The organism is Enterobacter sp. MGH 38 (assembly GCF_000492855.1).
Taxonomy (GTDB): Bacteria; Pseudomonadota; Gammaproteobacteria; order Enterobacterales; family Enterobacteriaceae; genus Enterobacter; species Enterobacter hormaechei_C.
In genome coordinates, this window is the sequence record NZ_KI535608.1 from 1,793,772 (window position 1) to 1,851,052 (window position 57,281).

Consider the following 57,281-nt stretch of genomic DNA (forward strand, 5'->3'; position numbering starts at 1 on the left):
AGGCTCATTTCGGTATTGAACTGTTCGGTGTTACGTGGAGAGAGATAATTAGTGTGCGGATCAATTTCGTGCGCAAACGCGGTCATCGCCAGCGAGAAAACATCTTCACTGTTGGTCTGCGCCAGACGGCGAATAGCGAACTTGTAGCGACGGTTTAACGTCTCACGGATCTCTTTCTCGTCTTTGCCTGTGAGCTTGAGGCTCAGTTCGTCATATTTGACTTTTCCATCCCACAGCGCATTCAGTTCAGCCTCGTCTTTCGGCCATGGCGCTTTGCTGCGGTCCAGATTAAAGGTGTCGTTGCCGGTGAAGTCCATAGGACGTTCCAGCACTTTCAGCGCGTATTGATAACGCTCAAAACGGCGCTTTTGCGATAAGTTGTACAGATCGTAGAACAGATCGAGTTTTCCGGAGCGCAGCTCATCACCCACTTCGGATTTGCGTTTAGCGAACTGTTCGACATCGCTGGCCAGCAGTACGTTATGGCTGTAATCCAGCAAGTTCAGATAACGGTCAAAGATTTTGGCCGAAAAGGCCTGATCGAGATCGAACTGACGATAGTGCGAACGAGTAAAGCGCGACGTCACGCGCTCACTCACCGTCGCGTGCTGAGTCTCTTCCTTGAGAACCGGAATTTGATCAACACGCGTAATATCGTCCACAGCGAAAGCGTGGCCTGTTATAGCAAACAGGCCAGCCAGCGCGGTGAGCTTAAAAAAAGTGTTCATGCCAGGCTCGGCCTCCGTTTCAGAACAACAAGTGTTCTGCGCGTACAATCATTGACATACCAGAAGTCAGCTGTACACGAACGCCATCTTTGGTGATTTCCAGTACGGTGGCGTCCATCGCGTTGTTACCCGCTTTCACCTTCAGAGACTGACCTACGCTCAGCGCATTGATGTCAGAAACCGGGGTGTGGCGCGGCTCTTCGCGCGGCGCACGTGGGGCTTTAGCTGCTGGTTTGTCAGCACGCGGTTTGCGATCGTTATTTTCAGTACGACGCGGTGCCGGGCGCGGTTTACGCTCGCGACGAGGGGCGTCTTCCTGACCGTTTGCCGCTGCGGCTTCGCGTTTTTTCGCCTGCTGTTCCGCACGCTGTGCCTGCACGCGAGCTTTGGCTTCTTCAAGCTGCTTACGCGCATGTTCTACGTGCTGCTCGTCCAGCTCACCGCACGGGTTGCCGTCAAGGTCGACACGGGTCGCACCCGGCTTGATACCGTACAGGTAACGCCAGCTCGAGGTATAAAGGCGCAAGGCAGAACGAAGCTGCGTTTTGCTGAGGTTCATCTCCCCCTCAACGCGCGCGACCAAATCCTGAAAGATACCGACTTTCAGAGGACGCGCTTCACCTTCAGCGCTGAAGCACTGCGGGAAACGCTCGGCCAGAAATGCGATAACTTCTTTACTGCTATTCAACTTAGGTTGATTTTCCATGAAATTTCCTGATTACAACGGACGTTGCCAACAAGCGCAGGCATGAACAGGCGACATTATAATGACGCTATCAGTAAATGCTACGTTATCCGTTGATTATCCTGCGACGCTCGCAAAGAATTTATGATAATCGGTCTCTGCCAGAACATTTTCCAGGTTTGCGGCCAGCGCGCGCAGCCCCTGCTCATCCTCGGCAGTAAAGCGACTGAAGACCGTGCTGTCGATATCCAGAACGCCAATAATCTGATTTTTAACCACCAGCGGCAGTACGATTTCAGAATTGCTGCTGGCATCGCAGGCGATGTGGCCGTCAAACGCATGAACATCTTCGACACGCTGAACCTGACGGGTCGCCACTGCGGTACCGCACACGCCGCGACCTACCGGGATACGCACGCAGGCGAGTTTACCCTGGAAAGGCCCCAGTACCAGCGTGTCGCCTTCCAGCAGATAAAAGCCCGCCCAGTTCACGTCAGAAAGGCGTTCGAACAGTAACGCACTGGTATTTGCCAGAGTGGCTAAGAAACTGGTTTCCCCTGCCATTAATGCCTTAAAATCGCGATTCAGATCCGCGTAGAATTCTGTTTTGTTCATTATTCAATCACTTAGTTATCTTACATAGTTACCGCATAGCCTATTAAAATAAGCATTAAATGCGCTCATGCTCAAGATGAATCCGTTCATGAGTTATTATAACTTTCAACAATACTAATCTGTGTGCGACTGATGGCCCTAAAAACACCCCAAATTACGCCGACACGAAAGATCGTTGTCCGTACGGTAAGCCAGGCTCTGCCCCGTGCACATTATCAGCGTTGTCCCCAGTGCGATACGCTTTTTATGTTGCCGAAGATGAAATCGCACCAAAGTGCTTTTTGTCCATGCTGCGATGCCAAAATTCGCGATGGCCGGGACTGGTCATTGACGCGTCTGGCGGCAATGGCGGTCACCATGCTGCTGCTGATGCCCTTCGCCTGGACCGAGCCGCTGTTAAAGCTCTACCTGCTTGGCGTGCGTATTGACGCTAACGTGTTGCAGGGGATCTGGCAGATGACGCGCCAGGGCGATCCGCTTACGGCCGCCATGGTGCTGTTCTGCGTCGTCGGCGCGCCGTTGGTGCTGGTCGCGGCAATTGCCTACCTGTGGTTTGGCAACATACTGGGGATGAACCTGCGCCCCGTCCTGCTCATGCTGGAAAAGCTCAAGGAGTGGGTGATGCTGGACATCTATCTGGTGGGCGTCGGCGTGGCGTCTATCAAGGTGCAGGATTATGCATTTTTACAACCTGGCATTGGCCTTTTTGCGTTTATTTCACTGGTCCTGCTGAGTATTCTGACCCTGATTCATCTCAATGTTGAACAGCTTTGGGAGCGATTTTACCCGCAGCGTCCCGCGACCCGGCCTGATGACAACCTGCGCGTCTGCCTGGGGTGCCATTACACCGGTTTTCCGGATAAACGCGGGAGATGTCCGCGCTGCCACATTCCGTTAAGATTGCGACGCAACAACAGCCTGCAAAAATGCTGGGCGGCGCTTATCGCCTCCCTGGTATTTTTGTTCCCGGCCAACATGCTGCCGATCTCCGTAATTTATGTGAACGGCGCCCGTCAGGAAGATACTATCCTTTCAGGGATTATCTCTCTGGCGCACAGTAACGTGGGGGTCGCCGCCATTGTTTTCATCGCCAGTATTCTGGTGCCCTTTACCAAAGTGGTGGTGATGTTTACGCTGCTTATCAGCATTCACTTTAAATGCGAACAAGGACTACGCACCCGCATCCTGCTTCTGCGATTCGTGACCTGGATTGGTCGCTGGTCGATGTTGGATCTGTTCGTGATTTCGCTGATGATGTCGCTCATCAATCGCGATCAGTTACTTGCTTTTACCATGGGACCCGCAGCTTTTTATTTCGGCTCTGCGGTGATATTGACTATTCTTGCAGTGGAATGGCTGGACAGCCGCTTACTTTGGGACGCACATGAGTCAGGAAACGCCCGCTTCGCCGACTGAAGCGAGAATTAAAACAAAACGCCGCATTTCGCCATTCTGGTTGCTACCTGTCATCGCGCTGATGATCGCAGGCTGGCTTATCTGGACGAGCTATGAAGATCGCGGAAGTACCATCACGATTGATTTCCAGTCTGCGGACGGCATTGTCGCCGGACGTACCCCCGTTCGCTTCCAGGGGGTGGAAGTGGGTACCGTGCAGGATATTTCCCTCGGCAAAGGGCTGAACAAAATTCAGGTCCGGGCGAGCATTAAGTCTGATATGCAGGATGCCCTGCGCGCCGAAACGCAGTTCTGGCTGGTCACGCCTAAAGCCTCCCTGGCCGGCGTTTCCGGGCTGGATGCGCTTGTGGGCGGTAACTATATCGGCATGATGCCCGGCAAAGGCGAGCCACAGGATCACTTTGTTGCGCTGGATACCCAGCCGAAATATCGGCTGAATAACGGCGATTTGATGATCCACCTCCGCGCGCCGGATTTGGGCTCGCTGAACAGTGGTTCTCTGGTCTATTTCCGCAAAATTCCGGTTGGTCGCGTTTACGACTACGCCATTAACCCGAACAAAGATGGCGTGACCATTGATGTACTCATCGAGCGCCGTTTTACCAACCTGGTGAAAAAAGGCAGCCGCTTCTGGAACGTCTCCGGCGTCGATGCCGACCTGAGCTTAAGCGGTGCGAAAGTGAAGCTTGAGAGCCTGGCGGCGCTGGTGAATGGCGCTATCGCCTTCGACTCACCTGCTGACTCCAGCCCTGCCGCCGCAGAAGATACCTTTGGCCTGTACGCCGACCTGGCGCACAGCCAGCGCGGTGTCATCGTCAAGCTGACCCTGCCGGATGCCAAAGGCCTGAAAGCCGGTTCGACCCCGTTGATGTACCAGGGTTTAGAGGTCGGGCAACTGACAAAATTAACCCTCAATGCGGGCGGCTCCGTTACCGGCGAAATGACGGTGGATCCGAGCGTGGTGGATCTCCTGCGGGAAAAAACGCGCATTGAACTGCGTAATCCGAAGCTCTCCCTCAGCGACGCCAGCATCAGTTCCCTGCTGACGGGAAGCACCTTTGAGCTGATCCCCGGTGAAGGCGCGCCGAACAAAAACTTTGTTATCGCCCCGGCGGATAAAGCCCTGCTGCAAAAACCGGGCGTGTTGACGGTTACGCTGAATGCGCCGGAAAGCTACGGTATCGAAGCCGGGCAACCGCTGATCCTGCACGGTGTGCAGGTGGGCCAGGTCCTCGAACGTAAGCTGACAGAAAAAGGGGTCTCCTTCTCCGCCGCCATCGATCCGCAGTACAGCAATCTGGTTCACGGCGACAGTAAATTTGTGGTTAACAGCCGGGTCGACGTGAAGGTGGGTCTGGACGGCGTTGAGTTCCTCGGCGCCAGCGCCAGCGAGTGGGTTAACGGCGGGATCCGCATTCTGCCGGGCAGCAAAGGTGCGCTGCGCGAGAGTTATCCGCTGTTCGCCAATCTGGACAAAGCCATTGAAAACAGCCTTGGCGACCTGCCGACCACCACGCTGACCTTAAGCGCTGAAACGCTGCCGGACGTCCAGGCAGGCTCCGTCGTGCTTTATCGTAAGTTTGAAGTCGGGGAAGTGATCACCGTTCGTCCTCGTGCGGACGCGTTTGATATCGAACTGCATATCAAGCCGGAGTACCGCAAGCTGCTCACGCCAAACAGCGTGTTCTGGGCTGAAGGCGGCGCGAAAGTGCAGCTCAACGGCAGCGGGCTGACCGTACAGGCGTCTCCCCTCTCCCGTGCCCTGCGCGGTGCGATCAGCTTCGATAACCTGAGCGGCGCGGGCGGCAACATGCGTAAAGGTGACAAGCGGATCCTCTTCCCGTCCGAAACCGCGGCGCGTGCGGTCGGGGGGCAGATTACCCTGCACACCTTTGATGCCGGTAAACTGGCTGAAGGCATGCCCATCCGCTATCTCGGCATTGATATCGGGCAGGTCCAGAAGCTGACGCTGATCACCGCGCGCAACGAAGTTCAGGCGACCGCCGTGCTTTATCCGGAATATGTGCAGACGTTCGCCCGGGCAGGCTCGCGCTTCTCGGTGGTTACGCCGCAAATTTCTGCCGCAGGGGTTGAGCATCTCGACACCATACTTCAGCCGTACATAAACGTTGAACCGGGTCGCGGCAACGCGCGTCGTGAATTTGAGTTGCAGGAGGCAACCATCACCGACTCCCGTTATCTGGACGGTCTGAGCATTGTGGTTGAAGTGCCGGAAGCCGGTTCGCTGGGCATCGGTACGCCGGTCCTGTTCCGCGGCATTGAAGTGGGGACAGTAACAAGCCTGACGCTGGGTAATCTGTCCGATCGCGTGATGGTCGGCCTGCGCATCAGCCAGCGTTATCAGCATCTGGTTCGCAACAACTCGGTGTTCTGGCTCGCTTCAGGCTACTCGCTGGACTTCGGCCTGACCGGTGGCGTGGTCAAAACGGGGACCTTTAATCAGTTCATTCGCGGCGGCATTGCCTTCGCGACGCCGCCTGGCACGCCTCTGGCGCCTAAGGCGCAGGCAGGTAAACACTTCCTGCTGCTGGAAAGTGAACCGAAAGAGTGGCGCGAATGGGGAACGGCGCTGCCGCGTTAATCTCGCAGGCTCCGGTGTCAACGCGCCGGAGCCTTTATGTTACACTGCGCACCTGAATGTTTCCCTGTGGTGTGCCCGTGGCTCAAAACTCCGTATTTCTTCCCGAACAATTCCTCGCACAGATGCGCGAGGCGCTTCCAGCTCATCTCTCTTTCGACGATTTCGTCGCCGCATGCCAGCGCCCTTTGCGCCGGAGTATTCGCGTCAATACGCTGAAAATCAGCGTCGGGGCGTTTCTGGATCTCGTCTCCCCCTACGGCTGGCAATTAACGCCAGTGCCGTGGTGTGAAGAGGGTTTCTGGATCGAACGGGATGACGAGGAGAGCCTGCCGCTCGGCAGCACCGCCGAGCACCTGAGCGGGCTGTTTTATATTCAGGAAGCCAGCTCCATGCTGCCGGTTGCTGCGCTGTTTGCCGACGGGAACCAGCCTGAGCGGGTTATGGATGTCGCGGCGGCGCCGGGCTCTAAAACCACGCAGATTGCCGCCCGGATGAACAACCGCGGCGCGATCCTCGCCAACGAATTTTCCGCCAGCCGCGTTAAAGTCCTGCATGCCAATATCAGCCGCTGCGGGATCCACAACGTCGCGTTAACGCACTTCGACGGTCGCGTGTTTGGCGCTGCCCTGCCGGAAGCCTTTGATGCCATCCTGCTCGACGCGCCCTGCTCCGGCGAAGGCGTGGTGCGAAAAGATCCTGATGCGTTAAAAAACTGGTCCGTTGAAAGCAACCTGGAGATCGCCGCCACGCAGCGCGAACTGATCGACAGCGCGTTTCATGCCCTGCGCCCAGGCGGGACGCTGGTTTACTCTACCTGCACGCTGAATCGCGATGAAAACGAGGACGTCTGCCTGTGGCTCAAGCAACGCTATGTGGATGCCGTCGAGTTTCTGCCGCTGGACACCCTCTTCGACTCGGCCAGCCATGCGGCCACGCCTGAAGGCTTCCTGCATGTCTTCCCGCAGATTTACGATTGCGAAGGCTTCTTTGTTGCCCGTCTGCGTAAAACCCGCGCCGTCGATCCCTTGCCTGCCCCTAAGTTTAAGGTCGGCAACTTCCCGTTCGCGCCGGTCAAAGGCCGTGAGGCGGCACAGGCGCAAGCGGCTGCGAGCAAAGTCGGCCTGCACTGGGATGAGAGCCTGCGCCTCTGGATGCGTGACAAAGAGCTGTGGCTGTTCCCGGTCAACATCGAACCGCTGATTGGTAAGGTGCGTTTCTCCCGCCTCGGTATTCGCCTGGCGGAGATCCACAACAAAGGCTATCGCTGGCAGCACGAAGCGGTCATTGCGCTGGCCGGCAGTGAGAACACCTTTGCCCTGACGCATCAGGAAGCGGAAGAGTGGTATCGCGGTCGTGACGTTTACCCGGAAGACGGCCCGTCACAGGATGAAGTCATCGTGACGTATCAGGGCTATCCGCTGGGGCTGGCGAAAAAAGTCGGCTCGCGGCTGAAAAACAGCTATCCGCGCGAACTGGTACGCGATGGCCGCCTGTTTACCGGTAACAACCGCAGCGCCTGAAAAAAAACGCATTTTTTTACTGGCGATTTCGCTCTCCTTGTCTAGGATCAAAAATGGGTGACTACACTGGTCATACCAGATTTTGGGCAACAAACCGGAGAGCATTATGACGAAAACCAGCGTACGCATTGGCGCTTTTGAAATCGACGACGCTGAATTGCGCGGCGAATCACAAGGCGAACGAACGTTAAGTATTCCCTGCAAATCCGATCCGGATTTGTGCATGCAGCTGGACGCCTGGGATGCAGATACCAGCGTCCCAGCAATCCTTGATGGGGAACATTCCGTTCTGTACCGTGAGCATTACGACAGTAAAACCGATGCCTGGGTCTTGCGTCTTGCCTGATCCAAAGAGAACCCGCCCGAAGGCGGGTTATTTATTACTGAAGTTGCGCCAGCGTCAGAAAGCCCCCGAATACTGCCCCCGTATCAATGTAGTGCAGATTGTTAAAATCGTAGCGTTTGTCCACAGGCGTATGTCCAAACCAGAAGTGATCCGCGCCGCTAATGCCCTGCCCTTTGCCCACCATAAAGCCCATTAACCGGTCGCGATCCCACAGCACGCGCTGGGCATCCACCGGCTTATGCCAGCCATATTCGGCGGAGGGATAATCCGCATGAGCAATCACGTTGAGACCGTTTTTGCAGGTTATTTCAATAATGTGCGGTAAGTCCCGACACGCGTCGAGTAAACCCTTCGCCTGTTTTTGTTGAGCGTCCTTAAGACCGGTAAACCAGTTACCACCATTTATCGACCAGAGACTAAAATCATTATTTTTAAGCGCATCTAACGCCATTTGCTCGTGATTACCGCGTATCGCATAAAACCAGTTTTCCTGCATCAGCTGTAAACATTTTACGCTGTCAGGCCCGCGGTCGATAATATCCCCCACCGAGATCAGCAGATCCGTATCAGGATTAAAATGTCGTCGTTTCAGCTCATCCATAAGCCACTGATAGCAACCATGAATATCGCTGACAACCCAGACATGACGCCAGTGTTCTCCCTCTATTTTCTGATACATAACGCCTCCTGTAAGAAGTATAGCTGCCACAGAAAATGTCATGAACTGGCGTCGGATTTCGCGAATCCAAACAAACCATAAACCAGCCGGAAATAAAGATCGCTGCGCTATTAATCCCTTATTCCCTGGCCTTTAAAATAGAGCGGAATAAAAAGAGGGATTTTCACGTGTCAAACATACACCTGCAAAACGATGTTTTTTATCCGCATCGCACAAATATTATTTCTGAACTGGTGAGAGGAAAACGCGTTCCCGGCCCAATCTGGCACAAACGTGATTACCGGTTAAAGTTCCTTCTGCGCTCGCTTTTATTCTGGTCCTCCACCCATCGCATGCTGGAGGCCCTGTCCGGGCGCGATGATTTCGACAGGCTGCTCACCTCTCAAATTACCTTGCCGAGTAAAACTCACCGCCAGTATCTGATGCGCGGCCTGAACTCAAACGACCGGGCCGATGCTATCGTCAGCCACTATCAGTGGATTGATAGTCTGAAAAACATCGCCCTCGCCCACGCGCTGACCAGCCCGCAAGAGGTGCCGGTTGTCCGGTTCGAGGCAAAAAACGGCGAAATCTATACAGTCCACGCCTCGTCCGCAGGTAAGGCCGAACGCGAAGGCGAAAGCACGCTTTGGCTGCACGACAATGACAATACGCTGCTTGCCAGCCTGACGTTCTGTGTCGCACGCAGTAACGGCCGTACGGTGCTGGTGATCGGCGGCCTTCAGGGTCCACGTCGTCATGTTTCACGGGAGGTGATTAAACAGGCTACCCGTGCCTGCCATGGTCTTTTCCCGAAACGCGTGCTGATGGAGGTGATCTTCCAGCTTGCCTCACGCTCGAACATCAGCGCGATTTTTGCCGTCAGCGATGAAGGCCATGTTTTCCGCGCGCTGCGCTACCGTCTGAGCAAAGGCCGTCATTTTCACGCCAGCTACGACGAGTTCTGGGAAGGCCTGAACGGAAAGAAACTCTCCCCCTTCTGCTGGCAGTTGCCGCTCCAGATGGAGCGTAAAGCACTGGAGGAGATTGCCAGCAAAAAACGCGCCGAATACCGTCGCCGCTTTGCGTTACTTGATGATATTGCGGCTTCCGTACAGGCGCGCATTGATCCCGCAGTCGTCTCAGGCAAAATACAAACAAAAATTTAACAAAACAGCCAAAAAGGACTGGACTTACGCCTGCCGGGTTGTGGTATGTTTGAGGCAGGCGCACAGGAAGTGAACCTTCTGCTGAGACGAAAACCGGATTTTATCGTTTATTTTCATGCGGATAAAAAGAGACCGAATACGATTCCTGTATTCGGTCCAGGGAAATGGCTCTTGGGAGAGAGCCGTGCGCTAAAAGTTGGCATTAATGCAGGCTCAATCGCCTTGCCCTTTAAGAATAGATGACGACGTCAGGTTTTCCAGTCCACAGTAAAAGTGGTCTGAAAAAAAGCGTCAGAACATCACTAAATGTGAAAAACCGCAGAGCTTTTACAAGCACCTGCGGTTTTTTTTTACTGGAAACCTGACGGCTAGCAGAGCTTTTCAGCGCGCTCAATAAACGGTGCCAGACTTTTCTTCTGCCCGGGGTTTGCCGGGTCATCCACCTGGATCACGCTGACAGGCTGTCCGTTACTTTTCCCGCTGGCCACCTGCTGCTCCGCTACGTCATTTAACGGATACTGCACGAGCGTACTGGGATTGATGACATACAGCGCGTTACCGGGACGGCAGGTGAGCATGACCTCTTCACGATTAAATGCCCAGTTGTCCTTGCCCACTTCAAACCGGCTGACGGTGATGACCTGCGGCGCGGCCAGCGCACTGCTGGCACAGGTGAGAAGTAAAAGAGAAAGCAGTGTCTTTTTCATATGTTATTTAACCTTGTCATAAGGGTTCCCAGGTCGCGAACAGGCTGACGGCCGCCAGTACCAGCGCGCCCAGCACCACCTCTGCCTGTGTCATCCTGATAAAAATCTGTTGTTCCCGCCCGGCCTCCGGGCGAAAGCGTGGCACAAGAAAATACCGATTCGCCAGCGCAATTGCCACCATCATCATGACCAGCGCACATTTGAACAACAACAGCTGGACATAAGGCGCATGCCACGGCACGTTTATGCCAACAATAAAGAGCGTATTGATTATCCCGGTCAGCAGCACGCCTGCCACGGCGTAATGCCCCACGCGGGAGAAGCGCATCATGGTAAAGATAGCGGCTGGCTGCCAGCGGCCTTTCGCCAGACGCATACAAAACAGCAGCGGCAGTAAACCACCCACCCAGGTCGCGGCGCAGAGCAGGTGAAGCGCATGGTTGAGACGATGCAATGCTCCCGGTGCGCCACCGTTCATCGCGGCATGTCCCACGCCCGCCAACAGCACCAGCTGCCCCATCACGAGCAGTAACAGCCGTGAGCCTTTTTGCGGGGTAAGCCATGCAGCGCCCGCCGTCACAGCGGCCAGCACCATTTGCCACAACCAGACGCCGCCAAATTGCGTTCCCAGCACGCTGCGCCAGACCGCCGGACGAATGACATCGCTCCAGCCGTTGCCCATCAACCCACTTTGCAGGCCAAACATCAGCAGAGCCGCCATCAGGCTGATTAAGGCCGCGAGTTTCTGCTGCCGCTGGAAACGCCGGGTCATGAGGCGCTGCAACGAAGACGGTGCAAACCAGACGCTGTAAAGCGCGTTGCCGAAAAGCAGCATCAGCGCAGCAAAATGGATAAAGCGTAACGCGACGTAGCTCAGGGCCAGCATACTATTTCACGCTAAAGTGATAGCTGCCTTTGGTTTTGTGGCCGTCCACGGAGACCACATGCCAGTCCACCGTGTAGGTGCCGGTCGTCAACGGTTTCTCAAGAGGAACAATCAGCTTTGCGTTATCCTTCTCGTCACGCTTCACCGCGCCGGTCTGGATCTTGTGCTGCTGCGCGTCCGTCACCACCACGCCGCTGAAGGCAGGCTCAATGCCTTCCGAGAAGTTCAGGGTAATGACCTCTGGTGCCACCGCAACGGTATTTTCCTGCGGGGATTGCTGCTTAAGATGCGCATGGGCCAGAGCTGAGGTCGCGGTTGCTGAAGAGAGCAGAAATGCCAGCGCGCACGCGACGCGGGAAGGGGTAAAGTGCATCACAATCATTCCTTTTCGTTATGCCTGAATGCTAAAGAATAACTCTGTATAATTAACGAGTCGAGGAACATCCTTTGCTCCCTTGTCATCGTTGAACAATCGCGGTAACGTTGCCGCCGCAGAAAAAGGAGAAGGAAATGAACGTTAACCTGGCCGCCCTTCCTCAGGACGAGATGGACAAAGTGAATGTCGATCTCGCCGCCGCGGGTGTCGCATTCAAAGAGCGTTACAACATGCCCGTCGTAGCTGAAGTGGTAGAGCGTGAACAACCCGCACATCTGCGCGACTGGTTTCGCGAACGTCTCATTGCGCATCGCCTCGCCTCCGTCAATCTCTCGCGCCTGCCGTACGAACCTAAAGTTAAATAAGCTTAACGTCTCGTTACACTTCCTTACGCGTTATGTGGCAGGATAAGAAAACCCTGATAAATTTAGGTGTAATCTTAAAATCCCAGCGACTTAGTGTATAAGGAAGTCACGATGTCACGATGGAATATTGCCGCGGCTCAGTATGCCCCGCGGCACAACTGTGTTGATGAGCACGTAAAACATCACCTGCACTTTATTGCCGAAGCTGCCTGGCATGGGTGCGATTTGATCGTCTTTCCGGAGCTTTCGCTTACCGGCCCAGGCGGAACATCCTTACCCCCACCTCCTGACGATTTGCAGCTTGCCCCCCTCCTTCACGCCGCCCAGTCACGTTTCATCACGGTGATTGCCGGTATTACGCTCCAGCAACACGGCCAGCGCCAGAAAGGACTCGCGCTTTTCACCCCTAACCTGTCGACCATCCGGCGTTATCCGCAGGGCAACGGTGCGGGTGTTATTCCTGGCGATAAACGGTTAACCATCGTGGATAACCAGGCTGACGCCCCGGAACTGGACCCGGAGGCAACGCTGTTCACCAGCAGCCTGGCCGTGGGCGAGCACCGCTGGCGGCAATCGATCGGTTCGTTACAACGCTTCGCGCACAAGTACGCCATCGCGGTATTAATGGCGAACGCGCGCGGCGGTAGCGCGTTATGGGATGAAAAAGGTCAGCTGATTGTACGTGCCGATAAGGGAGAACTGCTGCTAACCGGTTCTTTAGGCCAACAGGGTTGGCAAGGCGATATCATTCCATTAGGCTAGGCATTTTAGGATCAGGAGCGATCAATGCTGCGCGTTATCGATACCGAAACCTGTGATTTGCAGGGTGGAATTGTGGAAGTCGCTTCTGTCGACGTGATTGACGGAAAGATAGTCAACCCAATGAGCCATCTGGTGCGCCCGGATCGTCCCATCAGTGCGCAGGCGATGGCTATACATCGTATTACGGAATCGATGGTGGCGGATAAGCCGTGGATTGAAGAGATCATCCCTCTTTACCACGGTAGCCAGTGGTATGTCGCCCATAACGCTAGCTTTGACCGCCGCGTGCTGCCGGAGATGCCCGGCGAATGGATTTGCACCATGAAGCTGGCGCGCCGTCTGTGGCCAGGGATCAAATACAGCAATATGGCGCTGTATAAGTCGCGCAAACTCAGCGTGCGAACGCCGGAAGGGCTGCATCATCACCGTGCCCTCTATGACTGCTATATCACCGCAGCGCTCCTGATTGATATCATGAATACTTCCGGCTGGACGCCAGACGATATGGCGACCATTACCGGGCGCCCCGCGCTACTGACTACCTTTACGTTCGGTAAATATCGCGGGAAGCCAGTATCGGAAGTGGCGGACAAAGATCCGGGCTATCTGCGCTGGCTGTACAACAACCTCGACAGAATGAGCCCGGAACTGCGCCTGACGCTGAAGCATTATTTAGGCGAAGCCTGAGTCCCCGCCCGGCCTGGCAGCGTATCCTGCGCCAGGCCAATCAAAAAGGCGTACTCCAGCGCCACCCCTTCATAGGATTTAAATCGCCCTGATTTCCCTCCGTGCCCCGAGTCCATATCGGTACACAGCAGCAGCAAATTATCGTCAGTTTTCAGCTCACGCAGCTTCGCCACCCATTTCGCGGGCTCCCAGTACTGCACCTGGGAATCGTGCAGGCCGGTGGTCACCAGCATATGCGGATAGGCTTTCGCCTCGACGTTATCGTACGGGCTATACTCTTTCATGTAGCGATAATAGGTTTCATCCTGCGGGTTCCCCCACTCTTCAAACTCCCCGGTGGTCAGTGGAATGGACTCATCCAGCATGGTCGTCACCACGTCCACAAACGGCACCTGGGCGATAACGCCTTTAAACAGTTCAGGCCGCTGGTTGATGACGGCGCCCATTAGCATGCCCCCGGCGCTGCCCCCCATGCCAAAGCAGAGCTGCGGATCGCCATAACCCTGCGCGATCAGCGCATCGCAGACATCAAGGTAGTCGTTAAAGGTATTTTTCTTTTTGAGAAATTTTCCGTCTTCATACCAGTGCTGACCCAGTTCGCCGCCACCGCGAATATGGGCAATCGCATAAACAAAACCGCGGTCGAGCAGGCTCAGCCTGCTGCTGCTGAAATCGGCGTCCATGCTTGATCCATAGGAGCCATAGCCATAGACGAGGATGGGGTTTTTACCTTTGTTGAAGTGCGCCTTGTGATAGACGAGCGATACAGGGACTTCAACGCCGTCGCGTGCGCTCACCCACAGGTGCTCACTGCGATAATTTTCCGACTCAAAACCCCGGACCTCAGCCTGTTTAATCACCTGACGCTGCCCGGTGTCCATATCCAGTTCAAACAACGTATCCGGGGTGGTCATCGACGAATAGCCGTACCGCAGGCGGGACGATTCCGGTTCCGGGTTAAAGCCGATCCACGTTACGTAAGCCGGGTCATCGAACGCAATGCCCACCACTTCGCGGGTTTTGCGGTTGATTTGGCGGATACTGGTCAGTCCGCGCTGACGCTCTTCCACCACCAGCCAGTCGGTAAACAGGGTGAACCCCTCCAGCATCACCTGATCGCGCGCGGGAATTAACACTTCCCATTTGCGTTCATCGCGCACTTTGGTTTTATAAAGGCCAAAGTTTTTGCCCTCGCGGTTCGAACGCAGGTAAAAGCTGTGCTGGAAGTGATCCAGGCTGTACTCATGATCTTTACGGCGCGGCAGGAAGCACAGCGGCTGCGCATCCGGCAGCTCTGCATCCAGCAGCAGCACTTCTGAAGTGGTGGCGCTGGAGAGGAAAATGATCACGTAGTGGCGAGACGACGTTTTGTGCAGGCTGACATAGAACGTCTCGTCTTTTTCCTCGTAGACTAATTCATCGTCGGCGGAATCGGTCCCCACCGTATGACGCCAGACCTGATAAGGCAGCAGCGTTGAGGCATGCTTTTTAACGTAGTAGACCGTTTCTGAATCGTTACCCCAGACGAAATCGGGGGAGACATTATCCAGCATTTCGGGATACCAGTTTCCCGTTTCAAGATTGCGGAAACGCAAACCGTACTGGCGGCGGGAGAGGTAATCCTCAGCCAGCGCCATAATGGCGTTATCGGGGGAAATGGACATGCCGCCCAGCGTATAAAACTCACTGTGGGCAGCACGTTTGTTGGCATCCAGCAAGATCTCCCATTCGTCCCACTCGGCGCTCAGCACAGACTGGCGCTGGTAGATGGGATATTCGTTTCCCGGCTCATAAATATGGCGATAGCGATAACCGTTTTTGCACCACGGGGCAGAGACATCACGCTGGGGGATACGCTGCACCATTTCGTTCAGGAGCTGATCCTGAAGCGCCTGCTGGCTGGCCATGACCTGGCGGCCATAGTCGTTTTCCTCGTGCAGATAGTCGAGCACCTCTGGCCGGGAACGAGAATCGTCCCGCAGCCAGTAGTAGTTATCGATACGCGTATCGCCATGCGTGGTGATCGCATAAGGAGTACGTCGGGCTTTTGGAGGCATGGCATTCTTACTTTTTCGTTTTACATCCTATAAGGTTGGCAAAACACGCGTATGATGCAAGCGAAACATGGCCTTCTAGCCCGCGAGAGTCTGCTTCTGCTGCTGAATATCCTGCTCAATTCCCTCGCGAACGTCCTGGGGGATCTTCACCGCATCGCCCAGGGCGTTCAGGTAGCTGCGCTCCATAAAGTGATCGATATCGATGGCGGCACAGCTCAGAAAATAGAGTTCCAGCGCCTCTTCTTCGTTTTTCACGCCTTGCGCCAGACGCTGCGGATCGAGCGGCTGTTCAATGGCCTGCGCCACCAGCGCCCTGCCCTGCTCCTCAACGCCCGCTTCCCGCATCTGCTGTTCAATTGCGGCACGTTCACTGGCATCAATATGCCCGTCGCTCTTGGCTGCAAAGACCAGGGCGAGGATCAGGCGCTCGGTGCGTAAATCTAACGGCGATACCTGCTTCCCGTACTGCGGTTCATCCTGATGCGCGCTGCGCACCTTGTCTTTGTATTTGTTCCATAAGACGGAGCCTGCAATAGCCCCTCCACCCGCCAGCAGCGCGCCGGTACCGTATTTGGTAAGCAGTTTCCGCGATGATTTATTGGCAACCAGCAAACCGGCCAGCCCGCCAAGCGCACCCGGCACCAGCAGCTTGCTTAGACCCTGCTCGCCCGACGACGAGCCTTTTTGTCCCAACAGGGATTGCAGTTGATTCATCCAGCCTGACATATTTTTCCTCACGTAACAGTGCGTAATCTTCACAGCCTAAGCGAGCAGGTGTCAGGAAATGTCTGTCAGTGCTAAAGAAGCGCAAATTCCCCCCCCTGTCCGGTTATCCCCATACAAGACAGACGCAAACGTTTTCGTTTATACTACCCGCATCTTTTTCAGGGGGATTTTTATGACTCTTTTAGGAACCGCGCTGCGCCCTGCCGCGACGCGCGTCATGCTGTTGGGATCGGGTGAACTGGGTAAAGAAGTGGCCATTGAATGCCAGCGTTTGGGCGTGGAGGTGATTGCGGTGGACCGTTACGCGAACGCCCCTGCCATGCACGTTGCGCATCGCTCGCACGTCATCGATATGCTTGACGGCAATGCCCTGCGGGCGTTAATTGCCGAGGAAAAACCGGATTTCGTGGTGCCTGAAATTGAGGCCATTGCCACTGAGATGCTGGTTGCCCTTGAGCAGGAAGGCCAGCGCGTAGTGCCTTGCGCCACTGCGGCAAAACTGACCATGAACCGGGAAGGCATTCGTCGCCTGGCGGCAGAAGAATTACAGCTCCCGACCTCCAGCTACCGTTTTGCCGGGGATAAAGCTGCGTTTCTCCAGGCCGTCGAAGAGATTGGCTACCCGTGCATCATTAAGCCGGTAATGAGCTCCTCCGGCAAAGGGCAGAGCTTTATCCGCGACAGCAGCACGCTGGACCAGGCCTGGGACTATGCCCAGCAGGGCGGTCGTGCCGGTGCCGGGCGCGTCATCGTGGAAGGCGTGGTGAAGTTTGATTTCGAAATTACCCTGCTTACCGTCAGTGCCGTGGACGGCGTTTATTTCTGCGACCCGATTGGTCATCGTCAGGAAGACGGCGATTATCGAGAATCCTGGCAGCCGCAGCAGATGAGCGCGCTGGCGCTGGCACGCGCGCAGGAGATCGCCCGCAAGACGGTGCTGGCGCTGGGCGGCTACGGCCTGTTCGGCGTGGAATTGTTTGTTTGCGGCGACGAGGTGATCTTCAGCGAAGTCTCCCCTCGCCCGCACGATACCGGGATGGTTACGCTGATTTCACAGGATCTCTCCGAGTTCGCGCTGCACGTGCGCGCTTTCCTCGGCCTGCCGGTTGGCGGCATCCGTCAATACGGCCCGGCAGCCTCCGCGGTGATCCTGCCGCAGCTGACCAGCCAGAATGTCACCTTTGATAACGTCGAAGGTGCGGTTGGTGCAGGCTTACAGGTCAGACTGTTCGGCAAACCGGAGATCGACGGAAGCCGTCGTCTGGGCGTGGCATTAGCAACCGGGGAAAACGTGGACGAAGCCGTCGCGAGAGCGAAAATAGCGGCCACTGCGGTAAAAGTGACAGGGTAAATAACTAAAGGCTGGTCAACTAAGCGACCAGCCACATTACATAATTAACATTGTTCCGTTTCTATCGCTTCCATTCGTATTCCATATCCTCGTAGGCTTCATTCGTTTTCGAGATGAAAACAAAAATACCGAGGCCAATAAAAATAACGAAGGGAATGATGATGCTCGCAATCAGTTCCCAGATTGCTGGCGGATCGTTTTGCGCCAGGAAACTGATACGATAGGCAATGAGGGATAACACGCAGAATAAAGCCGCCATCCCCGCAGGATAAAGGGGATTACTCCAGTTACACCAGGTAAGTTTTTTTGGGATAGCTGTCTTCATGGAGGAAAGCGAAGTAATACAAAATTTGTTTTTGTCTGAATAAGCTGCCAGTTGCTCCCCCTGGGCATATTTGACCGCATCCGCCGCAAATGCCAGAGCCAGCCACCGATACCCGGCACTCTTTGCGCCCAGAGAGGCATCGATATCCAGCCGTTCCACCGTGAGCGCTTTTTTATCCAGTGCCTGCATTAATGGATATTTTTCAATACGGGACAGCCCGGTATACCAGAGATTTTTCGGCGTAAGTACCGAACCCGTCTCAAGGAAGACCGCCATTTTGTCCTCTACATCGGTCACGTCAGACATAGGCTGATATAAATATACCGGTTTTTCGCCCTCCTCCCGGACATAATGACTGGTCAGCAGGAATGCACATGCATTTTCCATGCTCTTTGATTCGCCGCTTTCTTCATGTAAATCAACGATAACAATCAACCGGTTTTCAACTCTGTAATCAGATAAGTTCATCCATTGGCTAACGATCGCGTAGTCAGGACATTCTGTGCTGTACTCAATTTTACACGTGCTTGCCGTTTCAATACCCAACCGCTCCAGAGTGCGCCTCAGTTCATCAATGCAGGATCCACTCCCTCCGTGAACCCAGACAACAGTTTCAAAAATACGGTAGTTATAGTCCTTCAATTTTTCTGCCATCGGGTCCAGTAAGCGGTAAAACATCTGTTCATTCCTGGTCTGGTCGAAGCGATCTTCCAGCTGAATATTAACCGGCGTTTTCGGTGCCAGCGGAAATTCGCCTTCCAGTTTCAACATATTCAGCGCGGGTTCCTCCAGGGGGGTGATTGCAGACCATGCTGCGATAGCGATATTTTTTCGCGCATACGCCTTTAAATTAATCTCCTGCTCTTTTGCTATGAATTTTCGGGTTTCAGCATAATGAATGTTGGCGTCATGAAATATGAAACTTGTAAAAACTAGCAACGATACAACACAGATGGGCAGAATAACTGAAGGCACAAAAAAGAGAGCCGTAACGTGTTCCTGTTCAGGCCAGGTGAGAGCCCGGATCGCGAGGCCCATTGCGACGGCTATCACATAGAGGAAAACAATCATGACGACTGGCACAGTGGAATCCGGGTCTGGCTGTTGTTTGTATAACCACCACGCGCGCATTACGAAGCTCCCGCCACAGGTAAGGTACTTTTGATTTCACATCCACACGCCGCGCGACAGCCATCTACCACAACCCCACGGCCATGCATGGTCCAGGTTGGGTGACATTCAGTGATTGCGAACGTCCCTTTATGGAGCGGACACTGCGCAAGATCATCTTTTAAGGCCACGGGCTGCCCCATAAAGTCTGCCCCGGAGGCCTTAGTGACTTTTCCTCCGCTTATCAGCGGATCGTTTAACCTAATGACGCCTTTCATCGCTTTATCTCCCTATTTTCCCGCATCCATGTTGCATTGCATGTGCTCCCAGCCGGTATAGCCCTTCACCTCGGGTACGCTGTCGGGTAAATCTTGCCAGTTAGCCTTAAGTTGCTGCGTGCTGCCCTCGAGTCCCTGCTTAGTCATGTAGACCATTCCCCACGCCCAGCCAGGGAAACGGGGGTCCAGCTTCCCGCTTACTTTATTTCCCATTCCGTCATCCACGGTATAGGCAATCCCCGGCCCGCCGGGCAGAATGCGCGGGTCTTCAAACGGTTTTGACGACATATACAGCCGGTGTTTGGTCAGCATAAATCCCTGGTCCTTAACAACAGTAAAGGAAATAATGTCATCGTAGGGCGGTGAAGAATCTCCATTCGGTTCGTTAGAACCCGCTGAATAAAACTGAGGGGACCAGGTTTTACCATAATCTTTTGAAATTATTGTTCCTGGAGAGCCCCAGGTAGGGATAGCTATATAACGCTCCGATGGATGTATGAATTTTTTGGTGAAGATCTTGTAAAATTGGCTAACAGGTTGGGTATGTATACCCAGCTCAGTATCCGTGTACCAGAGTTCGCCTTCGCAGCCCCAGCCTTTCAGTTCGAGATAACGATGATCATCGAACCGGTACACCACCTGCGTTGGCGGTTCTTTCGCCTGGCATCCGATCGCCAGTAAAACAGCAGTGGCCATCAGACCCATAAATGATATTTTCATGCTCTATCCTTAAGCCAGTTGACTGTCACTTATGGGCTTTGGCATGTCCCATTGCAGATTTGCGACGTCCTGATTCCCTGCGACAAGATCACTGGACGGCTTGACAGTCGTTGCATTATTGAACTTATTTACCACCCCATACTCACCTTTCGGCAGCACGTCATATGGCTTATTCATGAAAAATTTGGTTGTAGGTTCATCTAGCTTACCCGTCCGGTAATATGCCCTTGCATAGGGATTTTCATTCTGAGGATCGCGCCAGTCTGCACGATGTAACAACCCTTCCCAAAATTTCCCCGCCTGATAATCGAATGATTTGCACTGCCCAATAGCCAAATCAAACGCCATAGCGTGCGATGGCGCAAATTCGCTCATCACAATAGAGGAGTGCTGGCTGTAGCCCACCGGGTCGATTTTCTGCCATTCCGCTTGCAGTTCTTCCGGTGTTTTCTTCCAGGTAAGGGTAACTAACTGAAAATCACGCGAACCTGACACCTCACCATAAATAACCTCATGCTTGCGTTCAAAACTCTCTTCTTTAAGCTCTGAAGCAGATAAAACGTGACCCGGCTGCCAGCCAATATTTTGATAGCGGTTCACTGCAAAGGTTGTCGTTACCGTGCGCTTAATGGCGCTGGCTTTGGCGGAATAGGAAATGTAGGCGTCCGGGCTGTCCGGATCGACATAATAGGTATACGGTTTATCACTGGTTTTAGGATCGTTATCCGGGTGATTATCCTCCCCCTGAAGTTTGAAAATAAAAGGTTCCGGTAACTCCTCACCGTTTATCACCACATCGCGAGCGCTGTAACTGGCGTTCGTGAGAAAGGCATATTTTGCATCCCCCTCATTTCGCGGCGGTAACTCAAAGGGGTTAGCGTCAGGGATGTTTCCTACTTCACCATGCTGGTAAAACACACGCTGAAACAGATTCGGTATATCACTGGCAATATTCTGAGGAATGCCCCGCCAGCCAAACCCCTGCACATTCTCCAGCGACACGACGCCATCGTTCGGGCAAAAGTAGTTATACACTTTACCGTCGTTGCTTCGGCAATATCTGTCATCCGTTCGCAGCGGATTATCGGAAGGTTTACGCAGGGTACAGGAGGCCTCCAGAGCCTGTAATTCGCTCTCTGCCATTTTCCCACCCCCTTTCCATTGCGTATGCATCAGGCGACAGAAATTTTTAAATGTCTGCTGTCTGGCATCGTCGGTCTGTTGATAACCCGGCTGAATATTTTCAGCCACGCGCGACTCAAGAGAATACGGTGAGTGATTAAGAATCACACAGTTTACCGGAGCATACCCGGCCTGTTTCACCAGCATATTTGCCAGCATAGTAATAATCGTGCCCTGACTATGGGCCACAACGTTAATCACATCTTTCGCCGTAATCGGCTCACTTCGAATCTGAATAATCAAATCCGCCAGCCGTTGAGCGGCAAAAAACTGGTAAATGCGGTGCGGGTTTTCATAAATGGGATGGGTAAAATCGCCATCATTGAAGTGCAGCGAGGCAAATCCCGCAGCGGCAACGCCGAAGCCACCGGCGCCGGGTCCCAGCATATCCGGGATCGTCGTCGTTGCGTTGGCAAAGGTCCCGCCCCCCTTGGCAAAACTCGTATCAAGTGCATTTTTAAAGTTATCGTTCTGGTACTGAAACGGCCCTTTTCCGTCATTACCCAGCGACTTTTTATTCGTCTCGTTATCTTCCTGGTACGCATCATAAGGAAGATGCGCTTTGTCACTCAGCTTCCCGACCTCCTCCCGGTAGCGCTTCTGGTCCGCCCGGTAATCAGCATGCGTAACCGGTTTATATCCCCAGTAAAACGGGATGATGGGGGAACGCCCTGGAGTGATAATTCTGTAGTCTTTCCATTCGTGGGCGTAAAAATCCTGCCGGTTAAGTCGCTTACCCAGCCCGGCAAGTATACCTTTCTCCTGGTTCTGGTAGGCTTCACCCACGTCGTTCACGCCATGGACGAGGATCACAATGCCGGGCATCGGGCGCGGTATCCCGACGTTGCGCGTCTGGGCGACTTCGCCCAGGGTTTTGTGTACCGGAATATCGCCTTCTGATACCACCCGTGGAGCGTAGGGTTTTGTCTTCGCCTCCGTCATTCCATTATCTCCATTTTATAGCTGTCGAGGTCGTCAGCATCGAGCAGGGGTGAACGACCGCAGCTGTCCGTCACGCCTTCCACCACCTGTCCGGATGCACTGGTCAGCCTGAATTTTTTGTTTGCCAGAATTTGCTCCGGATCATCGCCAGCGTGCAGTTTGTAGCGAAGTTTAAAGGCGCCTTTCTCAAAGGATGGCGTCGGTACCGACACACTTTCCGGACCGTCGTATTTCAGGCTCGGCGCTTTGAGCTCAATGCCCGTCGGCGAGAAAATGGTGACCAGTCCGGTCGGGCTGATACGGATCCCGCCGCCCCCGCAGACAAACTGCATTCCCTTTCTGGCACTGCCGTTCATTTTCCCGGCGGTGCTCGTGAGCGTGAAATCCTGCTGCGACAGCATGTGCATTTCGCCCCGCTGCGCCTGCGTCGTAATATCCCCCGCACCGGCAATCATCTGGATGCCGAGTTTGCGGGCAAACAGCGACAGTTTTTCCCCTACGGCCAGCGAGAATTTTTTCACCACATTCACGCTGGCATTCCCGCCCGCTGTGGCAATCAGGTCTTTCCCGGCGGACAGTTGCAGGCTGTCCGGCGTAACGTGCGCAATTCCATTTTTTCCATATGCCAAAATACCGGGCTCCGCGAGATGACTCAGCGTCTGGCTGAGCGCATTTTGCCGATCGGTTTCCACATTACTCGCGCCTGCCGTAAGCGCACTTTGCTGTAGGGTCATCGCCAGCGACAACGCCTTTTCAAGTTGTGCAATAGCCGCTGTCATATCCAGTTGCTTCCCCCCCGCGCGGGGCTGGGCTTCCGTGGTGATCATCACGCCTTTCGCAGCACGCAGCGCCATCCAGTCGTCGGTGCGAGCCTCCACACCTTCCCCGCGCTTTTTGCCTTCAGCATCAACCAGGTGACCCACACTCACTTGCCCTTTGCCGTACTCCGTAGCGATTTTGATGTGCTCCTGCCCGCGACGATCTTCAAGACGGATCTTGTTCAACGCGGCCGTGCGGATCACGTTTCGGGTATCGTTACGGTTTGTGACTAAATCCGGGTGGCTGCCGTCGTGCATGACATGCGCGATAAAAGGTCTGTCCGGATCGCCGCCTTCGAAACCAACGGCAACTTCAGTCCCCTCCAGTAGCGGAAAGTGAATACCAAAGGTGTCACCGGCGTACGGCCTGCCGAGGCGTACCAGGGCGCTTTCGAATCCGACCCGTTTTTCATCAAGGTCAAAATCGAACTTAACCCTGTAGCGCCCAACCGCATCAAGTCCGGCATAGGTTTTATCTCCCCCGATAGCCTTCACTCTGGCGGGCACCGTTCCGGCTATCACCGGCCGGGATAAGTATTCAGGACGGAAGCTATAGCCCTGGATATAGGGGATCCCAGAAAGTACGGCGCGATAGTGTTCAGCACGGCTGCCGCGGATAGTCATCGCAGTTATCACAAACCCGGACTTAAACCCGTCAGGTACAGGCCCTGAGGGATAAAACATAATGCCTGGCTGAAGCTCGGGATCGCTGGTTGTCGCCCCCAGAAGACTCTGTCCGTTCAACAGGCGTTCATAACGCAGACGAGCGTAAAATGCGGCGGTTTCCGCCTCTTCACCGTGAAAATCCCCCGCAGTCAGATAGTGATCGGCATAGTGATAGTGTTGGCCTGTCGTTACACCTTCGGGAATATCGCTCGTTTTAACGGTCTTATCCGTCTGCGGCGATTGCGGGTCACGGTAGTTATAGGTGCGAACCAACACATTTTTGGGGATCAGGCCGTGCTGCTCCTCCAGATCGGTAATGTATTCGCTATAACTGGTCATGCCTGAATGTCGGACATAAGGCATCTGTTTGTCGCTGAAGTTGTAACGACGCGCAGAATCCCCAAAAATAACGACGGTTTCCGTTTTCACTTTGTTGTGATTCTCAAATCGGAACCAGATCCCTATCTCTGCCAGCAGCCGACGGATGAACCGCAAATCGGTTTCTTTCCACTGAACGATCATTTCCCGTCGTGGATAACTGTGGCTCAGTTGGTCAAAATCAATGTTGTAGCCGTCAAAGTGACCACTGTCCTTCATCAGCTTTGTAACGAGCTCCGGGACTGTCATGTTCATGTAAACCGCAGAACGGTAATTTTGATCCAGCAGCGCCAGCTCATGCTCCAGCACGCATTCATACAGTGCTTCGTCACCTGAAGACATCAGCCGCGAAAATTGGGTGATCGTGCCATTAATCTGGCGAACCGGCAGCCAGGAGGTTTGCCCATGCCATGAGGCTTCCAGATTGGGTGCACGCAGAATAAACTCAGCCCTTTGATTAAGAACAGCATTAATGGCAATGTTTAGATCCGGACTGGTAAAGCGAATGGTATAGCGATAAGGCTCGCTTAATATCTCTTTTCCTGTAAAAGAATGAACATCTGAAATAACATTTTTGCTACGCGGGAAATACAATAAATATCTGTTTAACGTGTCCTGCCTTTGAGCTACCTCAGATTCCCCTGACATTATTAGCTATCCTTTTAACAAACATTCCGTTCATTAAAAACAATACACCCATCACTCCCCCATTAAAATACCCAACTTCAGGTTGAATTAATTCACGGGAAGTGAATCTATTCACAGAATAAATAAAAAAGGACCAGACAATTTTATCACACATAAATTCAGAATGATTTATTCATCAAATATATAAGTGAAGGATTATTTAATAATGAAAAATAATACGCCTGGGGTTAGGGATATTAGAAATGTTGTGTAGAGAAGAAGAACTTATACATGCTGGTCACATAAAGTGACCAGCATCAGGCCAGAGGGCCTGCTTTATGCATTGGGCATTTGTTACTGTTTCGCGCCTTCTACCGCTTCGCGAGCCAGTTTAGTGATGCGATCCCAGTCGCCTGCTTCCAGCGCATCCGCCGGAACCAGCCAGGAGCCACCGATGCACAGCACGCTTTTCAGCGCCAGGTAGTCACGGTAGTTTGCCGGAGAGATACCGCCCGTTGGGCAGAAACGCACCTGGGAGAATGGGCCCGCAATCGCCTGCAACGCTTTGGTGCCGCCGTTCGCTTCAGCCGGGAAGAATTTGAATTCTTTCAGGCCGTAGTCCATGCCCAGCATCAGTTCAGAAACGGTGCTGATACCCGGGATCAGCGGAATAGAACCTTCGGTTGCGGCTTTCAGCAGGGGCTCGGTCAGCCCCGGGCTGATGGCAAACTGTGCGCCCGCTTCGGTCACTTCCGCCAGCTGCTGCGCATTCAGAACCGTACCTGCACCGATGATCGCTTCCGGCACTTCTTTGGCGATAGCGCGAATCGCATCCATCGCACAGGCCGTACGCAGGGTCACTTCCAGAACACGAACGCCACCCGCAACCAGCGCCTTCGCCATTGGGACAGCGTGCTCCAGTTTGTTTACCACAATAACCGGCACGACAGGGCCAGTAGTCAGGATTGCTTCTGCACTTGTTTTCCAGTTTTTCATCAGAGTTTTCTCTCGCCAGATCGTTAAAATCAAGTCGTCTTAAAACGTAATACAGGTTGCGCCCTGCTCCGCACCGGAGAGTTTCTCACGCAACGCACCAAACATTTCGCGTCCGGTACCCACGCGGGATGCGCTCAGGTCAGGAATATGTGGCTGACGCGCCGCCAGCTCTGCTTCGTCCACCAGCAGGGTTAACTCGCCTGTCTGACCGTTAACGCGGATCATGTCACCATCACGCACTTTCGCCAGCAGGCCGCCGTCGTAGGCTTCCGGGGTGACATGAATCGCTGAAGGCACTTTACCGGATGCCCCCGAGAGGCGTCCATCGGTCACCAGTGCAATTTTGAAACGGCGGTCCAATAATACACCAAGCGGCGGCATAAGTTTATGTAATTCTGGCATCCCGTTCGCTTTTGGTCCCTGATGACGCACCACGACCACACAGTCTTTATCAAGCAGACCCGCGTCAAAAGCAGGTAAAACGTCGTGCTGGCTTTCAAACACCACCGCCGGCGCTTCAATCACCTGATTCTCTTCCGGCACGGCAGAGGTTTTCATCACGGCACGTCCAAGGTTACCGCTCAGCACTTTGGTGCCGCCGTGAGGAGAGAACGGCTGTTCGAAGGTTGCGATAACCTGAGGATCGAGCGAGTCGCTCGCCCCTTCGCGCCAGTCCAGCTCACCGTTGTTCAGCCAGGGTTCAAGGGTATAGCGATGCAGGCCAAAGCCCGCCACCGTGTTGACATCCTCATGCAGCAGGCCGCCTTTCAGCAGCTCGCGCATCAGCACCGGCACGCCGCCCGCGGCCTGGAAGTGGTTGATGTCCGCCGGACCGTTCGGGTACAGACGCGCCATCAGCGGTACCACGGAGGAGATATCGGAGAAGTCATCCCAGTTAATCAGAATGCCCGCCGCGCGCGCCATCGCGACAAGGTGCATGGTATGGTTGGTTGAACCGCCGGTCGCCAGCAGGGCGACAATCCCGTTTACGATAACTTTTTCATCCACCATTTTGCCCATTGGCATCCACTCGTTGCCGTTACCGGTCAGGCGCGTCACCTGACGGGCTGCGGCTTCGGTCAGCGCTTTACGCAGTGGCGCATCCGGCTGGATGAACGACGAGCCCGGTAGCTGCATCCCCATAAACTCCACCACCATCTGGTTGGTGTTGGCCGTACCGTAGAACGTACAGGTGCCCGGCGCGTGATAAGACGCGGCTTCCGCTTCCAGCAGTGCCTGACGGTCCGCTTTTCCTTCGGCATACAGCTGACGGATACGGACTTTTTCCTTGTTTGGCAGACCGCTTGCCATCGGGCCTGACGGTACAAAAATCGCTGGCAGGTGGCCAAACGACAGCGCGGCCATCACCAGCCCCGGGACGATTTTGTCGCACACGCCCAGATAGAGCGCGCCATCAAACATATTGTGAGACAGGCCCACTGCCGCTGACATGGCGATCACTTCGCGGCTCAGCAGGGACAGCTCCATACCATCCTGGCCCTGGGTTACGCCATCACACATGGCCGGCACGCCGCCTGCAACCTGGCCCACCGCGTTCACGCTGTGCAGCGCATTGCGGATGATAGACGGGTAGACCTCATACGGCTGGTGGGCTGAAAGCATGTCGTTATAGGAGGTAATGATGGCGATATTGTTACGCAACATGCTTTTCAGCGCGTCTTTATCACCAGGCTGGCAGGCCGCAAAGCCGTGGGCCAGATTCCCGCAGGCCAGCTGTGAGCGATGGACCGTTTCACTCTTCGCCTGTTCGATGCGGGCAAGGTAGGCAGCACGGGTCTCTTTCGAGCGTTCAACAATGCGCTGTGTTACGCGTAACAATGTCGGATTCATAAAAGCTCCTCTAATTTATCTGTCCAGGCTCGGGAGTTTACACAGTTTCTGACGGTTGTTAACAACGCTGAAACGCCTGATATCCGGAGCACAGGGGCAAAATGTCTGAAGGGAGTGTAATAAAAAAAGCTCCGCGGGTGAATCCACTCGGAGCTTAAAAGATAAAAATTATGCCACTTGCTGTGTTAGATCATGTTACCGGTAAAATAACACCTTTGGGCTAGAGAAGGTGGTTATTCAAACTCGTTCCAGGAGCGGCCATCACGGGTGATCATCGCAACGGAGGCGACAGGTCCCCATGTTCCCGCCTGATACGGTTTTGGCGCGTCCTGGTCGGCTGCCCACGCTTCGGTGATGGAGTCGACCCACTTCCACGCCTCTTCCACTTCATCGCGGCGGACGAACAGCGCCTGGATACCACGCATGGTTTCCAGCAGCAGACGCTCGTAAGCATCGGCCAGATGCGTCTGGTTGAAGGTTTCAGAGTAGCTCAGGTCGAGCTTGGTGGTTTGCAGGTTGTGTTTGTGATCAAGACCCGGCACTTTGTTCAGGATCTGAATATCCACACCCTCGTCCGGTTGCAGACGGATGGTCAGTTTGTTCTGCGGCAGTTCCTGCCAGGATTCTTTGAACAGGTTCAGTTCCGGATTTTTGAAGTAGACCACCACTTCGGAGCATTTTGCTGGCAGACGTTTCCCGGTACGCAGGTAGAACGGCACACCGGCCCAGCGCCAGTCGTCGATATCCACGCGGATCGCCACAAACGTCTCGGTGTTGCTGGACTTGTTCGCGCCCTCTTCTTCCAGATAGCCAGGAACTTTTTTCCCCTGGGCAAAACCTGCGGTGTACTGGCCGCGCACGGTTTTCTCACGCACGTTGGAGCGGTCAATACGGCGCAGTGATTTCAGCACTTTCACTTTGGCGTCACGAATGCTGTCGGCCGTCAGATCTGACGGTGGAGACATGGCAATCATGCACAGAATTTGCAGCAGGTGGTTCTGGATCATGTCACGCATCTGGCCGGCCTGGTCGAAGTAGCCCCAACGGCCTTCGATGCCCACCTCTTCCGCCACGGTAATTTCCACGTGGTCGATAGTGCGGTTGTCCCAGTTGTTCACAAACAGGGAGTTGGCAAAACGCAGCGCCAGCAGGTTCAGTACCGTCTCTTTGCCCAGATAGTGGTCAATACGGTAAACCTGACACTCCTCAAAGAACTCGCCTACCTGGTCGTTGATTTCACGCGAGGTCGCCAGCGACGTACCCAGCGGTTTCTCCATCACTACGCGCGCCGGTTTGGCGTTCAGCTTCGCCTCGCCCAGACCTTTGCAGATGGCGCCGAAGGTGCTTGGCGGCATGGCGAAATAGTTAATAGTGACACGATTTTCCTGGTCAAGCATTTCACCCAGACGGGTAAAGGCGCCTACATCGTTGACGTCCAGGTTGCAGAAATCGAGACGCCCGCTCAGCTTATCCCAAAGGCTTTCATCGATTTTCTCTTTCATGAACGTTTCGAGCGCCTCACGCACGACTTTGGTATAAGCCTCCTTATCCCAGTCTGCGCGCCCTACCCCAAGGATCCGGGTGTCGGGATGGATCTGGCCCGCTTTTTCGAGCTGATACAGGGAAGGCAGCAATTTTCGGCGTGCAAGATCGCCTTTCGCGCCGAAAATGACCAGGTCACATGCCTGGGCTGTTTGCGTTACCGCCATGTCATTCTCCTCAGTTAGATCGCCTGGTACTCTGCCAGGTATCGTTGTAATTTTATTACAATGCACTGTACTGCTTTTACGCGTTTCCTGAAACCATTAGCGCTTAACGTCGCGTGCGATACGGTGATTTTTCGTCGCCTGGGCCATTACGCCCGTCTGATGACGCAACAAACGTCGATTCTTTGCGCAACGGGGTCAGAGCAAAACCCGACGTCGATCAAGTAATGAAAAAAAACAACAACATTTCTTGTCGACGATTACCCTTTCGGGAGTCCTGGGGGTAATATCGGCTAAATCGAATCAAGGTTTCATCTCTTTATGAAATCGTTTATGCCCTCATGAGCGTCTTGTTAACAATGAACATGCTGGAAAAAATCCAGTTTCAACTGGAACACCTTAGCAAATCCGAGCGCAAAGTGGCTGAAGTTATTCTCGCCGCGCCCGCTCAGGCGATTCATTCAAGCATCGCCGCTCTGGCACAGGAATCGGGCGTCAGCGAACCGACGGTCAATCGATTCTGTCGTAGTCTGGACACGCGCGGCTTTCCTGATTTTAAACTGCATCTGGCCCAAAGTCTGGCAAACGGCACCCCGTATGTTAATCGCAATGTCGATGAAGACGACAGCGTTGATGCTTACACCGCAAAAATATTTGAATCGGCTATGGCCACGCTCGACCACGTTCGCCAGTCTCTGGACATGAGTTCAGTAAATCGCGCGGTCGATCTTCTCACGCAGGCCAAACGGATTGCCTTCTTTGGCCTTGGCTCGTCCGCCGCCGTGGCGCATGACGCCATGAATAAATTCTTTCGCTTTAACGTGCCGGTGATTTACTCCGATGACATTGTGCTGCAACGCATGAGCTGTATGAATTGTAGCGAAGATGATGTCGTGGTACTCATCTCCCATACGGGCCGCACCAAGAGCCAGGTGGAGCTGGCGCAGCTCGCGCGTGACAACGATGCGATGGTCATCGCCCTGACGACGGCAGGTACGCCGCTCGCCCGGGAAGCGACGCTCGCCATTACCCTGGACGTACCGGAGGATACCGACATGTACATGCCGATGGTCTCCCGCCTGGCGCAGTTGACGGTCATCGACGTACTGGCGACAGGTTTTACCTTACGCCGGGGCGCAAAATTCCGGGATAACTTGAAGCGGGTCAAGGAAGCCCTGAAAGAATCGCGTTTTGATAAAGAATTGCTTATAAAGAGCGATGTTCCCTAATAACGACGAAGTACGATTTACGGCATTCGGTCCCCTCGCTACTGCCTTGCGATAGATGAAGGCCGATTCTATGTTCACGCAACACCAAAGTTGTTTCAGTCAACGGAGTATTACATGTCCAGAAGGCTTCGCAGAACCAAGATCGTCACCACCTTAGGCCCGGCCACCGACCGCGATAATAACCTCGAAAAGATTATCGCCGCGGGTGCTAACGTGGTGCGTATGAACTTCTCTCACGGTACGCCAGAAGACCATAAATTACGTGCCGACAAAGTGCGTGAAATCGCAGCTAAACTGGGCCGCCATGTTGCTATCCTCGGTGACCTGCAAGGTCCAAAAATCCGCGTATCGACCTTTAAAGAAGGCAAAGTCTTCCTCAACATCGGCGATAAATTCCTGCTGGACGCCAACCTGAGCAAAGGCGAAGGCGATAAGGAAAAAGTGGGTATCGACTACAAAGGTCTGCCTGCTGACGTTGTGCCTGGCGACATCCTGCTGCTGGACGACGGACGCGTACAGCTGAAAGTGCTGGAAGTTCAGGGTATGAAGGTGTTCACCGAAGTGACCGTCGGCGGCCCGCTCTCCAACAACAAAGGCATCAACAAACTCGGCGGTGGCCTGTCTGCCGAAGCGCTGACCGATAAAGACAAAGCGGATATCGTGACCGCGGCGCAGATCGGCGTGGATTATCTGGCCGTCTCCTTCCCGCGCTGCGGTGAAGATCTGAACTATGCTCGCCGCCTGGCGCGCGATGCAGGCTGCGATGCGAAAATCGTTGCAAAAGTGGAACGCGCTGAAGCGGTCTGCGATCAGGACGCGATGGACGACGTGATCCTGGCGTCTGACGTGGTGATGGTTGCCCGTGGTGACCTGGGCGTGGAAATTGGCGACCCTGAACTGGTCGGTATCCAGAAAGCGCTGATCCGTCGCGCGCGTCAGCTGAACCGCGCGGTGATCACCGCCACCCAGATGATGGAATCCATGATCACCAACCCAATGCCGACCCGTGCAGAAGTCATGGACGTGGCGAACGCCGTGCTGGATGGTACTGACGCGGTGATGCTGTCAGCGGAAACCGCGGCGGGCCAGTATCCGGCGGAAACCGTGGCCGCCATGGCGCGCGTCTGCCTGGGTGCAGAGAAGATCCCAAGCATTAACGTCTCCAAGCACCGCCTGGATATCCAGTTCGACAATGTGGAAGAAGCGATTGCGATGTCCGCGATGTACGCAGCCAACCACCTGAAAGGGGTCACGGCGATCATCACCATGACCGAATCTGGCCGTACCGCGCTAATGACGTCCCGTATCAGCTCCGGTCTGCCGATCTTCGCCATGTCCCGTCACGAGCGTACGCTGAACCTGACGGCGCTGTATCGCGGCGTGACGCCAGTATACTTCGACAGCACCAACGACGGCGTGGCCGCCGCGCACGATGCCGTGAACCTGCTGCGCGACAAAGGTTATCTGGTATCCGGTGATATCGTTATCGTGACGCAGGGTGACGTGATGAGCACCATCGGCTCAACCAATACCACCCGCGTACTGACCGTAGAGTAAGCTCTGATCCCCTCTCCCCTAAGGGGAGAGGGGTGAAGGTTTCCTATTTCTTCGGGAAAAGTTCTTTACGCTTGTACGGCTCTGTTTCGCCAGGTTTACGCGTTTTGAGCAGCTTCAGGATCCACGTATATTGCTCCTTATGCGGCCCCACCAGCACTTCCACCTCTTCATTCATGCGGCGTGCGATGGTGTGATCGTCTGCGGTCAGCAGATCGTCCATCGGCGGACGTACCTCAATGCTCAGGCGATGCGTTTTACCGTCATAAGCCGGGAACAGTGGGATCACGCGGGCGCGGCAGACTTTCATCAGGCGACCAATCGCTGGTAGCGTGGCTTTATAGGTTGCGAAGAAATCGACAAACTCGCTGTGCTCAGGACCATGGTCCTGATCGGGCAGATAGTAGCCCCAGTAACCCTGACGTACCGACTGAATGAAAGGCTTAATGCCATCGTTTCGGGCGTGCAAGCGTCCGCCAAAGCGACGGCGCACGGTATTCCAGACGAAATCGTAGATTTTGTTTCCCTGATTATGGAACATCGCCGCCATTTTCTGGCCCTGCGACGCCATTAACATCGCCGGAATGTCGACCCCCCAGCCGTGCGGCACCAGGAAAATCACCTTTTCATCATTGCGACGCATCTCGTCGATGATCTCCAGCCCTTTCCAGTCAACGCGTTCAACGATCTTCTCCGGCCCTTTCAGCGCCAGTTCCGCCATCATCGCCATCGCCTGCGGCGCGGTGGTATACATGTCATCAATGATTGCTTCGCGTTCGGCGTCGCTTTTATCCGGGAAACAGTACAACAGGTTTATTTGCGCCCGGCGGCGTGCGCTTTTACCCAAGCGCCCTGCCAGGCGCCCCACTTTACCGAGCACCGGATCGCGAAGGGAAGCAGGTAGCAACGCCATGCCAGCAAACGCATATACGCCAATCCAGGCGCCCCAGTTACGCGGGTGGCGAAAAGATTTTTCAAACTCGGGAATGTACTCAATATTGTTTTTTTTGGTTTCCATGCGGGTTCCAGGGTCTGGTGACGCAAAAATATATGCGGATAGTGTAGCGAGGCTGCCGCCCGCGCACAAAAGAAAAAGCCGGCGCATACTGACGCCGGCTTTTTAAATCAGGGGAGCTTAGTCGAAGCGCAGCTGCGGCATCACCTCTTTCACCTGCGCCAGGTAATCTTTGCGATCTTTTCCGGTCAGCCCTTCGGTGCGCGGCAGTTTCGCCGTCAGCGGGTTAACCGCCTGCTGGTTGATCCACACTTCATAGTGCAGGTGCGGCCCCGTCGACCGGCCGGTGTTACCGGACAGCGCGATGCGATCGCCACGTTTCACCTTCTGGCCCGGTTTGACCAGCAGTTTACGCAGGTGCATGTAGCGGGTGGTGTACGTACGACCGTGACGAATAGCAACGTAATAGCCAGCAGCACCGCTGCGTTTCGCCATGACCACTTCACCATCTCCTACCGCCAGCACTGGCGTGCCCTGCGGCATAGCGAAGTCAACGCCACGGTGCGGCGCTACGCGGCCCGTTACCGGGTTCAGACGACGCGGGTTAAAGTTGGAGGAGACGCGGAACTGTTTCGCCGTTGGGAAACGCAGGAAGCCTTTTGCCAGACCCGTACCGCTGCGGTCATAGAACTTACCGTCTTCCGCGCGAATGGCGTAGTAGTCTTTGCCGTCTGAACGCAGACGAACGCCCACCAGCTGGCTCTGCTCGCGCTTACCGTCCAGCATTTCGCGGGACATCAGGACAGAGAACTGATCGCCTTTTTTCAGTTTGCGGAAATCCATCTGCCACTGCATGGCTTTGATCACCGAGCTGATTTCAGCGCTGGTCAGGCCGGCATCGCGTGCGCTGGAAACAAAGCTGCCGCCGACGGTCCCTTTCATGACGCTGTTAACCCAGTCGCCCTGCTGCAATTCACTGGTCATTTTGAAACCGTTTGCAGTGCGATCGTAGGTGCGGGTTTCGCGACGGGACATCTCCCAGGTCAAACGTTGCAGATCGCCGTCGGGCGTTAAGGTCCAGGAAAGTTGCTGACCAATTTTCAGGTTACGCAGCTCTTTATCGGATGCGGCGAGCTGGCTGATGTTGCCCATGTCGATACCGTACTGGTTCAGGACGCTGCTCAGCGTATCGCCAGTTGATACAACATATTCATGAATGCCAGCTTCATTCTGGATCTTGTCATCCAGCTCATCCTGGGGAATCGCTTCATCTTCCTGAGCGGCCTGATCGATAGGCTCGCTGGCCTCGGGCAGCAGAGAGCGGATCTCGCTCTTCTCCAGTTCGATGGTTTTGATGATTGGGGCGGAACTCGGGTGGTAAACATAGGGCCGCCAGACGGCGACCGCTAATGTGAGAACTGTAAGCGACCCCAGCATAACGCGGTGGGGTCGAGGCAGATTGTTAAATGCCAGGGCGACAGAGCGGGCTATCTGTTGCACGTATTCACTTCCTCGTTAATCTCCTTTCAGGCAGCTCGCATACTGATTCGCCAGTTGGCTGAGGAACTGCGAATAGCTCGCTTTGCTCAACTGGATGTTCGTACCTAGCGGGTCAAGGGTTCCCATGCGCACGGATGTTCCCCTGGCCACGGCTTCTACGACCGCTGGCCTGAACTGTGGCTCAGCAAAAACGCATGTCGCTTTTTGCTCAACCAACTGTGTTCTGATTTCATGTAAACGCTGCGCACCAGGCTGAATTTCAGGGTTGACGGTAAAATGCCCCAGCGGGGTCAGACCGTAATGTTTCTCGTAATACCCGTAGGCATCATGAAAAACGAAGTACCCTTTTCCTTTAAGCGGTGCGAGCTCGTTACCCACCTGTTTGTCGGTTGCGGCTAATTGAGCCTCAAAATCCTTCAGGTTGGCGTCGAGTTTGATTCGACTTTGCGGCATAAGTTCCACTAATTTGTCGTGGATTGCAACCGCTGTAAGCCGCGCTATCTCTGGGGAGAGCCAGAGATGCATGTTGTATTCACCGTGATGGTGATGGTCGTCACCTTTTTCACCATGAGCATGGTCGTGGTCATGCTCATCACCCTCGTCCTCAGCTCCTTTCATGAGTAACGGTTTCACGCCGGACAGCCCGGCAATCGTCACCTGTTTCTCAGCGGGAAGCTGTCTGGCTGACTTCTGCATAAACGCTTCCATCTCAGGACCAATCCAGACGACTAAGTCCGCGTTCTGTAAGCGTTTTACATCAGATGGACGCAGAGAATAATCATGCTCGGAAGCCCCGTCAGGCAGCAGAACCTGTGTCTCAGTGACCCCGTCCGCGATGGCAGAGGCGATAAATCCAAGCGGTTTAAGCGAAGCGACAACAGCGGCGTTAACATCTTGTGCTGTTGTACCCCAAAGAGCAGCGGATAAAGCTGCGAAAAGAAGCGTATTTTTCTGTAACATAATGCGACTAATCATCGTAATGAATGCGTGGAATGTGATATTATAACATTCGATGACTTCTGCAAGCTTAAATTGACATGACGACTTTAGTTTCTCTTGAAAATGTTTCGGTCTCATTCGGCCAGCGCCGCGTCCTTTCTGACGTGTCGCTGAATCTGAAGCCCGGCAAAATACTCACGCTGCTCGGCCCTAACGGTGCAGGCAAATCGACGCTGGTGCGCGTCGTATTAGGCCTGGTAGCCCCTGACGCAGGTGTTATCGTCCGCGAAGACAAATTGCGTATCGGCTATGTGCCGCAAAAATTACACCTCGATGCCACCCTGCCCCTGACGGTGAGCCGCTTCCTGCGCCTCCGTCCCGGTACGCGTAAAGCGGATATCCTCCCGGCGCTGAAACGCGTTCAGGCGGGACATCTTGTTGAGGCGCCCTTGCAAAAGCTGTCGGGCGGTGAAACCCAGCGCGTATTGCTTGCCCGTGCCCTGCTCAGCAGCCCTCAGCTGCTGGTCCTGGACGAGCCGACGCAGGGTGTTGACGTCAACGGTCAGGTTGCGCTGTACGATCTGATTGACCAGCTCCGTCGGGAGCTTAACTGCGCGGTGCTGATGGTCTCCCATGATCTGCATCTGGTGATGGCCAAAACCGACGAAGTACTGTGCCTGAACCATCACATTTGTTGTTCCGGCACGCCGGAAGTGGTGTCAATGCATCCCGAATTTATCTCCATGTTTGGCCATCGTGGCGCCGAACAGCTGGGCATCTATCGCCATAATCACAATCACCGCCATGATTTACAGGGACGAATTGTCCTGCGTCGGGGAAATGGACACTCATGATTGAACTGTTACTGCCCGGCTGGCTGGCCGGGATTATGCTTGCCTGCGCCGCGGGTCCACTCGGCTCGTTTGTCGTCTGGCGCAGAATGTCCTATTTCGGCGATACGCTGGCCCATGCTTCATTGCTGGGTGTCGCGTTTGGTTTATTACTGGACGTGAACCCGTTTTATGCGGTGATTGTCGTCACGCTGCTGCTGGCTGCCGGTCTGGTCTGGCTGGAAAAACGCCCTCACCTGGCAATTGATACCCTGCTCGGCATTATGGCGCACAGCGCCCTGTCGCTGGGCCTGGTGGTAGTGAGCCTGATGTCAAACATCCGCGTAGATCTGATGGCCTACCTGTTTGGCGATCTGCTGGCCGTCACGCCCGAAGATCTCATTTCCATTGCCATTGGCGTGGCGGTGGTGCTCGGGATCCTGCTGTGGCAGTGGCGGAGTTTACTGGCGATGACCGTCAGCCCGGATCTGGCCTTTGTCGACGGCGTGAAGCTTCAGCGCGTGAAGCTGCTGTTGATGCTGGTGACGGCGTTAACCATCGGCGTGGCGATGAAGTTTGTCGGCGCGCTGATCATCACGTCGCTGCTGATAATCCCTGCCGCCACGGCGCGCCGTTTTGCGCGTACGCCGGAGCAAATGGCCGGTATCGCGGTGATTATCGGAATGATTGCGGTGACGGGCGGGTTAACCTTCTCGGCGTTTTATGACACGCCAGCGGGGCCGTCGGTGGTATTGTGCGCGGCGGTGTTGTTTATTTTCAGTATGATGAAAAAGACCGCGCAGTAGTCAGCATGTCCCCGGTGGCGCTTCGCTTACCGGGGCTAGAATTTATCGCTACTTACGGCATCGCGGGCGGCGTAATGCCGAAATGATTCCACGCCCGCACCGTCGCCATACGACCGCGCGGGGTACGCTGCAAGAAGCCTTGCTGGATCAGATACGGCTCCAGCACATCTTCGATAGTCTCACGCTCTTCGCCAATTGCCGCCGCCAGGTTATCCAGCCCTACTGGCCCGCCAAAGAACTTATCCAGCACCGCCAGCAGCAGCTTACGGTCCATATAGTCAAAACCTTCAGCATCGACGTTCAGCATATCCAGCGCCTGGGCGGCGATCTCGGCCGATATAGTGCCGTCGTGCTTCACCTCGGCAAAGTCACGCACCCGGCGCAGCAGGCGGTTGGCGATACGCGGCGTACCGCGGGAGCGCTTCGCCACTTCAAACGCCCCCTCTTCGCTCATATCCAGCCCCATGTAGCGCGCGCTGCGCCCCACAATATGCTGAAGGTCGGGCACCTGATAAAACTCCAGACGCTGCACGATACCAAAACGGTCACGCAGTGGAGAGGTCAGCGAGCCGGCACGGGTCGTGGCGCCAATCAGGGTAAACGGTGGCAGATCGATTTTGATCGAGCGCGCGGCCGGACCTTCACCGATCATGATATCCAGCTGGTAATCCTCCATTGCCGGATAGAGCACTTCCTCCACCACCGGCGACAGGCGATGGATCTCGTCGATAAACAGCACGTCATGCGGTTCGAGGTTGGTCAGCATCGCCGCCAGGTCCCCTGCTTTCTCCAGTACCGGGCCGGAAGTGGTACGCAGGTTAACGCCCATTTCGTTGGCGACGATATTCGCCAGGGTGGTTTTACCTAACCCCGGCGGACCAAAAATCAGCAGGTGATCGAGCGCATCGCCGCGCAGCTTTGCCGCCTGGATGAAAATCTCCATCTGAGAACGAACCTGCGGCTGGCCGATATACTCATCCAGCAGTTTGGGACGGATCGCGCGATCCACCACGTCATCTGGCTGAATGGTGCCTGCCGATACCAGGCGGTCTGCTTCAATCATCCTTTACCTCACAATGCAGCGCGCAGCGCTTCACGAATCAGGGTTTCACTGCTGGCATCCGGTTTAGCAATTTTGCTCACCATCCGGCTGGCCTCCTGAGGTTTATAGCCCAGCGCCACCAGCGCGGCAACCGCTTCCTGCTCGGCATCATCATCCGATGCAGGCGCGCCCGGGGAAGTCAGCACCAGATCGGCTGCCGGCGTGAACAGATCGCCATGCAGACCTTTAAAGCGGTCCTTCATCTCGACAATTAAACGCTCGGCAGTTTTCTTCCCGATGCCCGGAAGTTTAATTAACGCAGCCGGATCTTCACGCTCAACGGCGTTCACAAACTGTGGCGCTGACATACCGGACAGAATCGCAAGCGCCAGCTTCGGCCCGACGCCGTTGGTTTTGATCAATTCGCGGAACAGGGTGCGTTCCTGTTTGTTATTGAATCCGTACAGCAGCTGAGCGTCTTCACGCACCACAAACTGGGTAAAGACAACCGCCTCTTTGCCCGCCTCCGGAAGCTCGTAGAAGCAGGTCATCGGCATATGGACTTCATAGCCCACGCCACCCACTTCCAGCAGCACTAACGGGGGTTGTTTTTCAATGATGATGCCTCTGAGTCTGCCTATCACGTGACGCTCCTGCGTTCTGGAAGAAATTATCTGCCGACATAATAAAAAAAGGCTGGATAAACATCCAGCCTGATTTGTCATTATCGTAACCTGCCTCGCGCCAGATTGAGCCGCGACTCGCTCATTTGCATCGCATTCTGGCTGACGTGACAGTGGGTAATCGCAATGGCCAGCGCATCCGCGGCGTCGGCCTGCGGGTTCGCAGGGAGCTTCAGCAGGGTACGCACCATGTGCTGCACCTGGCTTTTCTCCGCGCTACCAATGCCCACCACCGTCTGCTTAACCTGACGGGCCGCATACTCGAACACCGGCAGATCCTGGTTCACGGCGGCAACAATCGCCACGCCGCGCGCCTGACCGAGCTTTAACGCCGAGTCAGCGTTTTTCGCCATAAAGACCTGCTCGATGGCGAAATAGTCCGGCTGAAACTGAGTGATGATCTCCGACACGCCCGCATAGATGAGCTTCAGGCGCGACGGCAGATCGTCCACTTTAGTGCGAATACACCCACTGCCGAGGTAGGTTAACTGGCGTCCCACCTGACGGATAACGCCATACCCGGTGACGCGTGAGCCTGGGTCAATCCCGAGAATAATCGACATCACGCGTCTCCTGTAACGGATCTACACGCTCTCATCAGAGAGTCGCTGCAACCTCATCAGAGATTTCACCGTTGTGGTACACTTCCTGTACGTCGTCGCAGTCTTCGAGCATGTCGATCAGACGCAGCAGTTTCGGTGCGGTTTCCGCATCCATGTCCGCTTTGGTAGACGGGATCATGGAGACTTCAGCGTTATCCGCCTTCAGGCCAGCCGCTTCCAGCGCATCACGCACGGCCCCCATCTCTTCCCATGCGGTGTAAACATCAATAGCGCCGTCGTCGTAGGTCACCACGTCTTCCGCACCGGCTTCCAGCGCCGCTTCCATGATCGCATCTTCGTCGCCTTTCTCGAAGGAGATGACGCCTTTTTTGCTGAACAGGTACGCTACAGAACCATCAGTGCCCAGGTTGCCGCCGGTTTTGGTGAACGCGTGGCGCACTTCCGCAACGGTACGGTTACGGTTGTCGGACAGACACTCAACCATCACCGCCGTACCGCCAGGACCGTAACCTTCATAAATGATGGTTTCCATGTTCGCGTCTTCATCACCGCCCACGCCACGTGCGATTGCACGGTTCAGGGTGTCACGCGTCATGTTGTTGGACAGGGCTTTATCCACCGCCGCGCGCAGACGAGGGTTAGACGCCGGGTCGCCGCCGCCCAGACGCGCCGCTGTCACCAGCTCACGAATGATTTTGGTAAAGATTTTACCGCGTTTGGCATCCTGTGCCGCTTTGCGGTGTTTGGTGTTGGCCCACTTACTATGACCTGCCATAAAAAGTTCTCCAAAAATCGCGCCTTCTCAGGCAGCGTTAATTACAAATTCTTCAATCGCCTGCCGGTTGCTCCACGACTTGGTCAGTGCGGCGGCATCCGCCGCATCCACCCAGCGGTAGGTCAGGTGTTCCGTGAACACGATCTCCCGCTCATGAGGAAGCGCAAGGCAGAACCATGATTCCGTATTGCGCTTAATTCCCGGTGCATAGCGATGACGTAAATGGCTAAAAATTTCAAACTCCACCGTGCGCTGACAGTCCTTCAGGGTCAGTTGCTCGTAAGCAACATCAATGGCGACCTCTTCCTTTACTTCACGCGCGGCGGCCTGCGGTGCGGTCTCCCCCTCTTCCAGGCTGCCGGTAACCGACTGCCAGAAATCCGGATCGTCGCGCCGCTGCAACATCAGCACCCGCTTCGTGTCTTCTGCATAAATGACCACCAGAACCGAAACGGGACGCTTATATGCCATATCAGTTTTTCTCTTCCTTCTTCACCACCTCAATGCCCAGCTCAGCCAGCGCGGCCGGGTTGGCAAAGCTTGGCGCTTCAGTCATCAGACACGCCGCTGCGGTGGTTTTCGGGAAGGCGATCACATCACGGATGTTGTCGGTGCCGGTCAGCAGCATGGTCAGACGGTCAAGACCGAAGGCCAGACCCGCGTGCGGAGGCGTACCGTATTTCAGCGCGTCCAGCAGGAAGCCGAATTTCTCACGCTGCTCCTGTTCGTTAATGCCCAGGATGCCGAACACGGTCTGCTGCATTTCACCGCTGTGAATACGCACGGAACCGCCGCCCACTTCGTAGCCGTTGATGACCATATCGTAGGCGTTTGCCACCGCGTCTTCCGGTGCTGCCTTCAGTTCTGCCGCCGTCATGTCTTTTGGCGAGGTGAACGGGTGGTGCATCGCGGTCAGGCCGCCTTCACCGTCGTCTTCAAACATCGGGAAGTCGATCACCCACAGCGGCGCCCATTTACTTTCGTCGGTCAGGTTCAGGTCTTTGCCGAGCTTAAGACGCAGTGCGCCCATCGCATCCGCAACCACTTTCTTGTTGTCTGCGCCGAAGAAGATCATGTCGCCGTCCTGCGCGCCGGTGCGCTCCAGGATCGCTTCCACGATGTCCGCGTTCAGGAATTTCGCCACCGGGCTGGTGATACCTTCCAGACCTTTCGCACGCTCGGTCACTTTAATATAGGCCAGACCTTTCGCGCCGTAGATCTTGATGAAGTTGCCGTAGTCGTCGATCTGCTTACGGCTCAGAGCCGCTCCGCCCGGCACGCGCAGTGCCGCCACGCGGCCTTTCGGATCGTTAGCCGGGCCAGCAAAGACCGCGAACTCAACGGCTTTCACCAGGTCTGCCACGTCCACCAGCTCCATCGGGTTACGCAGGTCTGGTTTGTCGGAGCCGTAGCGACGCTCGGCTTCCGCGAAGGTCATGATTGGGAAATCGCCCAGCTTGACGCCTTTCACGTCGTTCCACAGGCTACGCACCAGGGCTTCCATCACTTCACGCACCTGCTCAGCGGTCATGAAGGAAGTTTCCACATCGATCTGGGTAAATTCTGGCTGACGGTCAGCGCGCAGGTCTTCGTCGCGGAAGCATTTCACAATCTGATAGTAGCGATCGAAGCCAGACATCATCAGCAGCTGTTTGAACAGCTGTGGAGACTGCGGCAGCGCATAGAATTTGCCTTTATGGACGCGGGATGGCACCAGGTAATCGCGCGCGCCTTCCGGCGTGGCTTTGGTCAGCATCGGGGTTTCGATATCAAGGAAACCGTGGTCATCCATAAAACGGCGCACCAGGCTGGTGATTTTCGCACGGGTTTTCAGGCGCTGAGCCATTTCCGGACGACGCAGATCCAGGTAGCGGTATTTCAGACGCGCTTCTTCGGTGTTGACGTGGTTGGAGTCCAGCGGCAACGCTTCCGCGCGGTTGATGATCGTCAGATCGGACGCCAGCACTTCGATAGCGCCGGTCGCCATGTCGGCGTTGACGTTTTTCTCGTCACGCGCACGCACGGTGCCCGTCACCTGAATGCAGAACTCATTGCGCAGCTCAGAAGCCAGCTTCAACGCATCAGCGCGATCCGGATCGAAGAACACCTGAACGATACCTTCGCGGTCACGCATATCAATAAAGATAAGGCTACCAAGATCGCGACGACGATTGACCCAACCACACAGGGTGACCTGCTGCCCGACGTGGGACTGACGCAGCTGCCCGCAATATTCTGTACGCATGAGATATCCCTTAATTAGCCGCAGGCTGATTGTCGCCTGTCTCGCAGGCTACGATGTCGCAGCTTTCTGTATGTCACAACTGGATGAAAAAAGGCGGCTATTATACTGGAAATTCTGCCGCACGATAAGAGCGAAGCACGGCCTGACGCGCGTTTGCTGAACTCTTATTGCCTATTCTCACAAAAATTAACAAAATTATCCGACCGATAACAGGCCATCACGTCGTAAGGTGTAGAAAAGCAATCATTTGACGGGAGCGACGATGTTTACACTTGATGCCACCAAAACCGCCCTTGTGGTCATTGATTTACAGGAAGGCATTCTGCCTTTTGCCGGTGGTCCGCACACCGCTGACGATGTGGTCAGCCGCGCTGCGCGCCTGGCAGAAAAATGCCGCGCCAGCGGCTCGCCTGTTATTATGGTGCGCGTCGGCTGGTCCGCTGATTTCGCCGAAGCGTTAAAACAGCCGGTTGATGCTCAGGCCCCGGCGCAGGCGCTGCCGGATAACTGGTGGACATATCCTGTCTCGCTCGGTAAACGCGACAGCGATATAGAAGTCACCAAACGCCAGTGGGGCGCATTCTACGGCACCGACCTGGAGCTCCAGCTGCGCCGTCGCGGGATCGACACGATTATTCTGTGCGGGATCTCCACCAACATTGGTGTGGAATCCACCGCCCGTAACGCCTGGGAGCTGGGCTTTAACCTGGTGATCGCGGAAGATGCGTGCAGCGCAGCCTCTGCGGATCAGCACCAGGGCAGCATGACCCATATCTTCCCGCGTATCGGTCGCGTGCGCAGCACGGATGAGATCCTCAGCGCGCTATGATGTACGTGGGCCTGCCCCAGTGGTCGCACCCGAAATGGGTGCGCCTGGGTATTACCAACCTTGAAGAGTATGCCCGACACTTTAACTGCGTGGAGGGCAATACCACGCTGTACGCTCTGCCCCGCGCGGAGATCGTCGAACGCTGGCGCGAGCAAACCACCGACGACTTCCGCTTTTGCTTTAAATTCCCGGCGACCATCTCCCACAACGCCGCGCTGCGCAACTGCGATGATTTAACCCACGAGTTTTTCACCCGGATGTCGCCTCTGGCCAACCGTATTGGCCAGTACTGGCTCCAGCTTCCCGCCACGTTTGGCCCACGCGACCTGCCCGCCCTCTGGCAGTTTCTCGAGGCCCTGCCACTTGATTTCACCTACGGCGTAGAAGTGAGGCATCCGGAATTCTTTGCCAAAGGCGACGCGGAGAAAGCGCTCAATCGCGGCCTGCATGAACGATCGGTCAACCGCGTGATCCTCGACAGCCGCCCCGTGCACAGCGCAATCCCGCACAGCGAAGCCGTTGTTGATGCCCAGCGCAAAAAACCGAAAGTGCCCGTCCATGCGATCGTAACGGCGCAGAACCCGATGGTCCGGTTTATCGGCAGCGATAACATGCAGCAAAATGAGGAGATGTTCGCCGTCTGGCTGCAAACGCTGGCGAAATGGGAGCACACCACCACGCCGTACCTTTTTTTACATACGCCGGATATCGCACAGGCGCCTGAACTGGTCGATGCTCTCTGGCAGGCCTTGCAGCAGGCGGTTCCGTCGGTTGGCCCCGCGCCGTCCATCCCACAACAATCTTCTCTTTTCTGAAATCACCCCCTATCATAGAGACGTGCCATCTGCCAAAAACAGGGAGTTAGTATGGTCAGCGCGCTGTATGCGGTGTTAGGTGCATTACTGCTGATTAAGTTTTCATTTGATGTTGTGCGCCTGAGAATGCAGTACCGCGTCTCGTACGGTGACGGGGGCTTTTCTGAGCTGCAAAGCGCAATCCGGATCCACGGCAACGCGGTCGAGTACATTCCCGTCGCGTTAATTTTACTGCTGTTAATGGAGATGGATGGCGCTGAAACCTGGATGGTGCACGTCTGCGGGCTGCTGCTGATAGCAGGGCGTTTGATGCATTATTATGGTTTTCACCACCGCCTGATCCGCTGGCGTCGTTCCGGCATGAGCGCGACCTGGTGCTCGCTTTTGCTGATGGTGCTGGCTAACCTTTGGTATATGCCGTGGGAGTTGGTTTTCTCCTTCCATTAGCGCACAATATGCCCCTTTATTTTTCCCGGATTTTTACGTTATGTCAGATCGCGACACGCTTTTTTCCGCGCCTATCGCCAGCCTGGGCGACTGGACCTTTGATGAACGGGTAGCCGAAGTCTTCCCGGATATGATCCAGCGCTCTGTTCCCGGTTATTCCAATATTATCTCCATGATCGGCATGCTGGCGGAGCGTTTTGTTCAACCCGGCACGCAGGTCTATGACCTGGGCTGTTCGCTGGGAGCGGCAACGCTGTCCATTCGTCGTAACGTTCATCACGAAGGCTGCAAGATTGTGGCTGTCGATAACTCACCGGCCATGGTCGAACGCTGCCGTCGCCACATTGACGCGTATAAAGCCCCTACGCCTGTGGAGGTGGTAGAAGGCGATATCCGCGATATCGACATCCAGAACGCCTCGATGGTGGTTCTGAACTTTACCCTTCAGTTCCTGGTGCCGGACGATCGTCAGCGGTTGCTGGATAAAATTTATCAAGGCCTTAACCCGGGCGGCGCGCTGGTGTTGTCTGAGAAATTCAGCTTTGAAGACGCCAGCGTGGGCGAACTGCTGTTCAACATGCACCATGATTTCAAGCGTGCAAATGGCTACAGCGAGCTGGAGATCAGCCAGAAGCGCAGCATGCTTGAAAACGTCATGCTGACGGATTCCGTAGAAACCCACAAAGCGCGCCTGCGCAAAGCCGGATTTGAACACAGCGAACTGTGGTTCCAGTGCTTTAACTTTGGTTCTCTGGTGGCGCTGAAAGCCGGAGACGCAGCATGATCGAGTTCGGTAATTTCTATCAGCTGATTGCCAAAAACCATCTTTCCCACTGGCTGGAAACCCTGCCTGCGCAAATTGCCACCTGGCAGCGCGATCAGCAGCATGGTCTGTTGAAGCAGTGGTCCAACGCCGTGGAGTTTCTGCCTGAACTGACGCCTCATCGTCTGGATTTACTGCACAGCGTGACGGCGGAGAGCGAAGAGCCGCTCCCGGCCGGGCAGATCAACCGCATCGAAACGCTGATGCGCAACCTGATGCCGTGGCGCAAAGGGCCGTTTTCACTTTACGGCGTAAACATCAACACCGAGTGGCGCTCCGACTGGAAGTGGGATCGCGTTCTGCCGCATTTATCCGACCTGACCGGGCGCACCATTCTGGACGTGGGCTGCGGTAGCGGCTATCACATGTGGCGCATGATCGGCGCAGGCGCGCATCTGGTCATCGGTATCGATCCGATGCAGCTGTTCCTGTGCCAGTTTGAAGCGGTGCGTAAGCTGTTGGGTAACGACCAGCGTGCGCACCTGTTGCCGCTGGGTATCGAGCAACTCCCTGCCCTGAAAGCCTTTGATATCGTTTTCTCGATGGGCGTGCTGTACCACCGTCGTTCCCCGCTGGAGCATCTCTGGCAATTGAAAGATCAGCTGGTCAGCGGCGGCGAACTGGTGCTCGAAACGTTGGTTATCGAAGGCGATGAACATGCCGTTCTGGTGCCGGGCGATCGCTATGCGCAGATGCGCAACGTTTACTTCATCCCTTCCGCGCTGGCGCTGAAGAACTGGCTGGAGAAATGTGGGTTTGTCGATGTACGCATCGCCGATGTGTGCGTGACGTCGATTGAAGAACAGCGTCGCACCGACTGGATGATCACCGAATCGCTGGAGCAATTCCTCGACCCGGACGATCACAGTAAAACCATCGAAGGCTATCCGGCCCCGATGCGTGCGGTATTGATTGCGACGAAGCCGTAGTTTGTGCCGGGTGGCGGCTGCGCCTTACCCGGCCTACGCGTCGCACGTTTTCTCCAAAATAGTTCAAGTTGCAGCAAGGCGGCAACGCAGCGAATCCCCGGGAGCTTACATCAGTAAGTGACCGGGGTGAGCGAGGCGGCCAACGCGGCTGCGGCTTGAAATATGAAGGAGAAAAAAAGGCCCCTGTTGAAATTGCAGGGGCCTGGTACAAGCAAGCATCATATTGGGCGACATGATGCGCGGTAAAAATCGGTACGTTGCTACACGTGATGACGTTCAATCAACGATTTCATTACCGCAACCGACTCTCCATCCACACCGTAGCGCGAGTACTCATCCGCTTCAGCATCCGTCGACATTGACAACCCTGTATTGCGATAACGCATGGGTGAAGGTATCCATTTACCCGCTGAGCTGTGCAGCTCTTCCACCCCTGCGTTTAAAAACAGTTCCAGATTGCTGGCGCGTACTCCTGCGCCCGCCATGATTATTGGAACACCGGAATGTGCTTTTAGTTCCGTAATTAATTTCAGTCCTTTTTCAGCCGAGGACTGCTGGCCCGACGTCAGAACGCGCGCCACGCCCAGTTCTGCCAGCGTATCAAAGGCTTGTATCGGATCTTGACACATATCGAACGCACGATGAAAAGTGACCGCCATCCCCCGGGCGGCGCGCATGACCTGACGCATACGCGGAAGATCGATGTTGCCGTCTTCGTCCAGTACACCGATCACCAGCCCCGGAAAACCTAAATCACGGACGAGGGCGATATCCTCAAGCATGGCACTGAACTCACCCGCCGTATAACAAAAATCACCGCCGCGCGGGCGAATAATCGGGTGCACCGGAATAGTGATGGCCTGACGGGCTGATTTCAGCACGCCAGAGGACGGGGTTAATCCTCCTTCTTTCGGTGCCGCGCAAAGCTCGATGCGATCGGCCCCGTGCCGTTGCGCAGTGACGGCACACTCCACGCTGTAACAACAAATTTCCAGCAGCGCCATGTCATCCTCCTTAAATTTCACTCAACGTATCATCGTGGCACGTTGCCCGATTGGTGTCTGGATCGACGCTCACAATGCTTACGCTTCGCTGGCGACGATCTGCTCGATAGTCCAGGGATGGAATTTCACCGTCACGTTGCCGTCCGTTACGGCAAGCGTAGGGTTCGGTAAGCGTTCGCGCTCCCCTTTTGGCGAGCTGGTTTTGACGAAAATACCCGGCTGGCTTAACCCCTCGTCGGAAAGCAGCGCCAGCGCACGGGCGTTCAGCGTCTCGGGTTCCCCAGGCAGAACAATTTCGATATGCTCCCAGCCTTCGTGCGGATAACGCTTCTCTCCTGGCCAGGGCAGTTCCACAACGGTGAATTGCCAGTGCGCCACCGTTACCGGCGCATGAAGTTTGAACAGGCAAATCGGGCGACCGTTAATGATATTCTCTGACAGCAGTTCTCCGCACTGCTCAAAGCCACGCCGCCAGCGTTCGGCGGTGGCATTCTGGTGGCAGCGCAAAGAGATGTGATCGGCCTCAAGCGGCGCGATATCCAGCCCGAGACGGGTGGCAAGTTCTGTGAACGCCTGGGTGAAGCGCGGTAAATCTGCGGAAATATCATGCAGTTCGTCAATGGTGTGCCAGTTCGCCATAGGTCAGTCTCGTTTCGTGTCGCAAAGCCGCTAATTTACTCTGTTGCCCTCTGTCGACCAACAGCAGAATCACGGTTTTTTCGACTGCATGATTATGCATACCGTCTTCGCCTGGATTCTGAGCGATCTTCGCCCCCCGCAGGGCTGACGCCCGAGGGCATTTGCAGTATACTCCCGCCCTAAATTCTTAAACTGGCGTGGGTGTTTTTTACCCGCATCAAAAACGTAAGGTATCCAGGTGAATATTCAGGCTCTTCTCTCAGAAAAAGTCAGTCAGGCACTGATTGCCGCAGGTGCGCCTGCGGATTGCGAACCACAGGTTCGTCAGTCAGCGAAAGTACAGTTTGGCGACTATCAGGCTAATGGCGTGATGGCAGTGGCTAAAAAACTGGGCATGCCGCCGCGACAACTCGCTGAGCAGGTACTGACGCATCTGGATCTCACCGGCATCTCCAGCAAAACCGAAATCGCCGGTCCAGGCTTTATCAACATTTTCCTTGAGCCTGCATTCCTGGCAAGCCACGTTGACGCGGCGCTGAAATCTGACCGTCTGGGCGTGGCTCAGCCAGAAGCGCAGACCGTGGTGGTTGACTACTCCGCGCCAAACGTGGCGAAAGAGATGCACGTCGGTCACCTGCGCTCCACCATCATCGGTGACGCGGCAGTGCGTACCCTGGAGTTCCTTGGTCACAAGGTGATCCGCGCTAACCACGTAGGCGACTGGGGCACGCAGTTCGGCATGCTGATCGCGTATCTGGAAAAACAGCAGCAGGAAAACGCAGGCGAAATGGCGCTGGCAGACCTGGAAGGTTTCTACCGTGAAGCCAAAAAGCACTATGACGAAGACGAAGCCTTCGCCGAGCGCGCGCGCAGCTACGTGGTGAAACTTCAAGGTGGCGACCCGTACTTCCTCGAGATGTGGCGCAAGCTGGTGGACATTACCATGTCCCAGAACCAGCTTACCTATAATCGTCTGAACGTGACCCTGACCCGTGACGACGTGATGGGTGAAAGCCTGTATAACCCGATGCTGCCAGGCATTGTGGCGGACCTGAAAGCTAAAAATCTGGCGGTGGAAAGCGAAGGCGCAACGGTGGTGTTCCTTGATGAGTATAAAAACAAGGAAGGCGAACCGATGGGCGTGATCGTCCAGAAAAAGGATGGCGGCTATCTTTACACCACCACCGACATCGCCTGTGCGAAATACCGTTACGAAACCCTGCATGCGGACCGCGTGCTGTATTACATCGACTCCCGTCAGCATCAGCATCTGATGCAGGCGTGGACTATCGTGCGTAAAGCGGGTTATGTGCCGGATTCCGTGCCGCTGGAACATCACATGTTCGGCATGATGCTGGGTAAAGACGGTAAGCCGTTCAAAACCCGTGCGGGCGGCACCGTGAAGCTTTCCGATCTGCTGGATGAAGCGCTGGAACGCGCGCGTCGCCTGGTGGCCGAGAAGAACCCGGACATGCCTGCTGACGAGCTGGAGAAACTTGCTAACGCGGTGGGAATTGGCGCGGTGAAATACGCGGATCTCTCCAAGAACCGTACCACCGACTATATCTTCGACTGGGACAACATGCTGGCGTTTGAAGGCAACACGGCGCCATACATGCAGTACGCTTATACCCGGGTACTCTCCGTCTTCCGTAAAGCCAATATCGACGAAAGCGTGCTGGCGAATGCTACGGTGTCTATTACCGAAGACCGTGAAGCACAGCTGGCTGCCCGCCTGCTTCAGTTCGAAGAGACGCTCTCCGTGGTCGCGCGTGACGGTACGCCGCACGTTATGTGTGCTTACCTGTACGATCTCGCCGGTCTGTTCTCTGGCTTCTACGAACACTGCCCTATCCTCTCTGCCGAGAACGAAGCGGTGCGCCACAGCCGCCTGAAGCTCGCGCAGCTGACGGCGAAGACCCTGAAGCTCGGTCTGGACACTCTGGGTATCGAAACCGTAGAACGTATGTAAAAAATAAACCCGGCAAGCGCCGGGTTTTTTATTATCAGAAATACTTCCGCAAATACTCCGTCAGGCACAGTATCGCCATCGCCTGCCCGTACGGCATCGACGTGAGCGGTATCTGGCGATAAAACTCAAGATCGCTTCCCATCCCGGTCCCGAACGAGGTTTGCAGCAGCTCCCCTTCCGGCGAGATGTTTTTCACGATACCGCGAATCGCTTTCTCCGCCACCTCTGCGTACTCTGCGCCGACATAACGCTTGCGCACGGCTTTCAGAATGCCGTAGGCAAACCCTGCCGTGGCCGACGCCTCCAGATAAGATTCAGGATCGTCCAGCAGCGTATGCCACAAGCCACTCTCGTCCTGACATTTTGCCAGTGCGGCGATCTGCGCGTTCAGTACCTGCACCAGATAGCGACGAACGGCGTTGTTTTCCGGCAGATCCACCAGCTCGAGGAAATCCGGGATCACGATGGTCAGCCAGCTGTTGCCGCGCGCCCAGCGGGCCCGGGCAAAGTTGTGATTGCCGTCGTAATTCCAGCCGTGGAACCACAGCCCCGTCTCCCGATCCATCAGGTTCTGTACGTGGAGCAGGAACTGATAGATCGCCTCCTCGACGTACTCCGGCTTGTTCAGCAGCTTGCCGATTTTCGCCAGCGGCAGCACCGTCATCATCAGCGTGTCATCCCACATTTGCTGATGGTTCTCTTCCGCCAGGGTGATGTGCTGCATGCCACCATGTTCGGTGCGCGGCATCTCATTCATCGCCCATTCCGCCCAGCTTTCCAGCCACGGCAGCCAGGCCGGGTTTTTGGTCTCTTCGTAGCGATACGCCAGCGTCAGGAACGGCGACATGGTATTCACGTTTTTGGTGGTTGCGCCTTCAGCGAAACGGTCAGTAAACCAGCTGTCGATAATCTCGCGCATGCCTTCGTCACCGGTCTGGCAGTAATACTGCCAGATACCGTATAAACCGACGCCGTGGGTCCATTCCCATCCGGCCCAGCCTTTGGTGTCGATCACGCGCCCGTCGTCCAGCCGCAGCAAAAACTCACCCGTTTTGTCGTGGATATTGACCAGGTTATGCGTCACCTTTTGAATCAGCGATTTCAGCTCATCCCTGGCGATAAAGCGCTCAGGCTGACGCAGTAACGGGCTATGTTTGACAGGCCAAACTTTCATCATCTTAACCTCTGTTGTATGTCGAATTCAGTACCGCGCGATCCTTCAGCGAAGGGGCCGCCGGCTTATTGCGATTCAGATAACCGATATTGTTGTTGCCCCACAGGGATTCATACGGCATACCGGCCAGCATCTCCACGGTGGCGCGGGCCTGCGGGGTCACCGCCTCTGGCATCGCATGGCCGGACTCGCGCATTTTCGCGGTCTCTTCACGCAGGGTGCTGTGGGTCTGCAAATTGAGTTTGAAGCGCAGGGAGACCAGGAAGCCGCAGAACAGTACCAGAATGGTGCCGACGCTCAGGATCATCAGGATAGTGTGGCTCACTTCCGCAGGCTGCACTTTTTGCCCGCTGACAAAGCCAGACATCTGCATCACGATCCCCACCAGCATTACCGCACCGGCCTGAGACGCTTTACGGGTCAGCGTCATGATGCCCGCGAAGATCCCTTCGCGACGCTGGCCGGTGATCACTTCGTCCACGTCCGCAATGTAGGTGTAGGTATTCCACGGTACGTAGTTGATCCCCCCGCGACCAAGACCGGCAACCGCAGAGATCAGCAGCAGCAGAGCGTAAACGTCGCTCAGGCCCGCGTAATAAAGTACCGCGTAAGAGAGCGAAGCCAGACCAAACAGCACGACCACCATGCGGTAAGACGGCGCAGGCCCGAAGCGAATGCACAGCGGGATCATGCCGATCACGGCGAGGAACTGGAAGATGGCCATCGTGCCCAGCAGGTTGGAAGCCATTGACGCCTCCTGCATCAGCACAAATACCACGTAATAGGTAAACACGGCATTAAAGACGTCCTGTGCGATGTAGCCGCCAAGGTACATCCCCAGATGCTGGCGGAAAATCTTGATACGCAGCGTCGAACTTAATTCAACAAAAAGGCGATTCAGGCTCTGGCCCAGGGTCAGCTTTTTCTTCTCTTCTTCAGCACGCAGGGCCGCTTCAGACCACTCTTCCCGCGGGCGCTCCCAGGTAAAGAACCAGACGAACGTAAGCATCAGCGCGCAGAGTACGGAGAAGACCAGGCTTGCATAGAAGAAGGAGATCGCGTTGTCTTTGCCGAAATGCGTGAGCAGGATCCCCGGGAGGAAGGAAGCCAGAATAGCGGACATCTGCGCCATAGAGATACGCGCCCCGGAGAATTTGGTTTTCTGTTTGAAATCGTCCGTCATCTCCGGCACCAGCGTTTCGTATGGCACCAGGATCATGGTGTAGACGATATCAAAGATCAGATAGGTCAGCAGGTAGTACCAGAAACTCATGTCCCCTACCCACATCAGCGAGTAGCTGAAAACGCAGGGAATACCGAGCATGATGAAGAACTTACGACGGCCAAAACGCTTGCCCAGCCAGGTGGTGCCAAAGTTATCGGTTAAAAAGCCCATTAACGGGCTGACAACCGCATCCAGCACCCTTGCGGCGGCGAAGATAAAGGTTGCTTCAATCGGTGTGAGTCCACAGAAGGTGGTATAAAAATACAAAAGCCAGGCGGCCGTCAGGGCGGTGGTTCCCGCCCCGAGGAAGTCCCCTGACCCGTAAGCAAGATAATTTGCGAGTCCAATTTTACGTGTTTTCATTGCCGTCAACCCTAATCAGTTTTGGGAGACTCCCTGTAAGCAAACCTCGTCCGGGAGTTTTTACACGGCTACAGTAAAAGTATCGACCTGTTGATACCTTTCTGTTTCTGCCATCACAAAGGGGTGAATGGCAAAAATGCAAAGAGTGTCAATACGCGTGTCACTGATTTATAAAACAGCGTTTCTTTTGTATCAAAAGGGAAGGTCAATTTTGCGAGCCAGCCTTCAGAAATGCCTGAAGACTGGTGAAAAGGCAGGCAGTTAGCGGTAGTTGACGAGCACCTCGTTGCGCTGAACTTTCAGCGCCGGGATCAGACGTCCACCGCCTGGCACTTCCCAGATAAAGCGTAAAGGCTCCTGAGCAGACACCCCGTTGAAGGCCTGGGTGGTGCCACTTTGTCCCTCGATTTCCGCGCAGCGGGTCAGCGAGCACAGCCGCACCCGCAACCCGGCTGGTGTGGGTCCCGTCAGGGTGTAATTCCAGGCCACCAGCGTCATCTGCCCGGACACGGGCTCAGAGGCGGACAACGGACGGGAGGAGATCGACTCCCCGCGATGGTTGAGCGTTAAGCCTATACTGTTGGCCTGCCATGCCCCCTCGCCTGCGGCCTGCGCCGCCAGCGGGAAAAGTAAGATCCACAGCCACTTCCGCATTATTTCCCTCCTATGGTCGCCGTCATGCGAATATTGCGGTTATCGGACAGCTCCATATTCGACAGCACCACCAGCTGGTTCAGGCTCCGGCGCAGGAAGCGCGACAGCAGCGGACGCAGCGCATGATTCACCAGCAGCACCGGCGGCGCGCCCAGCATCTCCTGACGCGCCAGCGCCTCCTGGGTTTGCGCCAGTAATCTGTCCGCCAGACCCGGCTCCAGCCCGCCACCGCCCTGCAACGCCTGAAGCAGCAGCCGTTCCAGCGGTGTATCCAGGCCAATGACCTGCACTTCGCCGGTTCCCGGGAACCATTGCTGGGTAATGGCGCGTCCGAGCGCCACGCGTACCACCGCCGTCAGTTCGTGCGGATCGCTTTGCAGCGGCGCATGTTCGGCCAGCGTCTCAAGGATGGTACGCATATCGCGAATGGGCACCTTCTCGTCGAGCAGGTTTTGCAGCACTTTATGCAGGGTGGTTAAGGTCAGCACGCCCGGCACTAAATCTTCGGTCAGCTTCGGCATCTCCTGCGTTACGCGGTCGAGCAGCTGCTGCGCCTCCTGACGACCAAACAGTTCCGCAGAGAACTGGCCAATCAGATGGTTGAGGTGCGTCGCCACCACGGTACTGGCCTCAACAACCGTGTAACCCTGGATCTGCGCCTGCTCTTTCAGAGCGCTCTCAATCCAGATTGCCGCCAGACCAAAGGCCGGGTCGGTCGTCTGCTCACCCGGCAACGTGCCTGCGGCCGTGCCCGGGTTAATTGCCAGCCAGCGGCCGGGGTACGCATCACCGCTGCCGATTTCTACCCCTTTCATCAGGATGCGATAGCGCGCGGGCGGGAGATCCATGTTGTCCCGGATGTGGACCACCGGCGGCAGGAAGCCCATATCCTGGGCGAATTTTTTACGAATGCTGCGGATACGGCCAAGCAGTTCACCATCCTGCTGGAAATCCACCATCGGGATCAGGCGGTACCCCACTTCCATCCCCAGCGAATCTTCGAGCTGAACGTCGTTCCAGGTGGCCTCCACCGCCTGGGTGTTCTCAGGCATTTTGACCGGCGCTGGCTCTGCCTTAGGCTGCGTTTCACGGCCACGCATCCACCAGGCAAGGCCCAGCAGCGCGGCAGTAAACAGCAGGAATACCAGGTTTGGCATGCCAGGCACCATACCGAGCAGGCCCAGTACCGCCGCGGAGAGCAGCATAACGCGCGGGTTGCTGAACAACTGCCCCACCATCTGCTCGCCTACATCCTGATCGGTGCTGACGCGGGTCACAATCACACCCGCCGCGGTGGAGATCACCAGCGCCGGGATCTGCGCCACCAGACCATCACCAATGGTCAGCAGCGTATAGCTTTCCGCTGCGTGGCCCATGTCCATGCCGTGTTGCAGCACGCCGACAAGCAGGCCGCCGACGACGTTAATCACCATGATCAGAATGCCCGCGATGGCGTCACCGCGCACAAACTTACTCGCACCGTCCATGGAGCCGTAGAAATCTGCCTCCTGGGTCACTTCGGCACGGCGTTTTTTTGCTTCATCTTCCGCGATCAGCCCGGCATTCAGGTCGGCGTCGATGGCCATCTGCTTACCCGGCATCCCGTCGAGCACGAAGCGCGCGCCTACTTCTGCGATACGCCCCGCACCTTTAGTGATAACCATGAAGTTGATAATCACCAGAATGACGAACACCACGATACCGATGGCGAAGTTGCCGCCCACCAGGAAGTGACCGAAGGCTTCGACCACCTTGCCCGCCGCCGCCGCGCCGGTGTGCCCTTCCATCAGGATGATACGCGTGGAGGCAACGTTCAGCGCCAGACGCAGCAGCGTGGTGAACAGCAGGATCGTTGGAAACGCGGCGAACTCCAGCGTGCGCTGGGTGAACATCGCCACCAGCAACACCATGATGGACAACGCAATGTTGAAGGTGAAAAGCAGGTCGAGAATAAATGCCGGTAACGGCAGCACCATCATCGACAGAATTAGCAGGATCAGAATCGGTCCGGCAAGGATCTGCCATTGCGTCGATTTCAGGTTGCCGGGCAGGCGCAACATTGCCACCAGATTAGCCATCAGTGTCCTTCTCGTTCAAAAAATCCAGTGCTTCAGGCACCGGAAGGTTCTCAGGTTTTACAGGTCGTTGACCGCCCGCTAAACGCCAGCGTTTCAGTTGCCACACCCAGGCCAGCACCTCTGCGACAGCGGCGTAGAGCTGGCCCGGGATCTGTTGTCCAATTTCCGCGTGGCGATACAGCGCACGGGCCAGCGGCGGTGCTTCCAGGATCGGTACGCGGTTTTCCGTCGCGATTTCACGAATGCGCAGCGCAATCAGTCCGGCCCCTTTCGCCACCACTTTCGGCGCGCTCATTTTGTTTTCGTCGTACTGAAGCGCCACGGAGTAGTGGGTCGGGTTGGTGACGATGACGTCGGCTTTCGGCACATCTTCCATCATGCGCCGACGCGCGGCGGCACGCTGCATCTGCCGGATACGGCCCTTAACGTGGGGGTCGCCTTCCATCTGTTTATATTCATCGCGGATGTCCTGACGCGACATTCGCAGCTTTTTGATATGGGAATAGATCTGGAAGATAACGTCGAACGCCACCATCGGAATAATGCTGAGTACCACCAGCAGCGAGCATAACCCGACCAGGTTCAGGGCATTTTTCATCGCCGTCATCGGGGACTCGCTGATCAGGCGCATCATCTCCGGCCAGCGGTGCCACAGAAAAAACCCGGCTGTACTGCCCATAAGAAGCGATTTCAGGATCGCTTTAAGAAGCTCAGCCCCGGTTTGCGCGGAGAACATTTTCGCAATACCGGGTAGCGGGTTGAGCTTGGAGAATTTCGGTTGCAGCGATTTACCGCTGAACACCAGGCCACCGAGCATGACCGGCGAAACAAGGGCCACGATGACCACGCCCGCGATCAGCGGCAGCAAGGCGATCATCGCGCTTTTCACAAGGTTGATGATTTGAATGAGGATCAGATTGGGGTCATTGACCATGCTGTGATCAAAACGTAAGCCAGCAGAGAGCATTCCCGCCAGTCTGCGGGCGAGCATCTCCCCGCCCCACCAGATTATGCAGACGCCCACCACCAGGATCAGCAGGGATGTCAGCTCTCGGGATCGGGGGATCTGCCCATCCTCACGGGCTTTTTCAAGTCGGTGGGGTGTGGGGGCTTCTGTTTTGTCGTCGTTCTCTTCTGCCACTGTGCCTGCTCGCAGCCCATTAATTCACGGGTATCATGCCAGCGCAGAGAAAATCCAATGGCGGGAAAAGCCCGTTTATTCGGGCTCTTTTCGCTGTTTTTGTTCTGAGCTGCCTCAGGCCGCGTTAACGACCTGAGGCAGAACGGGCAATCAGAAACCAAGGCTATCCAGCAGATCGTCCACCTGATCCTGGCTTGCCACCACGCCCGCTTTGCTGGTGTCAAGCTGTGGACCATTGAGCAGGCTTTCGTTCTCGCGTTTCGGACGGGCAGCCGGTTCCGGAATGTTCTCCAGCAGCACCATCAGCAGCTGACGTTCAATCTCCTGAATCACATCCATCATGCGCTTGATCACCTGGCCGGTAAGGTCCTGGAAATCCTGCGCCATCATGATGTCCAGCAGCTGGGCGTTAGTGAAGCTGGTGTGGCCCGGCACGTCACCCAGGTACTGACGGGTATCCGTTACCAGTTCGCGGGCATCCGCCAGCTCAATAGGGTTCTCAAACCACTCATCCCAGCGTTTGCTCAGCGCTTTCGCACCCTTCTCCATGGCATCCTGGTGCGGCTGCGAGGCTTCAACGCTGTTCAGCGCACGCTCGGCCGCCTGCGCGGTCATCTGCACGACGTAGTCCAGACGGTCGCGCGCGTCAGGGATGGCTTCCGCCGCTTCGGCGATCGCCTGGTCCAGCCCCAGCTCACGCAGGCTGTCGCGCAGCATGCGGGTCAGGCTACCAATGCGGGCAATAATGTCGCTCGGCGAATGTTCTTCAACGGGTTTCATAGCAGGTTGCAACATATCCATCACCTCACATG

The 57,281-nt window shown here is 55.5% G+C and carries 55 protein-coding genes (2 of these 55 cut by a window edge); 20 read left to right on the plus strand and 35 right to left on the minus strand.

The features are described 5' to 3' along the window. The 3 genes from prc to L384_RS03030 form a co-directional block, all read right to left on the minus strand. A protein-coding gene (gene prc, locus L384_RS03040; protein WP_003859896.1) for a carboxy terminal-processing peptidase crosses the window boundary here: on the minus strand, nt 1-728 show its 5' portion. 1,321 nt of this gene lie to the left of the window's left edge; only the first 728 of its 2,049 coding nucleotides appear in the window; its start codon is at nt 726-728; the stop codon falls past the left edge of the window. A 19-nt stretch (nt 729-747) separates the two neighbouring features. Next, nucleotides 748-1,434 (minus strand): RNA chaperone ProQ, encoded by a 687-nt coding sequence (proQ, locus tag L384_RS03035; RefSeq protein ID WP_003859895.1) that lies wholly within the window; start codon nt 1,432-1,434, stop codon nt 748-750. A gap of 96 nt (nt 1,435-1,530) precedes the next feature. After that, on the minus strand, nt 1,531-2,028 hold the full coding sequence (locus L384_RS03030) for a GAF domain-containing protein (RefSeq protein WP_006811006.1): 498 nt from the start codon (nt 2,026-2,028) through the stop codon (nt 1,531-1,533). A gap of 132 nt (nt 2,029-2,160) precedes the next feature. Here L384_RS03030 and yebS point away from each other — a divergent pair, with 132 nt between their 5' ends. The 4 genes from yebS (at nt 2,161) to L384_RS03010 (ending at nt 7,912) form a co-directional block, all read left to right on the plus strand. Further along, the gene (gene yebS / locus L384_RS03025) at nt 2,161-3,444 is read left to right on the plus strand and encodes a membrane integrity lipid transport subunit YebS (protein WP_003859890.1); all 1,284 of its coding nucleotides are present in this window, start codon (nt 2,161-2,163) and stop codon (nt 3,442-3,444) included. Then, nucleotides 3,413-6,046 carry a PqiB family protein gene (locus L384_RS03020; protein WP_003859888.1) on the plus strand — a complete coding sequence of 878 codons (2,634 nt, stop codon included), beginning with the start codon at nt 3,413-3,415 and terminating at the stop codon, nt 6,044-6,046. Before yebS ends, L384_RS03020 begins: the two co-directional genes overlap by 32 nt. A 56-nt stretch (nt 6,047-6,102) precedes the next feature. Continuing rightward, nucleotides 6,103-7,566, plus strand: a complete 1,464-nt coding sequence (gene rsmF, locus L384_RS03015) for a 16S rRNA (cytosine(1407)-C(5))-methyltransferase RsmF (RefSeq protein WP_023314333.1) — start codon at nt 6,103-6,105, stop codon at nt 7,564-7,566. 106 nt (nt 7,567-7,672) lie between these two features. Then, nucleotides 7,673-7,912 carry a YebV family protein gene (locus L384_RS03010; RefSeq protein WP_003859885.1) on the plus strand — a complete coding sequence of 80 codons (240 nt, stop codon included), beginning with the start codon at nt 7,673-7,675 and terminating at the stop codon, nt 7,910-7,912. Nucleotides 7,913-7,946: 34 nt separating this feature from the next. Here the strand turns inward: L384_RS03010 and pphA are convergent, their stop codons facing one another. Further along, nucleotides 7,947-8,591, minus strand: a complete 645-nt coding sequence (pphA, locus tag L384_RS03005) for a protein-serine/threonine phosphatase (RefSeq protein WP_023324865.1) — start codon at nt 8,589-8,591, stop codon at nt 7,947-7,949. A 167-nt stretch (nt 8,592-8,758) separates the two neighbouring features. Between pphA and L384_RS03000 the strand changes: the two genes are divergently transcribed. Then, nucleotides 8,759-9,739, plus strand: a complete 981-nt coding sequence (locus tag L384_RS03000) for a VirK/YbjX family protein (RefSeq protein WP_003859879.1) — start codon at nt 8,759-8,761, stop codon at nt 9,737-9,739. Nucleotides 9,740-9,784: 45 nt separating this feature from the next. Continuing rightward, the gene (locus L384_RS0121380; RefSeq protein ID WP_032609507.1) at nt 9,785-9,982 is read left to right on the plus strand and encodes a hypothetical protein; all 198 of its coding nucleotides are present in this window, start codon (nt 9,785-9,787) and stop codon (nt 9,980-9,982) included. Nucleotides 9,983-10,107: 125 nt separating this feature from the next. On the opposite strand, the gene L384_RS02995 is transcribed toward L384_RS0121380, so the two are convergent. Genes L384_RS02995 through yobA form a run of 3 tightly spaced genes read right to left on the minus strand, consistent with a single transcriptional unit; the run spans nt 10,108 to nt 11,705 of the window. Next, nucleotides 10,108-10,446 (minus strand): YebY family protein, encoded by a 339-nt coding sequence (locus tag L384_RS02995; protein ID WP_003859787.1) that lies wholly within the window; start codon nt 10,444-10,446, stop codon nt 10,108-10,110. Nucleotides 10,447-10,462: 16 nt separating this feature from the next. Continuing rightward, a complete protein-coding gene (gene copD / locus L384_RS02990) occupies nt 10,463-11,332 on the minus strand; it encodes a copper homeostasis membrane protein CopD (protein WP_023324866.1) in 870 nt (289 codons plus the stop codon). A gap of 1 nt (nt 11,333) precedes the next feature. Next, entirely contained in the window at nt 11,334-11,705 is a 372-nt protein-coding gene (gene yobA, locus L384_RS02985) for a CopC domain-containing protein YobA (RefSeq protein ID WP_023314337.1), read from the minus strand. A gap of 137 nt (nt 11,706-11,842) precedes the next feature. Here yobA and L384_RS02980 point away from each other — a divergent pair, with 137 nt between their 5' ends. The 3 genes from L384_RS02980 to exoX all read left to right on the plus strand — a co-directional run bounded on the left by L384_RS02980 (nt 11,843) and on the right by exoX (nt 13,522). Further along, nucleotides 11,843-12,073 (plus strand): DNA polymerase III subunit theta, encoded by a 231-nt coding sequence (locus tag L384_RS02980; RefSeq protein WP_003859784.1) that lies wholly within the window; start codon nt 11,843-11,845, stop codon nt 12,071-12,073. Nucleotides 12,074-12,184: 111 nt separating this feature from the next. Next, nucleotides 12,185-12,835, plus strand: a complete 651-nt coding sequence (locus L384_RS02975) for a carbon-nitrogen hydrolase family protein (protein WP_003859783.1) — start codon at nt 12,185-12,187, stop codon at nt 12,833-12,835. A 24-nt stretch (nt 12,836-12,859) separates the two neighbouring features. Continuing rightward, entirely contained in the window at nt 12,860-13,522 is a 663-nt protein-coding gene (gene exoX / locus L384_RS02970; protein ID WP_015570288.1) for an exodeoxyribonuclease X, read from the plus strand. Here the strand turns inward: exoX and ptrB are convergent. Both ptrB and L384_RS02960 read right to left on the minus strand, forming a co-directional pair. Beyond that, entirely contained in the window at nt 13,504-15,579 is a 2,076-nt protein-coding gene (gene ptrB, locus L384_RS02965) for an oligopeptidase B (RefSeq protein WP_023314339.1), read from the minus strand. The genes exoX and ptrB overlap by 19 nt on opposite strands. Before the next feature lie 75 nt (nt 15,580-15,654). Continuing rightward, nucleotides 15,655-16,305, minus strand: a complete 651-nt coding sequence (locus L384_RS02960) for a tellurite resistance TerB family protein (protein ID WP_023324867.1) — start codon at nt 16,303-16,305, stop codon at nt 15,655-15,657. Between the two features lie 172 nt (nt 16,306-16,477). On the opposite strand from L384_RS02960, the gene purT reads away from it, so the two are divergent. After that, nucleotides 16,478-17,656: a formate-dependent phosphoribosylglycinamide formyltransferase gene (gene purT / locus L384_RS02955; RefSeq protein ID WP_023324868.1), complete on the plus strand. Its 1,179-nt coding sequence runs from the start codon at nt 16,478-16,480 to the stop codon at nt 17,654-17,656. Between the two features lie 61 nt (nt 17,657-17,717). Here purT and L384_RS02950 read toward each other — a convergent pair whose 3' ends face one another. From L384_RS02950 to zwf, 8 genes are all read right to left on the minus strand, one after another. Then, nucleotides 17,718-19,112, minus strand: a complete 1,395-nt coding sequence (locus L384_RS02950) for a hypothetical protein (RefSeq protein WP_023324869.1) — start codon at nt 19,110-19,112, stop codon at nt 17,718-17,720. Then, a complete protein-coding gene (locus L384_RS22185) occupies nt 19,112-19,369 on the minus strand; it encodes a PAAR domain-containing protein (RefSeq protein ID WP_023324870.1) in 258 nt (85 codons plus the stop codon). The genes L384_RS02950 and L384_RS22185 overlap by 1 nt, the downstream gene beginning before the upstream one ends. Nucleotides 19,370-19,381: 12 nt before the next feature. Further along, a complete protein-coding gene (locus L384_RS02945) occupies nt 19,382-20,089 on the minus strand; it encodes a T6SS immunity protein Tli3 family protein (RefSeq protein WP_023324871.1) in 708 nt (235 codons plus the stop codon). A 9-nt stretch (nt 20,090-20,098) separates the two neighbouring features. Further along, the gene (locus L384_RS02940; RefSeq protein WP_023324872.1) at nt 20,099-22,213 is read right to left on the minus strand and encodes a T6SS effector phospholipase Tle3 domain-containing protein; all 2,115 of its coding nucleotides are present in this window, start codon (nt 22,211-22,213) and stop codon (nt 20,099-20,101) included. Beyond that, complete coding sequence (locus L384_RS02935; RefSeq protein WP_023324873.1) at nt 22,210-24,723, minus strand: DUF2345 domain-containing protein; 2,514 nt, start codon at nt 24,721-24,723, stop codon at nt 22,210-22,212. Before L384_RS02935 ends, L384_RS02940 begins: the two co-directional genes overlap by 4 nt. 333 nt (nt 24,724-25,056) lie before the next feature. After that, the gene (kdgA, locus tag L384_RS02930; RefSeq protein WP_003859774.1) at nt 25,057-25,698 is read right to left on the minus strand and encodes a bifunctional 4-hydroxy-2-oxoglutarate aldolase/2-dehydro-3-deoxy-phosphogluconate aldolase; all 642 of its coding nucleotides are present in this window, start codon (nt 25,696-25,698) and stop codon (nt 25,057-25,059) included. Nucleotides 25,699-25,737: 39 nt separating this feature from the next. Further along, the gene (gene edd / locus L384_RS02925; protein ID WP_015570284.1) at nt 25,738-27,549 is read right to left on the minus strand and encodes a phosphogluconate dehydratase; all 1,812 of its coding nucleotides are present in this window, start codon (nt 27,547-27,549) and stop codon (nt 25,738-25,740) included. Between the two features lie 233 nt (nt 27,550-27,782). Further along, nucleotides 27,783-29,258, minus strand: a complete 1,476-nt coding sequence (zwf, locus tag L384_RS02920; RefSeq protein ID WP_003859771.1) for a glucose-6-phosphate dehydrogenase — start codon at nt 29,256-29,258, stop codon at nt 27,783-27,785. 356 nt (nt 29,259-29,614) lie between these two features. Between zwf and L384_RS02915 the strand changes: the two genes are divergently transcribed. Together L384_RS02915 and pyk are read left to right on the plus strand one after the other, a co-directional pair. After that, nucleotides 29,615-30,484 carry a MurR/RpiR family transcriptional regulator gene (locus tag L384_RS02915; RefSeq protein WP_003859769.1) on the plus strand — a complete coding sequence of 290 codons (870 nt, stop codon included), beginning with the start codon at nt 29,615-29,617 and terminating at the stop codon, nt 30,482-30,484. 114 nt (nt 30,485-30,598) lie between these two features. Further along, nucleotides 30,599-32,041 (plus strand): pyruvate kinase, encoded by a 1,443-nt coding sequence (pyk, locus tag L384_RS02910; RefSeq protein WP_003859767.1) that lies wholly within the window; start codon nt 30,599-30,601, stop codon nt 32,039-32,041. A gap of 43 nt (nt 32,042-32,084) precedes the next feature. Here pyk and lpxM read toward each other — a convergent pair whose 3' ends face one another. The 3 genes from lpxM to znuA all read right to left on the minus strand — a co-directional run bounded on the left by lpxM (nt 32,085) and on the right by znuA (nt 35,453). Next, nucleotides 32,085-33,056 (minus strand): lauroyl-Kdo(2)-lipid IV(A) myristoyltransferase, encoded by a 972-nt coding sequence (lpxM, locus tag L384_RS02905; protein WP_022651444.1) that lies wholly within the window; start codon nt 33,054-33,056, stop codon nt 32,085-32,087. 117 nt (nt 33,057-33,173) lie between these two features. Further along, nucleotides 33,174-34,493: a murein DD-endopeptidase MepM gene (gene mepM, locus L384_RS02900; RefSeq protein ID WP_003859762.1), complete on the minus strand. Its 1,320-nt coding sequence runs from the start codon at nt 34,491-34,493 to the stop codon at nt 33,174-33,176. A gap of 15 nt (nt 34,494-34,508) precedes the next feature. Next, nucleotides 34,509-35,453 (minus strand): zinc ABC transporter substrate-binding protein ZnuA, encoded by a 945-nt coding sequence (gene znuA, locus L384_RS02895; protein WP_003859760.1) that lies wholly within the window; start codon nt 35,451-35,453, stop codon nt 34,509-34,511. A gap of 77 nt (nt 35,454-35,530) precedes the next feature. On the opposite strand from znuA, the gene znuC reads away from it, so the two are divergent. Next, a complete protein-coding gene (gene znuC, locus L384_RS02890; protein WP_003859757.1) occupies nt 35,531-36,286 on the plus strand; it encodes a zinc ABC transporter ATP-binding protein ZnuC in 756 nt (251 codons plus the stop codon). Next, on the plus strand, nt 36,283-37,068 hold the full coding sequence (gene znuB, locus L384_RS02885) for a zinc ABC transporter permease subunit ZnuB (protein WP_003859755.1): 786 nt from the start codon (nt 36,283-36,285) through the stop codon (nt 37,066-37,068). Before znuC ends, znuB begins: the two co-directional genes overlap by 4 nt. 52 nt (nt 37,069-37,120) lie before the next feature. On the opposite strand, the gene ruvB is transcribed toward znuB, so the two are convergent. The 6 genes from ruvB to aspS form a co-directional block, all read right to left on the minus strand. After that, on the minus strand, nt 37,121-38,131 hold the full coding sequence (gene ruvB / locus L384_RS02880) for a Holliday junction branch migration DNA helicase RuvB (RefSeq protein WP_003859753.1): 1,011 nt from the start codon (nt 38,129-38,131) through the stop codon (nt 37,121-37,123). An 8-nt stretch (nt 38,132-38,139) separates the two neighbouring features. Then, on the minus strand, nt 38,140-38,754 hold the full coding sequence (ruvA, locus tag L384_RS02875) for a Holliday junction branch migration protein RuvA (protein WP_003859751.1): 615 nt from the start codon (nt 38,752-38,754) through the stop codon (nt 38,140-38,142). A gap of 80 nt (nt 38,755-38,834) precedes the next feature. Next, nucleotides 38,835-39,356, minus strand: coding sequence for a crossover junction endodeoxyribonuclease RuvC (gene ruvC, locus L384_RS02870; RefSeq protein ID WP_003859749.1), 522 nt, complete (start codon nt 39,354-39,356; stop codon nt 38,835-38,837). A gap of 34 nt (nt 39,357-39,390) precedes the next feature. Beyond that, nucleotides 39,391-40,131 (minus strand): YebC/PmpR family DNA-binding transcriptional regulator, encoded by a 741-nt coding sequence (locus tag L384_RS02865; protein WP_003859747.1) that lies wholly within the window; start codon nt 40,129-40,131, stop codon nt 39,391-39,393. Nucleotides 40,132-40,158: 27 nt separating this feature from the next. Further along, nucleotides 40,159-40,602, minus strand: coding sequence for a dihydroneopterin triphosphate diphosphatase (gene nudB / locus L384_RS02860; protein ID WP_023324874.1), 444 nt, complete (start codon nt 40,600-40,602; stop codon nt 40,159-40,161). Between the two features lies 1 nt (nt 40,603). Continuing rightward, nucleotides 40,604-42,376 carry an aspartate--tRNA ligase gene (gene aspS / locus L384_RS02855; protein WP_023324875.1) on the minus strand — a complete coding sequence of 591 codons (1,773 nt, stop codon included), beginning with the start codon at nt 42,374-42,376 and terminating at the stop codon, nt 40,604-40,606. Between the two features lie 262 nt (nt 42,377-42,638). Between aspS and L384_RS02850 the strand changes: the two genes are divergently transcribed. Genes L384_RS02850 through cmoB form a run of 5 tightly spaced genes read left to right on the plus strand, consistent with a single transcriptional unit; the run spans nt 42,639 to nt 46,219 of the window. After that, nucleotides 42,639-43,205: a hydrolase gene (locus L384_RS02850; RefSeq protein ID WP_023324876.1), complete on the plus strand. Its 567-nt coding sequence runs from the start codon at nt 42,639-42,641 to the stop codon at nt 43,203-43,205. Further along, nucleotides 43,202-44,020, plus strand: coding sequence for a DUF72 domain-containing protein (locus L384_RS02845; protein WP_023314350.1), 819 nt, complete (start codon nt 43,202-43,204; stop codon nt 44,018-44,020). The genes L384_RS02850 and L384_RS02845 overlap by 4 nt, the downstream gene beginning before the upstream one ends. 51 nt (nt 44,021-44,071) lie before the next feature. After that, nucleotides 44,072-44,467, plus strand: a complete 396-nt coding sequence (locus L384_RS02840) for an MAPEG family protein (protein ID WP_003859737.1) — start codon at nt 44,072-44,074, stop codon at nt 44,465-44,467. A gap of 40 nt (nt 44,468-44,507) precedes the next feature. Beyond that, nucleotides 44,508-45,251: a carboxy-S-adenosyl-L-methionine synthase CmoA gene (gene cmoA / locus L384_RS02835; RefSeq protein ID WP_003859735.1), complete on the plus strand. Its 744-nt coding sequence runs from the start codon at nt 44,508-44,510 to the stop codon at nt 45,249-45,251. Then, a complete protein-coding gene (gene cmoB, locus L384_RS02830) occupies nt 45,248-46,219 on the plus strand; it encodes a tRNA 5-methoxyuridine(34)/uridine 5-oxyacetic acid(34) synthase CmoB (protein ID WP_023324877.1) in 972 nt (323 codons plus the stop codon). Before cmoA ends, cmoB begins: the two co-directional genes overlap by 4 nt. Nucleotides 46,220-46,479: 260 nt before the next feature. On the opposite strand, the gene cutC is transcribed toward cmoB, so the two are convergent. Together cutC and L384_RS02820 are read right to left on the minus strand one after the other, a co-directional pair. Next, nucleotides 46,480-47,223: a copper homeostasis protein CutC gene (cutC, locus tag L384_RS02825; RefSeq protein ID WP_023324878.1), complete on the minus strand. Its 744-nt coding sequence runs from the start codon at nt 47,221-47,223 to the stop codon at nt 46,480-46,482. A 78-nt stretch (nt 47,224-47,301) separates the two neighbouring features. Continuing rightward, nucleotides 47,302-47,862, minus strand: coding sequence for a VOC family protein (locus tag L384_RS02820; protein WP_015570274.1), 561 nt, complete (start codon nt 47,860-47,862; stop codon nt 47,302-47,304). A 238-nt stretch (nt 47,863-48,100) separates the two neighbouring features. Here L384_RS02820 and argS point away from each other — a divergent pair, with 238 nt between their 5' ends. Further along, nucleotides 48,101-49,834, plus strand: a complete 1,734-nt coding sequence (gene argS, locus L384_RS02815; RefSeq protein ID WP_023324879.1) for an arginine--tRNA ligase — start codon at nt 48,101-48,103, stop codon at nt 49,832-49,834. Nucleotides 49,835-49,868: 34 nt separating this feature from the next. On the opposite strand, the gene L384_RS02810 is transcribed toward argS, so the two are convergent. The 7 genes from L384_RS02810 to cheY all read right to left on the minus strand — a co-directional run. Next, a complete protein-coding gene (locus tag L384_RS02810) occupies nt 49,869-51,008 on the minus strand; it encodes a beta-galactosidase BglB (RefSeq protein ID WP_003859729.1) in 1,140 nt (379 codons plus the stop codon). A gap of 4 nt (nt 51,009-51,012) precedes the next feature. Next, complete coding sequence (locus L384_RS02805; RefSeq protein ID WP_023324881.1) at nt 51,013-52,596, minus strand: MFS transporter; 1,584 nt, start codon at nt 52,594-52,596, stop codon at nt 51,013-51,015. 261 nt (nt 52,597-52,857) lie between these two features. Beyond that, nucleotides 52,858-53,250: a flagellar protein FlhE gene (locus tag L384_RS02800; protein WP_023324882.1), complete on the minus strand. Its 393-nt coding sequence runs from the start codon at nt 53,248-53,250 to the stop codon at nt 52,858-52,860. Next, nucleotides 53,250-55,328 (minus strand): flagellar biosynthesis protein FlhA, encoded by a 2,079-nt coding sequence (gene flhA / locus L384_RS02795; RefSeq protein WP_003859723.1) that lies wholly within the window; start codon nt 55,326-55,328, stop codon nt 53,250-53,252. Before flhA ends, L384_RS02800 begins: the two co-directional genes overlap by 1 nt. Next, nucleotides 55,321-56,469 carry a flagellar biosynthesis protein FlhB gene (flhB, locus tag L384_RS02790; RefSeq protein WP_023324883.1) on the minus strand — a complete coding sequence of 383 codons (1,149 nt, stop codon included), beginning with the start codon at nt 56,467-56,469 and terminating at the stop codon, nt 55,321-55,323. The genes flhA and flhB overlap by 8 nt, the downstream gene beginning before the upstream one ends. A 150-nt stretch (nt 56,470-56,619) precedes the next feature. Beyond that, a complete protein-coding gene (gene cheZ / locus L384_RS02785; protein ID WP_003859718.1) occupies nt 56,620-57,264 on the minus strand; it encodes a protein phosphatase CheZ in 645 nt (214 codons plus the stop codon). A 10-nt stretch (nt 57,265-57,274) separates the two neighbouring features. Beyond that, nucleotides 57,275-57,281, minus strand: the 3' portion of a protein-coding gene (gene cheY, locus L384_RS02780; RefSeq protein ID WP_000763862.1) for a chemotaxis response regulator CheY. The gene runs 383 nt beyond the window's last position; the window shows 7 of its 390 coding nt (coding positions 384-390); its start codon lies off the right edge, out of view; its stop codon occupies nt 57,275-57,277.

Excerpts from the sequence above, each read along its gene's own strand:
- znuC (WP_003859757.1), top strand. The coding sequence starts at position 35,531 with ATGACGACTTTAGTTTCTCTTGAAAATGTTTCGGTCTCATTCGGCCAG.
- L384_RS03020 (WP_003859888.1), top strand. The coding sequence starts at position 3,413 with ATGAGTCAGGAAACGCCCGCTTCGCCGACTGAAGCGAGAATTAAAACA.
- ruvB (WP_003859753.1), bottom strand. The coding sequence starts at position 38,131 with ATGATTGAAGCAGACCGCCTGGTATCGGCAGGCACCATTCAGCCAGAT.
- L384_RS02800 (WP_023324882.1), bottom strand. The coding sequence starts at position 53,250 with ATGCGGAAGTGGCTGTGGATCTTACTTTTCCCGCTGGCGGCGCAGGCC.
- cmoB (WP_023324877.1), top strand. The coding sequence starts at position 45,248 with ATGATCGAGTTCGGTAATTTCTATCAGCTGATTGCCAAAAACCATCTT.
- nudB (WP_023324874.1), bottom strand. The coding sequence starts at position 40,602 with ATGGCATATAAGCGTCCCGTTTCGGTTCTGGTGGTCATTTATGCAGAA.
- L384_RS02995 (WP_003859787.1), bottom strand. The coding sequence starts at position 10,446 with ATGAAAAAGACACTGCTTTCTCTTTTACTTCTCACCTGTGCCAGCAGT.
- cmoA (WP_003859735.1), top strand. The coding sequence starts at position 44,508 with ATGTCAGATCGCGACACGCTTTTTTCCGCGCCTATCGCCAGCCTGGGC.
- L384_RS02845 (WP_023314350.1), top strand. The coding sequence starts at position 43,202 with ATGATGTACGTGGGCCTGCCCCAGTGGTCGCACCCGAAATGGGTGCGC.
- yebS (WP_003859890.1), top strand. The coding sequence starts at position 2,161 with ATGGCCCTAAAAACACCCCAAATTACGCCGACACGAAAGATCGTTGTC.
- aspS (WP_023324875.1), bottom strand. The coding sequence starts at position 42,376 with ATGCGTACAGAATATTGCGGGCAGCTGCGTCAGTCCCACGTCGGGCAG.
- L384_RS02960 (WP_023324867.1), bottom strand. The coding sequence starts at position 16,305 with ATGTCAGGCTGGATGAATCAACTGCAATCCCTGTTGGGACAAAAAGGC.
- exoX (WP_015570288.1), top strand. The coding sequence starts at position 12,860 with ATGCTGCGCGTTATCGATACCGAAACCTGTGATTTGCAGGGTGGAATT.
- L384_RS02940 (WP_023324872.1), bottom strand. The coding sequence starts at position 22,213 with ATGACGGAGGCGAAGACAAAACCCTACGCTCCACGGGTGGTATCAGAA.
- L384_RS0121380 (WP_032609507.1), top strand. The coding sequence starts at position 9,785 with ATGTTTGAGGCAGGCGCACAGGAAGTGAACCTTCTGCTGAGACGAAAA.
- L384_RS02915 (WP_003859769.1), top strand. The coding sequence starts at position 29,615 with ATGAACATGCTGGAAAAAATCCAGTTTCAACTGGAACACCTTAGCAAA.
- L384_RS02950 (WP_023324869.1), bottom strand. The coding sequence starts at position 19,112 with ATGCGCGCGTGGTGGTTATACAAACAACAGCCAGACCCGGATTCCACT.
- proQ (WP_003859895.1), bottom strand. The coding sequence starts at position 1,434 with ATGGAAAATCAACCTAAGTTGAATAGCAGTAAAGAAGTTATCGCATTT.
- L384_RS02980 (WP_003859784.1), top strand. The coding sequence starts at position 11,843 with ATGAACGTTAACCTGGCCGCCCTTCCTCAGGACGAGATGGACAAAGTG.
- L384_RS02810 (WP_003859729.1), bottom strand. The coding sequence starts at position 51,008 with ATGAAAGTTTGGCCTGTCAAACATAGCCCGTTACTGCGTCAGCCTGAG.
- znuB (WP_003859755.1), top strand. The coding sequence starts at position 36,283 with ATGATTGAACTGTTACTGCCCGGCTGGCTGGCCGGGATTATGCTTGCC.
- purT (WP_023324868.1), top strand. The coding sequence starts at position 16,478 with ATGACTCTTTTAGGAACCGCGCTGCGCCCTGCCGCGACGCGCGTCATG.
- L384_RS02935 (WP_023324873.1), bottom strand. The coding sequence starts at position 24,723 with ATGTCAGGGGAATCTGAGGTAGCTCAAAGGCAGGACACGTTAAACAGA.
- L384_RS03030 (WP_006811006.1), bottom strand. The coding sequence starts at position 2,028 with ATGAACAAAACAGAATTCTACGCGGATCTGAATCGCGATTTTAAGGCA.
- ruvC (WP_003859749.1), bottom strand. The coding sequence starts at position 39,356 with ATGTCGATTATTCTCGGGATTGACCCAGGCTCACGCGTCACCGGGTAT.
- lpxM (WP_022651444.1), bottom strand. The coding sequence starts at position 33,056 with ATGGAAACCAAAAAAAACAATATTGAGTACATTCCCGAGTTTGAAAAA.
- zwf (WP_003859771.1), bottom strand. The coding sequence starts at position 29,258 with ATGGCGGTAACGCAAACAGCCCAGGCATGTGACCTGGTCATTTTCGGC.
- L384_RS02945 (WP_023324871.1), bottom strand. The coding sequence starts at position 20,089 with ATGAAAATATCATTTATGGGTCTGATGGCCACTGCTGTTTTACTGGCG.
- znuA (WP_003859760.1), bottom strand. The coding sequence starts at position 35,453 with ATGTTACAGAAAAATACGCTTCTTTTCGCAGCTTTATCCGCTGCTCTT.
- cheZ (WP_003859718.1), bottom strand. The coding sequence starts at position 57,264 with ATGTTGCAACCTGCTATGAAACCCGTTGAAGAACATTCGCCGAGCGAC.
- copD (WP_023324866.1), bottom strand. The coding sequence starts at position 11,332 with ATGCTGGCCCTGAGCTACGTCGCGTTACGCTTTATCCATTTTGCTGCG.
- kdgA (WP_003859774.1), bottom strand. The coding sequence starts at position 25,698 with ATGAAAAACTGGAAAACAAGTGCAGAAGCAATCCTGACTACTGGCCCT.
- pphA (WP_023324865.1), bottom strand. The coding sequence starts at position 8,591 with ATGTATCAGAAAATAGAGGGAGAACACTGGCGTCATGTCTGGGTTGTC.
- L384_RS02850 (WP_023324876.1), top strand. The coding sequence starts at position 42,639 with ATGTTTACACTTGATGCCACCAAAACCGCCCTTGTGGTCATTGATTTA.
- rsmF (WP_023314333.1), top strand. The coding sequence starts at position 6,103 with ATGTTTCCCTGTGGTGTGCCCGTGGCTCAAAACTCCGTATTTCTTCCC.
- ptrB (WP_023314339.1), bottom strand. The coding sequence starts at position 15,579 with ATGCCTCCAAAAGCCCGACGTACTCCTTATGCGATCACCACGCATGGC.
- yobA (WP_023314337.1), bottom strand. The coding sequence starts at position 11,705 with ATGCACTTTACCCCTTCCCGCGTCGCGTGCGCGCTGGCATTTCTGCTC.
- L384_RS02865 (WP_003859747.1), bottom strand. The coding sequence starts at position 40,131 with ATGGCAGGTCATAGTAAGTGGGCCAACACCAAACACCGCAAAGCGGCA.
- L384_RS22185 (WP_023324870.1), bottom strand. The coding sequence starts at position 19,369 with ATGAAAGGCGTCATTAGGTTAAACGATCCGCTGATAAGCGGAGGAAAA.
- L384_RS03010 (WP_003859885.1), top strand. The coding sequence starts at position 7,673 with ATGACGAAAACCAGCGTACGCATTGGCGCTTTTGAAATCGACGACGCT.
- L384_RS02840 (WP_003859737.1), top strand. The coding sequence starts at position 44,072 with ATGGTCAGCGCGCTGTATGCGGTGTTAGGTGCATTACTGCTGATTAAG.
- flhA (WP_003859723.1), bottom strand. The coding sequence starts at position 55,328 with ATGGCTAATCTGGTGGCAATGTTGCGCCTGCCCGGCAACCTGAAATCG.
- cutC (WP_023324878.1), bottom strand. The coding sequence starts at position 47,223 with ATGGCGCTGCTGGAAATTTGTTGTTACAGCGTGGAGTGTGCCGTCACT.
- edd (WP_015570284.1), bottom strand. The coding sequence starts at position 27,549 with ATGAATCCGACATTGTTACGCGTAACACAGCGCATTGTTGAACGCTCG.
- L384_RS02820 (WP_015570274.1), bottom strand. The coding sequence starts at position 47,862 with ATGGCGAACTGGCACACCATTGACGAACTGCATGATATTTCCGCAGAT.
- pyk (WP_003859767.1), top strand. The coding sequence starts at position 30,599 with ATGTCCAGAAGGCTTCGCAGAACCAAGATCGTCACCACCTTAGGCCCG.
- L384_RS02975 (WP_003859783.1), top strand. The coding sequence starts at position 12,185 with ATGTCACGATGGAATATTGCCGCGGCTCAGTATGCCCCGCGGCACAAC.
- L384_RS02805 (WP_023324881.1), bottom strand. The coding sequence starts at position 52,596 with ATGAAAACACGTAAAATTGGACTCGCAAATTATCTTGCTTACGGGTCA.